The organism is Pseudomonas sp. SDT291_1_S447 (assembly GCF_054070155.1).
In genome coordinates this window covers 1-57,255 of the sequence record NZ_JBSVXS010000010.1, presented here as the reverse complement: position 1 = coordinate 57,255, position 57,255 = coordinate 1, and the positions used below count along the sequence as shown (strand labels likewise).

The window sequence follows — 57,255 nt, the reverse complement described above, 5'->3', positions numbered from 1 at the left end:
CATCCTGAACATGACCGACGACGGCGGCGGCGATGCCAAAGTCATCGCAGTCCCGCACGACAAGCTGTCCCAGCTGTACGTCGACGTGAAGGAATACACTGACCTGCCACCGCTGCTGATCCAGCAGATCGAGCACTTCTTCGCGAACTACAAAGATCTCGAAAAAGGCAAATGGGTCAAGATCGAAGGCTGGGCCGGTGCTGACGCCGCCCGCGAAGCGATCACCAAGTCGGTCGCCGCCTACAAAGGCTAAGCACCTGCGCTACGCGTGATGCTTGAAGAAAACCCCGGTTGATCCGGGGTTTTTTGTGCTCGGGGAAAAGCCGCCTTAAACATAGTGTTTATGACGGACTACAGAAAAGTTTTATCTTGTGTAATTTCCCACAAGAACGTCTTACATCCCGTCGCAAAATTCAGTCCGTTTTTGAACGCCCGGTTTATTCAAACCGCTCTGGCACGGCCGTAGACTCCGTGTTTATGAGAAAGAACACTAGCGGTCCAAGATTCAAGGCACTCCTGGAAGCAGCGAACATCTCCACGACGGGTTTCGCAAAGTTCTGGGGCACGGAAGCCCAAAATGTCCACAACTGGTACACCCGGGGCGTCCCGGCGTATCGCATGGAAGAAGTCTCACGCCTGCTGTCCGTCAACAGCGAATGGCTGAAAACCGGCGAAGGCATAAAAGAAGCGCCGAGCCTGAATCAGCCTGCCAGCAATGGCGACAGCTTTGATGCCCACGACCCCCAAGGCGCCTATCGATTCATCCATCCCAACGACATCGAACTGGCCTTCTTCAAAGAAACACCACTGAGCAACGGCTCCGACAAAACCCACGTCATTCAGGATACGGATCTCTCCATCCGGCTGCTGCGCGCGCCCCTTGATCAACTGGAAATCCGCCCCGCCGATGCTATCTGTGCGCACATGATCGGCAACAGCATGGCCGAACGCATCGAAGACGGCTCCATCGTCGCCATCGATCGCGGCCTGACTCAAGTGGTGGACGGCGAGATCTATGCCATCGAACACGACGGCATGCTGCGCATCAAATACCTGCACCGTATGCCTGGCAACGGCCTGCGCCTGCGCAGCCACAACAGCGCCGAATATCCGGACGAAGTGTTCCGCCCGGCTCAGATTGAAGAGCAGCGGATCCATATATTGGGCTGGGTATTCTGGTGGTCGACAGTGAGCAAGCGGCGGCCGGTGGTGCCGTTTCTTTGATCTTACGGCCTGCAAAGCTCCCTGTAGGAGTGAGCCTGCTCGCGATGAGGCCCTGATAATCGGTACAAATCCCCAATTTCTGGCGTAGAAGTCGCTCTAAACCGCACTTCAGGCTGGGAATCCCAAGCAAAACTCAGTATCCTGCGCCCCACATTTGCGCATCGACCCGCCCCGCGGTTCAGAGAGCGCCCGACGCGGCAGACCAACGTCTGACCAAGTCCCACAGCCGGACGCAGATCCGGATGTACGTTTTGAAGGCTGGCAAGGCTTACCAAAAATAGGCCAAGCCAGTCCCCGAGAAGCCGGCCACAAGCCGGCTTTTTAATGCCTGTTAAAAATGCCCCTTAGCGATTAGCGAGGTAGATCAACATTCCTTGCTGATCCAGCTCCTCAGCCGATGGCAAATCAGACGGCAGCAGCTTGTTCTCATGCATGAAATCAAGCTGAAGCACATTCCCCTTCAATACTTGATGAACCTGGGTTGCCTGATTGGCTAGGCCGATCAAACTGGCGCTGGCTTGCTGGTCGTAGTTTCCGGGAACGAAACGTCGCAATGGATCGCTCAAAATCGCCGTAAGGGTTTTCCCAAACTCAGCGTGTTCAGCAGTGAGATTTTTAGCCACAGTCAGAGCAGCTTTTTGCTCACCCAGTTCCGACAGCGCCTGAATTCGCCCCTGTCCTGAGGCCAACCATGAGCGATAGCTCATCGATAGCTCAAAAGCACGTAGATACTCTTTGTTATCCGAAGTGAGCTTGCGAATCACGTCATGAAAGTAATTTTGCGCCACAGAACACTGAGTTTCAGCTGTGAATAATTTATCGTGAACCAGCTTCGGCGAAACGTAATGCTGCAAATCGGCCAGCGTACTCATCGCCGCCTTCACAGGTGCAAATTTAGCCATCCAATCCTTATCTTCAAGCCATTCCTGTTTTGCCTTCACATCGTTAACGGCATCACCAATCACAGACAGCTGCCGTTCAATGCCCTGGAGCTTCCGATAGATCATTGCAAAGCCGACAGCACTCACAACCAGGTTGGCGACTTGAAGTCCCATCAACACTTGGCCTTGCATCATCAACTTCGACAGCTGTCCATCAAGCACTTCTGATGGCGGCTCAGTACTAACGGAATCACCCTCTCTCAACCAGGCAACGACCTTTTTCGTGACCTTATCCCGGATAACACCGCCGACACGCTCAAGCTCACCAGACTGAAGTCCAGCCGCAAGCCACTCCGGCACTTTGAATACAACGCTCAAATCAATCATCGAAAGCGCCCTCAAATGCCGAGCTCATCTGAGCACACATCATTTTTTGCCTGAGCATCGCAATATGCAGGACGCAAGGTACGGTTACTCGGAATGCGGGCCCCGCCAAATCAATTGCAGTCCATACACCAGTGAGAATCCAGCCGATCGGCCCCATCAATACTGCTAGACCACGCCCCAGTACAACACTAGTCGCACCGCCGGCGACGAACGTGATGCCATAACCCAAAAGCTGTTTCGCCATGGCATTGGCAATGATTGCCGACAATTGGTAAGTGACCACACCTGCTGCCCTGGCACCTAACAAAGTCAGGAGAGATGTACCGGACAACAATGCTCCCAAATCGCCTTTACCGAGACCGGCCTCTTTGAGAATAGCCTCCATGTCTGCACGCTCTTGCCCTTCAGCTTTTTTCAGCGCGTCACGCAAAATCTTCTGAATAAGTGCTTCTTCGAGATGAACGAGGCTGAATGAGTCGATGTCTTTAACACCAAATTTGCTGGCTACATCCTTCACAACCTCATGGTATTCCGGCCCCTCGCTGCGGAAGAGGTTGACGAAACTATTGCCTCCGAACAAACGGATCTCATCGAGTATCAGACCGGGATAGCGTTGATGATTGGGGTTATGCGCTTTGTAGAGTTCTTTCCCAGACAAGCTTTCAGTAGTACTGGCTTTAAGAATGTATTCGACCAGAGGTTTCAGATCCTCATTCGAAGCTTTTGACATCACGTCTTTGGTTGAAATTGAAGTCATCGTGCAGCTCCTTTTAATCCTTTTATCCATTTCTATAAATTCAGTGATGAGCCTTAAGCTACGCGGGCACCAGCCTCGATCTTTTGAAGCGCCGCAAACAACTCATCCACCTGTTTTGAGTCGAACAAGTCATCTGGACCTTTAGGTGTGATATCGGTGAACGGCGATTTATAGAGCAGATTCGCATCCATCGCCCCATGTTCCGTGAGGTGCTGTATCACCAAATTGCTGAACTCGATCTGGCTGGCATTCAGTGCTCTTCCTGCCAAAAACCCCGATAGCGCATCAGTTGCCGCGTCGCGATCCAATCCAACCAAGGAGCGAATGAACAGACCCAAGCCTTTAGCTTGTTCACGCGCTCGACTGATCTCGCCTGCACCCGCCCCGCTCTCAACCAGCATCTGCTCAAGCGCTTCAAGATCCAGCGCAGTCAGCGGCTGATTCCGTCGCAGCTTCTGCAAGGACAAATGATCCTGATGCGCCCGCAGGAACGCACGGGCCTTGTCACGAAAACGCTCGAAACTTGCCGGGTTCACCATCGAAGGCATGATCACTTCGTCGATTTGGCCCAGCTCATCTTCAAAATCGGTATAGACGCGAACACCTCGTCCCTTTTCCAGCAATTTGATCAAGCTGCGTAGTTTGCGACGCGCCTGCTCCAGCATCGAAACCGTTACGTCTTCCCACCACTCCTGACTCGCCACGGCCTCGACCATCAGCAAATGCTCAGCAATCGCCGGGATGTTGCTTTGGCCCAACAGCGCCTCCGCCAGCTCCCGAACCTTTTCGCTCAAGTTGGCGAAGCCTGGCTCAGCATTGAGAACACATAGCTGCAGTCTGAGCAGCAAAAGGTCGAAACGCTTGGCTTCCTCATCCTCTTCCGCCAACTGGGTGGGTAGCCCGGACAGATGTTCAGCAAGCTCCTGCAATTGGGTGTCACCGAGATCTTTCCAGATACCGGCAGCGGAGAACCGCTCAACCCAGTAACGCTTTGGTCGAACCACAAAGTTATCCAGCGTCATGGCACTGACTCGTTCGTGTAAACCACGGGCAATGTCATCACGTAGTTCATCGTCGCTATAGATGATGGAGTAGGTGCCGCAAGACTCTCTGGCATCAACACTCTTTCGGCGTCGATCCAGCGCCGCCAACACCTGCAAACGCGCTTTGAACAAACGCTGCCCCAGCGGCTCGCTCAACGTGCCCTCAGTTGGCTCAGGGTTCTGATTGAAATATTCCAGGTTCTGGCAGAAATCAAAGATGAAGAAGTCCTCTTTGTCCTGGTCTGGCCCGAACAGGTCGTCGCACAATCGCGTACCACGTCCGACCATTTGCCAAAACTTGGCTTTCGAGCGAACGATCTTGAAGAACACAAGGTTGACCACTTCCGGCACATCGATGCCGGTGTCGAGCATGTCCACGGAAATGGCGATGTGCGGAGCCTTGTCCTTGATCGAGAAGTCATCGATCAACGTTTGTGCGTAATCGGTTTTGTATGTCACCACCCGAGCGAAAGCACCCTTCTTGTCCGGATAGCTCGCGTCGAACCGCTCGGCGATGAACTCAGCATGTGCGTTGTTCTTGGCGAAAATAATGGTCTTGCCCAACCGATCGCCGCCCGCCACTTTGTGGCCGCGCTCCATCAGTGTCTGCAGCACCTTGTCGACCGTGTCGGTGTTGAACAACCAGCGGTTGACCGCATCAGCGCTGACCTCGTCCGGAACGTCTTGCTCTTCGCCCCATTCGAGTTCGTCCCACTGGTCTTTCTCTTCTTCAGACAGTTCGTCGTAGCTGATCCCTTCGCGCTGGAATTTCAGCGGCACAGAAACCCCACGCGGTTTGACCAGATAACCCTCAGCGATCGCATCATCCAAAGTGTAGGCATCGGTCGGGACGCCACTTTCAAGGTTGAACAGGCTGTAAGTGTTTCGATCGATTTCGTCTTTAGGCGTCGCCGTCAGGCCAACCAGCAACGCATCGAAGTAGGAAAAGATCGCGCCGTATTTTTGATAAACCGAACGGTGCGCCTCATCGATGATGATCAGATCGAAATGGCCGACACCAAAGCGCCGCTGCCCTTCCTGCTTCTCATCGATCAGCCCCATCATCGTTGGGTAGGTCGAAACGTAGACGCGGCCCTCGGTGTTCTTCTCGGTCACCAGATTGACCGGCGCCGCGTTGGGCAAAAACTTCTTGAACGCGTTCGCAGCCTGATTGACCAAGGCCACGCGATCGGCCAGAAACAGAATGCGTTTGGCCCAATTACAGCGCATCAGCAAATCGCTCAAAGCGATGACTGTCCGGGTCTTGCCGGCCCCAGTCGCCATGACCACCAACGCTTTGCGCTGGTGATCCTGCTCGAAGGTTTCACCGATACGGCGAATGGCCCGTTGCTGGTAGTGCCGCTCGACAATGAGCGGGTCAATCGTCGCCTCGCCCAACTTCTTGCGGCTGCTACGACGTTGAATCAGCAGCGCCAATTCGGCCTTCTTGTGGAAGCCCTGAATGAGGCGCGGCGGGTAAAGCAAGTCGTCCCACAGCCAGTGTTCGTAGCCATTGGTGAAATAGATCAGCGGGCGCTGGCCGAACATCGCCTCCAGGCAATCGGCGTACAACTTGGCCTGCTGCTGCCCCTTGCGAGCGTCGTGCTGCGTACGCTTGGCTTCTATCAACGCCAGCGGTTTGCCGTCGTCGCCCCACAGCACGTAATCGACAAAACCTTGTTCTTTACTGTTCGGCATGCCCGCGACTTCAAACTCACGATCACGGGCGGCATTCAGTGGCCAGCCTGCCTCGTGCAGCAACTGATCGATAAACAGGTCACGGGTTTGTGCTTCGTTGTAATCGTGGTTGTCCGGCTGACTGGCGTTGGCGGCTTTGGCAGCGGCCACATCAGCACGTAGCTGGACCAGTTCTTGATCCAGCGCGGCGTTTTTCTTCTGTGCTTGCGCCAGCGCGGCGTCTCGTTGAGCGAGTTCGCGTTCAAGCTTTTGCAGTTGCGCCTGAGTTTGCGTGGCAGCGATTTGCGGCGGCTTGGGCAACAACGCCGAGTCGAACTTCAGCGCGCCATCCGGTTTGCCCGCCGCGCTGCGTGCGTAATGCCGCCCCAGCCAATAGGCCACATGAAACAGTTCGCTGAGCACCGCTTTGGCGTCTTGCTCGCGCACTTGGCGGGCGCTGTGCACAGCATCGTTGCCGCGCTTGCGGATGACTTCCATCTTGGCGTGGAGCATCGGCCCGGTCAGGGTCTTGAACGTTGGCTCAAACAGGAACGCTGACAAATCGCTTTTGTACGGCAGCTTCAGGCTGCGATCGGCCTGGAACAGCCACGCCACCAACAACTCCAGCGTGCGCCGGGCGTAGAAGCAGGACGTGCGCGGATCCGCCAGCACATTGGCTTCAGCCTTCAGCGCCTCGGCATGCAGCCCGGGCCATTCAGCGCGCAAGAAGGCAAAGTTACTCATATCAACGTCCTTGAAATATGGCGGCAACGTCCAGCCGATCGGTCAGGTAGGGAGTGAATCCGGTGAATAGGATACAAAGTGCCAGCATATCGCGCATCTCTATATTGCCTTCCACGCTACCGGGCTTACCGCCATGGCGGATGCCGGGATAGTCGCAGGTGAAACCATAGAGGCTTTTCAGCGCTTGGCGAACCTTGGCGTGAGGCCAATGCGGGAGTTGGTCGCAGATGCTCGACAGTGCGTATTCATTGACCTGCGGATTGTTGCGACCGAGGGCTTCCAGCAGATTGATGTGTTTCTGCAGGCAGGTTTTGATTCGCCCTTCACCGCCCCTGTCGTGCAGGTCGCGAAAGGCTTCGTCGAAATCCCTTTGCAGGGTATGCAGGTGCGGATGCTCGGCGTTGCTGTTGCGCAGGCCTTGAACCAGATTGGCGAACAGGCCGGGGACTGTCGGGTACAACCGACAGGGGCGCCGTAGTTCGTAGTTCAGGTTGTAGGTGTCGATGAAGTTGGCGAGGCGATTGAAATACGCATTGGCCAGTGCGTCGCCGGCCAGTTCGTCGAGTACTTCGTAGGCTGTTTGCAGGAAGCTCAGCAGGGATGATTCGTTGATCAGGTCATCGGCGCGGATCTGCCGGAAGGTTCGAACGCTTTGGGGCGGGTCGTCGATGATCTCGGTCAGCGCGGGTATGGATGGGGGCGTTTTTAAGGCCGGCATCAACGCCCGGTACAACTCGCAGAACAGATCGGCAGGCGCCGATCCGTGCCGCGCCAAGGGGCTCCAGAGCTCGCGCCAGGTTCGGGACCAGACAGGGAGCAGGGAGCCGCGCATGGGTTAGAGTTCGCCTCGGAAGGCGCGGTGTTGGAGTGAGAAAAACAGTAACTCCAACTCCCTCAAGTGCGCAGAAGCATTGACTTTAAGATTTTTAAGAGTAGTCAGGCGTTTAGTAAACTCGATCTGAAGTTCCATTGGCGGCAAAGGGAACGGCATGGCGGCAAACCGCGCAGCGCCTAAATGTGCAACGCTCGAAGTTTTTGAACTCAATCTTGAAAACTCACCAACACGATAGTAATACAGAAATAAAGCCAACGCATACTCAGGAACTGCCTTATCCCGGTCAACCTGAAAACGAATTAAGGTGTTTTGATAGCAAGCATTAGGGATCTCACTACGCCACATAGCTGGACGACCAACAAGTTCTGTACTCTGCCCTTCATTCAGTAAAATATCCCCATACTCCAAATGATATCGACGATAGTCATTATCATCAAAATCCATCGAAAGCACATCTACTAAATCAATCCTATCCTCGAACACATTCGCTACTCGAAGATAGGGCTTTGTAAACTTTCCTGTTTGGTACTTCGGAGCTCTCTGCCGACCAAGCTGAACTATTCCCGCTTCATCGACTCGCGCGACAGGCCAACGTCCGGAGGCATCATGAGGGTTTCCAAAATACTCAACAAAAACAGCCTCAATCAATCTATTTACATGTTCAATATAGACGCGCCGATTCTCCATAATCTCTTCCGCCTTTTCCATTACGGAGCCGGCAAAATTCTGGTAATCAAGCGGCGGCAATTGAATCTCTACGCGAGAAACAATAGCCTTTGAGACTTCTTTGAATGTAGCACCATTACCTAAGCTTTCAAGGTATGGCTTTCTACTACGAAGCCAAAAATAAAGAAATTTTGGATCTACGAGCTTCAAGTCAGGTATTAAACTTTTAAATCCCTGATTAGTAGCCATAGGCACGGAGTTAATAGCCACGTATCCAATTGGCGCCCTGGAGCTAAGCAGTACCGAGCCAGCAGGTAAAATTTCCGCAGCGCAGCTTTTAAGACCAAGTTCCGTTATTTTTCTTGGAGTGGACGACAAGTATATTGAGCGCAAACCGTTAAGATCCTTAGGCGTCGCCCACAACAAATCACCGCCCCAATAATTCCTTTCTGTTGTTAACGGGGTAGCACCTCCAACGATTCTGCAACACTCATCTAGTCGATAAGTTTTCCAGTTATTCATTGGAGCATCCCCCTTAACTCCGCCATTTCTCGCGAAATTTTTGCCTCCAATTCATCCAAGGCTAAAAAAATTTCTTGGGGTGTACGATGCTCCACCTCTTCTCGCACTAATACTTTATAGCGACTAAGGCTGAGGTCATAGCCAGCGGATACTATATCTTTCAATGGCACGCAAAAACTTTGTTCACTATAGTTCTGCTTACGCTCGGCCCCGCCCCGCTTTCGCCAGCGAGCCAAAACATCAGGTAAATTATTTTTACTATGCTCCGCTTCATTCAAGGAAACGGCAGGAACCACACCTAACTTGGATTCATCTAGTAATGGATTACGCTTATCATCCAGACTCATGCCATCCGATTGCAAATCGTAGAACCAAACGTGATCAGTCCCGCCCGAATTAGTTTTGGTAAAGAGAAGAATAGAAGTAGCAACACCCGCATAAGGCTTAAACACGCCACTTGGCAGTTTTATTACACCATCGAGCTTGTGCTCTTCAATAATCATACGACGCAGTTCTCTATGCGCCTTACTGGAACCGAACACTACTCCATCTGGGACAATCACGGCGGCCCTCCCACCCGGCTTAAGCAACCGCAGAATCAGCGCCAAAAATAGTAATTCAGTCTTTTTGGTTTTAACAATCCGCTGCAAATCTTTCGCTGTACTTTCATAATCCAAACTCCCCGCAAACGGAGGATTGGCCAGGATCAGACTATAGTGCTCAGCCTCACTTGTTGTACTTTCAGCTAAAGAATCTCGATACCGAATATCCGGATTCTCCACCCCGTGCAACATCATGTTCATGCTGCCAATCCGCAACATGGTGTTGTCGAAGTCAAAGCCATGGAACATGCCGTGATGGAAGTGCTCTCGCTGCGCAGCGTCAAGCAGCAGGCTCGGATTCTTCTCGCGCAGATATTCACCCGCCGCGACCAAAAAGCCGCAAGTACCGCTGGCCGGATCGCAGATCACATCGTTCGGCTGCGGCGCGGTGAGTTCAACCATCAACTGAATGATGTGTCGTGGCGTGCGGAACTGACCGTTCTGCCCGGCGCTGGCGATTTTGCCGAGCATGTATTCGTAGACGTCGCCCTTGGTGTCGCGATCATCCATCGGGATGTCGTCGAGCAAGTCCACCACTTTCGCCAGCAGCCCCGGCGTCGGAATGGTGAAGCGCGCATCGCGCATGTGATGGCTGTAGGTGGAGTCATCGCTGCCGATGGTTTTCAGGAACGGGAACACGTGATCGGCGATGACTTCAAACATGTCCGCCGGCGCCAGGTTCTTGAAGTGCGACCAGCGGTAATCGTTGTAATTGCAGCCCCGCGCGTCGAGGCCTTCCGGGAAGATACGGCGCTCCATCGGCTGTTTCAGACGATTGGACTTGTTCTCCTCCAGGGTGTGCAACTCATCCAGACGACGCAGGAACAGCAAATAGGTCAGCTGCTCCATGACCTCCATCGGGTTGGAGATACCACCCGACCAGAAGGCATTCCAGATTGCGTCGATTTTGCTTTTGAGTTCGCCGGTAATCACCGTGTGTTGCTCCATAGCTCACGCGCCCGTTCAGCAGGCGCTAAAAAGTGGGGGATGATAGCGCCTGGGCAAAGCTTGCGTATGCCAGACGGCGGAATTTATTGCGCAGGGATGTTCTGTAGGACAAAACCCTTTTCGGTCAGCCATTCAATGTGTGAGTGTGCTGAGACACAGCGACTTACGTATTCACGGCACCAGCGCTAACGCTCGAAGGCATCCTCAGCGAGCGCTAATTTATACTCGCCCGCCGGTCAGTTCAAAAACACCCATCAGCACAGGGATGCGCCCATGTCCGTTCCAACCTACGATCAATTCATCGAGCCGATCCTGCGGTTTCTCGCCACAAAACCCGACGGTGCAATTACTCGGGACGCCCACGAAGCGGCAGCCAAAATGCTGCAATTAACAGAAGCGCAGCGTGAGGATCTTATCGCGAGTGGTCAGGCTACCTACAAAAACCGTTCAGGTTGGGCGCACGATCGACTCAAACGTGCTGGTCTTTCGAGCAGTGGCAAACGTGGCTACGGGGCGCCGCGACTGAGTCTGAAGGGAATACATGAGCTGCAGGATTATTGATCGAGCAAGTTTCGGAAACGACCTACAGCCAACTTGCTTGCTTTAGTAATACAGTGATTAGCCAATCGAAGGAGGGTTGCACATGGCTAATCACGGATACATGTCGATTACTGGAAAAAAGCAAGGTTTGATCTCGTCGGGCTGCTCTAGTCCGGACTCTATCGGAAACAAATGTCAGCTTGGCCACTTTGATGAAATCATGGTACTGGCTTACTCCCATAACATGGTTGCCGGTAGCGATGGAACGGTAACAGGCGGTCGCGGGCAGCACATGCCCATTGTTATCACAAAAAACATTGATAAATCTTCGCCACTCATTGCCAGCGCATTGCATGACGGTGAGGAAGTCGAATGCGTCGTTGATCTTTATCGAACGTCTCCGATGGGGAGCCAGGAAAAATACTTTACAGTACGACTGTTCGGGCACGGATTGCACACATGAACATTCAAGTTCCCCATGCCATCCATATGTCAGACGGTCAACCCCAAGAAATTGTCGCTATCCGTTATCGCGATATTACCTGGACGCATGTTCAGGCTGGCACCAGTGCACACAGTACGTGGAACAACGAAGTATGAGTGACCAACCGTGCGATATACACGACGTTACGAAAGCAGCCTCGGACCTGATGTCCTTAGGCTGTACGGCGAGCGGTACGTACCTGTCTGATAGCGTGGCCCAGGTGCAATTCAGCTCATTTATTGCTAACTACGTAAATAAAATAATCCGGGATGTTAACGAGGGCGTAATTACTGCGTGGGATGGGGTACAGGAGCTGAGAGCAGAATATGACGAGCTAATACAGGCGACATGGTTTTATGCAAAAAACGGGATCGGAGTGGCGGCAGGTGTTATGCAGGTTGAGGTGGGTGTGGCTATTTCGGCCTCTTCTGGCGGTCTAGCCGTGATACCTGGCGCGCTTCTAGCGGGGCATGGTGTAAACAATATATATGAAGGCATAGGGAACATACACAATGGGCCTGAGGGCGAAAGTATAACAGGGCCAACTAGGGCCGCCTACCAAGCAATTTTTAGAGGGGAGCATAGAGGCAATATGGCCTACTACACTACAGACTTTCTTTTATCCGGTTTCGGCTTGTTGCGCTCAGTGAAAAAATCCGAGGCCACACAGCTATTTGTGCACGACTCAATTAACTATGAAAAAGCATACAGACAAACGAGTAGCCTGGCGATGTTTTTTGAAGGGCTTATTGACTCACTAACAATTGACTCACTACATTCGGAATACTTAAAAAAGACTCAAGATAACAACCAGAACTAGCTCTATATTATATTCCGAAGACTTTTACCATATACGTAAAACCCAACACAAGCCACAACAATGTACGCAGCAATATACAATACATTTAGATGACTGACTGCAATTTGCATTATTTCAGTCACAAACCAAACTGCGATTCCCGCGACAGGAATTGAGCACCCAAGAACCAAAAAAATCAGAGCCAAATAGTAGCGAAGGCTTTCAAATTTCATAAGTTAACTTCCTTTTAAAATGTTCTATATAACTGGTTAGGTTCTGTGAGTGCCAGATGCCGTGTCGCTACGTACCACTTTTCCGGATTCTGACTGTGCCACAGCTTTCAGTTCACCGTAAACCCGGATCCGCTCTGACGTTTCTAAACGACACCCGATATCGCCCTCAGAGCATGCATAGAACAAGACGTCGCCTCCAGAGGCTTGACTTTACCTGCCCATGCGCGCCCCAAATGGTATTTCCAATGATTAGATTCACCCAAGGCAACCTGTTGGAAGCCAAGACCGAAGCCCTCGTCAACACGGTGAATACCGTGGGTGTGATGGGTAAAGGCATCGCATTGATGTTCAAAGAACGCTTTGCGCAGAATTACCGACTGTATGCGGCAGCGTGCAAGGCCGGTGAAGTAGAAACCGGCAAGATGCACGTGACGGCCACGAATGAACTCGATGGCCCACGCTGGATCGTGAACTTCCCTACCAAACGCCACTGGCGCTCTCCCTCGCAAATGGCCTGGATAACCGAAGGTCTGCATGACTTGCGTCGTTTCTTGATAGAAAACGACGTGAAGTCCGTCGCCGTCCCACCGCTAGGTGCTGGTAATGGTGGACTGAAGTGGCCCGAGGTTCGCGAGCAAATAGTTGAGGTACTGAGTGATCTGGATGTGGATGTATTAGTGTTCGAACCCTCCAATCAGTATCTGAACGTCGCTAAACGCAACGGAGTTGAGCAACTCACTCCGGCACGGGCGCTGATTGCAGAGCTGGTACGACGTTATTGGGTTCTGGGCATGGAATGCAGCCTGATCGAGATTCAAAAACTGGCGTGGTTTCTTGAGCGTGCAATCGAGAAACTTCCGGGGACTGAGAACCCGCTGAATCTCAAATTCGTCGCTCATAAATTCGGACCCTATGCCAATCGATTGGAGCATCTGCTCAACAATCTGGATGGGAGCTATTTGCATTGCGCCAAGCGCATCAGTGATGCGGAGAACACTGATGTGATTTGGTTTGATCAAGATCGCAGAGCCTTTTTGCAGACCTACCTCAAGACTGAAGCCAAGGAATACTCCCAGGCTTTGGAGCGCACGGCCGAATTGATCGATGGTTTTGAATCTCCTTTTGGCATGGAGCTGCTAGCGACGGTCGACTGGTTGCTGATTCATGATGGTGTTGCGCCAACCGTTCCGGCTTTACGCGAAGCACTGAGGAAATGGGATGGTGGCTCCAGCGCTGCAGCGCGGAAAAACAAGCTGTTCGACGATCAAGCTCTGACTATCGCGATCGAACGCCTGACTTCCAGCAGCTTCAGTCCAAACATGGCGGCCTGACCATGGAGCGAAACAGGGCAATTGCAGCAGGACAATTGCTCTGCTGCCTATCGCAATGGCATAGGCAATCCTCAGGTCCACACGCAAACACTTGCCAGCCTCATCCCCCACAGTGCTAAATCCCGCCTTAACCACCCCCTCTGTTTTTACCCGCATTCCCGCCACCGGCCGGATTCCGGTATTGAGCCTCACGGAAATCCATGGAATGGCCCTGCATATCCCGACCCTGTTGGTCGTTTCGGTCTTCGTCTTCTTTTTGATGGGGCTTTTGACGCTGCACGCCTGGTATCGCGAAACCCGTGAGCCGCCGCTGGCGTACCTCGGCAGCATGATGCTGCTGGGCGCCTTGGGCGTGGTATTGGTCAGTTGGCGTGATCGAGGGGTCGACTTCATTCCGATTGTGTTCGGCAATGTTGTTCTATTGCTCAGTGCAGCGATGAACTGGACGGCCATGCGCACGCTGGTCGGGCGCAGACCGTCAGTGTCCGGCATTCTGGCAGGCGCGTTCGCTTGGCTGACCTTGTGCCTGATTCCCGCCTTCTACGAGTCGATGCCAAATCGGGTTCTGATCTACTCCTTGCTGGCATTCGGTTACGGCGTGATGACAACGCTGGAGCTCTGGCGCAGCCGCCACACTCTGGACGTCGCGTTTATGCCGGCGCTGGTGCTGACCGTTCTGCACACTGTGTTCTACGCCGTTCGCAGTGCGACCGATGAAGGGCTGCCGGTGACAAAGGCGCTGCTGGGCACTGGCGAGGGTGTGCCGTTTTTCTCGTTCATGCTGTTCGAGTCGATGCTGTATGTCATCGGCATTGCCTACATCACCCTGGCGATGGTCAAGGAACGTGCAGAGCTCAAGCTCAAAGCGGCGGCGTTCAGCGATCCGCTGACGGGCATTGGCAATCGTCGCGCGTTCATGATGAACGCCGGCCAGTTGCTTACTGAAAGCCAGCAACACGCAGAACCGGCGGCGTTGCTGCTTTGCGACCTGGATAACTTCAAGCGTCTGAATGATACCTATGGCCATCCCGTTGGGGATCAGGCGTTGATCGCGTTCGGCCGGATCGTGGCCGAGAGCCTGCGTAAGGAAGATGTTTGCGGGCGGATTGGCGGTGAGGAGTTTGCCTGCCTGTTCAACGATTGCGATGAGCAGACTGCACTGGAAATTGCCGAACGGATCCGCCGTTCGTTCTCGCAATTGTCGATTCTTGAGCCGGGGCTGCTCAGCGTCAGCATCGGAGTTGTGACTACCCGTGAATCCGGCTACGACTTGTCACGCCTGCTATCGGAAGCGGATCAGGCGCTGTACGGCGCCAAAGACAAGGGGCGTAATCGTGTACAGACTTTGCGTTCGCTGTACTTGAGCCTTGCCGATAATTAATGCCCAACAAACGGCCATTTCAATAAGCCATTAGCACATCCGCCCTAATTGCCCCAGCCGGCACCCGCCACTAAATTTCCATTCTGTTTTTGTGCATTACAAAAGCGCCAAGGAATGGAGCAACACCATGTCATCATTTTTCAGATTGAGTAAATCCCTCGCTCTACTGACTGCACTCTTGACTGCCACCTCAGCGTCAGCGGAAGAGCCGAACCCCGTCGGCGACTGGTGGATCATTTACGGCAACGGCGTTCCGCACAAGAACATCATGTATGTCGCCGACAGCACATCAGTTGTGCCGTCGACGCGTACCAAGGGTGCGCAAATGCTGGCGGTGACGCTGGTGTATGAAGAGCCGGGCAAGCCAATGATCGATGCCTACAACCTGGAAGTTCAGTGCAAGACCAACAAGGTGCGGTTTGTTAATGGCCAGTCGGTGGATCGAATTGCCTACATGCTGCGGCACCTGAAAGTAAACGAGCAATGGCAACAGCCGAAAGAATTCTGGGTCCAGCGCGCTTTGGCTTTCATTTGCACTCCAGAGAAAAAAGACATGATTGCATTGGGCAAGATGGAGCACTTGCAGATGATTCAGGGCATGCAGCAGATGTTCTTCAAACTTGCACCGATTCAAGAGAAAGGCCAGATGATGGACAACCTCGACGCGATACTGGGCAACAAGTAACAGCCTGATTTCTGGGCGCTGCAGCGCGCTATTTCGTCTCGCACATGACACCGGGAGTCATGATGAATCAATGGACTAAAACGTTACTGACGTTGCTGATAACAGCCACAGTCTCAATGATTAATGGCTGCCACCTGATTGCACAGTCGCGCTGGGAAGGACGGGATGTTCAGGAAGCACTCGATCTGTTCGGTAAACCTGACTCAATGAAAAAACAGACCGGTGCCAACGGCGAAAATCTGGCCGTCCTGACCTGGTTCAAATCCTCCAGCTGGACCACCACCGAAGCGGCCGGCACTTCAATGAATCACACCGGCAACGGCATGGTGTACACCGAGTACTACGAGACGGTCGGGCATAGCTCTGACTGCAAACTGGAAGCGACCGTCAATAAAGCCAAAAAGATCGTACTGTTCAGGATCGAGGACGGAAAAATCATTCATGGCAAATGCATCAACGTTCCGTTCGTACCCGGTTACATTCCGCCCGGTTTCTAGTGCTATCCCTGAGCGAGTACCTGCTCAGGGATAACTGAATGACTTCACCAGCGTCAGCTCTCCCACCGCGCGCATCGGGATCAGAAAAGTCTCCATCTTCTCGCTCGGCGTGCCTTCTTCAGTAATCACCGTCACCTGCGCCGTGGTCAGCGCCTGCACCGCCTCATCGCCGCCCTCGTCGTCCCCGCGATAGCCACCGCCGTAATAATTCACATACACCAGATACTGGCCCTTGATCGGCGCCGGCATGGCGAAGATTTCCGGGCCGTAGCCGGTGGTGACGTCGACGTCGAGCGCGGCGCCGTTGGCGGCGCTGCGGTTGCCGTACCAGATGTGCGCGCCGTCGGGGGTGACGAGGTGCAGGTCGAGGTCGGTGCCGTCGCTGTCCCACGCCAGCAGTACGCGCAGTTTGGCCGGGGTGGCGCCGCCGCTGGTGTTGAGGAATTGCGTGCGATGGCGTTGTTGACCGTCGGGGCTGCGCACTTCGACGCTGTTGCTGCCGTTGGGGAAGGAGAACGGGCGGTCGAAGCGGCCGCTGTCGTCGATTTTCAGCGGCATGCTCACGCCATTGACGATCAAGCGACCGGGTTCGTTACCTTTCTGCGCAGCTTTGATTTCGCCGCTGATGCGTGCGGTGTTGGCCTGGCCAATCGGGGTGTTGACCGAGGAGGCCGGGTAGTTGACGGTCTGGCGGAAGCTTTCGCCCTCGCCTTCAGGTGCGCCGCTGCGCCAGCCGCCGACTGGGGTGTCGAGTTTGACGCCGTCGGCAGCGATGGCCGGCGAGAGCGCAGTCAAGGTGCAGAGCAGCAGCAAGACCTGTGGATAACGGAGTGTCATGGTCTATTCCAGCAAAAGATGACGGGCGAGCCCTTCGATGTAGGTTTCATCCTGGCCGTTGGGGTGTGCTTCGAAGGCCAGGTGCAGATATTCGTGGGTCAGGTCGAGGCGATCCTGCAGAGTCAGCACGCCACGCACGTAAATACGTTGGCGTTCGCGATCGACGAAGGGCCTGCCGAAAGCCAGTTTGCACACGGCGAATGTGCTGACTTCGTTGTAGCCGGTTTCGCTTTCCAGCTTCGGACGCCAGCCGCGTCGCTGTTTTTGCAGCCAGTCTTGGGCTGCGGGCAATGCTTCGCAGGAGGCGACTGGATTGTCCCAGCGACTGAGGCTGGCGCGCGGGTAGGCGTGCAGCAAAATCGCGTCGTAGCGTTGACCGGCATTGGCTTGCTCGACGGCTTGTTGCCAGGCGAGTTTGTCCGGGCCGGGTTGATCGGAGTGATAGGTGACGGTGCTGCCGGCCAGTACCAGGTCTGCCGTCCAGGCGGCGATCTTGCGGGATTCGGCCGTGGCTGGACGCGGGGCGACACGCTGGCGATTGCTGCTGTCATCGATGCTCAGGCAATCGCCGTTGCGCGTGGCGTTTTGCAGCAGATAGGTGCGGATTGCCACGGCGAGGGCTTTGGCGGCTTCGGCAGGTTCCGGTTTGGCTTCGCGCTCCAGTACGCGGGCGACGTATTCTTCGCGATCAAGCCTTGCGACGATTTTGTCGTTGAGCAGAAACAGTTCGCCGTCGCTGTGGATATCCAGCGCGTTGCCATTGGCGAATTCGACGCGGTAGTCGCCTTGCAGCGGACCGGAAGTCGCCGGGCGCTCGCCAGCCAAAACCCGCGTGACCGGGTAGCGCGAGAACAGCCCGACTTCGACACAACGCCCCGCCTCGGCCGGCCATGTCGCGGGCAACATCGTCGCCAATGCCTGCCCGTAATGGCGCAAGACTATCTGACTGGTGCCACGCCCACCCGCCCAGACCGGCGAGCCGTCCGCCGTCCAACCGGCGAAACCACCCTGGCGCGACTGCGGATCCTGATCGCCGAGCCAGCTCCAGGTTTTCACCCGCAGGCGGCCGCCGAGTTCGCCGACGACATTACCGTCAGCCGCGTTCAGGACCACGTCGAGTAATACGCGGCGCATCTGATCCTGCGCCGGCAGCACCGACAACACCTTCAGCAAGTCAGCCACGGAAACCCGAGTAGCCGGTTGCACCGACGGTAAGTCGAGCAACCACGAAGGTGCCTGCCGTGCCTGCCAATACGTGCGCCAATCGGCAGAAGCGATGCCCAACCGCGCCGGCTCAAAATACAACCCGCAGGATTTCACCAACGCCTGATCACGCTCGATCCTGCCGCCCGCCGAGCAGCAATAAACCTCTTCCTTCGACTGTCCGCGACATTCATACGCCGGCTCCCGAGCACCTGTATCGACCAGCCACGCGTAGACAAACAACTTCCACAGACTGCCCAGCGGCGTATCCAGCGATGACGGCAACGGTTCACGCTTGATCAGTTGCGTCTGACTCAACGACAACAACTCGCCCTTATAGGCCACGCGCAACGGCTCATCCTGCGCCGTCGCCAGCGCAGGCATCACACACATCAGTAGCCACAGCAGCGGCCGGCTCATGTCAGTTGACCGTGACCTGACCGAGGGCGGCTTTCGCTTCCTGGGCCTGATGCTGCGGCGCGTAGACCTGCTTGAAACGCACCGGCGGCAGGTTGAACTGGCCTTTTTGCGAGAAGCGCACCAGATGGCGCAGGCGCAGTTCGCCGCTCAGCGCATCGACCGGCACCGCGTAAGCCAGCTGCCCCGGTTCGAAGCGTGCCTTCTCCAGCGCGGTCGGCTCCGTGCCGTCCTTGCCCTGCAACTTGATGCCCCACGTCGTGCGCTCAACATCGGCGCCCGGTGGCAGCGGCACTTCGAGCATGCCGTAGCGCAGTGGTTTCGCAGCTTTGCTGGTGAGGATCACTTCGTCCAGGTACAGGCTGTCGCTGGACAGCGGTTTGCTGCCGACCGGCTCCAGTTTGAAGGTGAACGCCTCATCGCCCGGCACCAGTCGCGACAGGCGACGGGTGATGGTCACGGCCATTGGATCGACTGGCGGTTGCTGGGTCTGGAAGCTCAACGCCGCGCGCAGCGGACGCTCTTGCGTGCCCGACACGGTCAGCACGCTCGGCACTGGCGCCGCGCCTTGCCAGGTCCAGTACATTTCGCCGCTGGCGCCGTAGTTTTTCTTCCAGCCTTCACCCGGCGTCAATGCGATGGTCGGCGAAGCCTGGGTGATGCTGCGTTGCAACCAGGTCAGTGCCAGCGCACGCTCGAGGGTCGATTGTTGCGGCAGCAGACGTTGCAGCAGCGCTTGCGCACGCGCCTGATCGAACGGTTGCAGTGACAGGTTCAACGCTTCGGAAAATGGCTGCGAGCTGACCGAAAGACGCTGTTGCGCAGCAGCCAACTGACGATTGAACGCGTCCGGCAAGGCGACTTTCGACTGCGTGGCCAAAGAGGCGGTCAACACCCGTGCCGCTGCCAGACCGAGCGCCGAATCCGGATCACTCATCACCAGACTGTCTTCGCCATCGTCGAGCATGGTTTCAGCATGACCTTCACCCGCCTTGCCCAGATCGTCCATCAAGCCGCTAAGCAGCGTGTTCACCGGCAGATGCATCTGCTTGGCGAACGACAGAATCAGCGCCCGTTGCAGCAACGGCGTGTTCCGGGCTTGCTTGGCGTACACCTCCAACACTCGCTGCCAGTGCTCCGGCGGCAGGGTCAGCTCCAGCACTTGGCTGGCGTTCCAGTCGGCGTAATAGGCGTAGGCAGTAAGGAACGCATCCGGCTCACCGTCGTAACCCCACCAGGTGAAACTCGCCGATGGCCCGGCCATTTGCACCAGACGCAGACGGCTGTTCTGCATGATCAGGCGCAAGCGATCGCGGATCTGCGGATTCGATGCCAGCGACGGATAAGCAATACTCAACGGCAGCAAACGACTGGCCGTCTGCTCGACGCCGCCGTACGGATAACTCAGCAGATCGTCGAGTGCCGAGCGGAACAACGCTTGCGGACTGTCATCCAGACGCAGGCGAATATCCGTGGCGTCGGCCGGCAGACTCAGCGCAGTGTCGCCACTGGCGACATCAAGGCTTTGCGTCTGCGTCACTTGCCAGCCATCACCGGTCGCACTCAGGCGCACGGCGAGAGAGTCGGCGGTCTTGCCGTCCTGCACCAGCTCCGCCGTCCACTCGCCAGAAGCCAATGTGAACGCCGGCAGCGGCAGGTAGTTGATGCCGTTGTTCAGGGTCACCGGCAGGCGTTGTTCGATGCCAGCGTAGTGAGTGACCAGTTCAGCCTTGACCGGTTTCTCGGCCTGACTGAACGCGAACACACCGAGTTGCGGCTGATCGCCCTTGCGGAATTTGCTCGGGCCGCCCCACTTCAGGTACAGCGGTTTTTCCGAACGCACGAACTGCTTTTTCTGGCCGACCTGACCGTCATCGGCGATCGCTCGGGCGGTAATGCGCCAGCGGGTCAGCGAGTCCGGCATCTTGAAAGTGAAGCGGGTTTTACCGTCGGCACCGGTCAACAACTCCGGCTGCCACGCAGCGGTATCGACGTCTTCACGACGCGGACGCTCCAGCACTTTCACCCCGCGCTCGCTGCGGTTGGCTTTGCCCGGCGCGCCCGGGCTGCCCGGCAGCGCGACGTCGTAACTGATGAACGACAGGCTCGCACTGGTGCGCACGTTGTTACGGCGCGGGTGATAGAAGAACTGGTCGATGGTCGGCGCAACTTCCGGTTGCAACGCGTAGACCATTTCGTCGACGACGCTAACGGTCAGATGCGCCGGCACCGCTTTGCCGGCGAACTGCGTAGTCAGGTCAACCGTGACCGTGTCGCCCGGCAGATACACCGCTTTGTCAGTGCTGATCGCCACGTCGATTTGCGGCGCGATCACTTTGATCCCGGCGTTCTGAAAGCTGTACTGACCGCCCTTGGTGTAGAGCACGGAGAAGGTCAGGTTCGGCGCGAAGTTGTCCTTCACCGGGATGCGTGCGCGGTATTGGGTGTCGCTGAGTTTCTCCAGTTTCAGCCAGTCGCCGCCCTTGGCCAGCAGCGCGGTGGCTTCGACCTTGTCGCGCTCCAGAGAAAGCAGAGCATCGCTGACCGGTTCCGGGAACGTGATCAGCGCCAGCGCTTCATCGCCAGCCTTGTACTCAGGCTTGTCGAGGACAATTTCCACGGTGCCCGGCACTGCCTTGACGCCATCGCCGGTGACCGAATGCCCGGTGGCACCGAGGACGCGGCCGTGTTGATCATTCAAGGTCAGGTTGTAGGTGCCCGGACGTTCGAAAGCGAGACTGAAGCCCTTGTCCGTCGCCGCGAGTTTGCCTTCACCGGTGCTCTGGTCTTCCAGCCGCACCCAGCCATACGTGCTCGGCGTTACCGCTTTGCTTTGTTCGCTGCCGCCCTCGTTGGCGTAGCTGAACGCAACCTTGTCGCCGACCGCGCTGAAGCGTTGCGGTGCGCTCAGACGGAAGCTTGCCGCGCCACGGTCGATAAGGATTTCCTTGGTGGTCTTGACCCGATACGCCGCGCCATCGCTGGCAAACACGGTGAGCATGTAGCGACTCGGCTTGTCGGCGGCCGGCAGGTCGAGGGTCGCGCTGCCCTTGCTGTCGGTGGTCAGTTCGGTGCTGGTCAGCTCCACCGGGAATTGCCCGAGGTATTGCAGCTCGTTGTCGACCATCGACAGTTGCTGGGCGCGCAGGCTCAGGGTCAACTTAGCGTTGGCCACCGGTTTGCCGTCCGGGTACAGCAGCACCAGGCTGCCCTTCACCGGTTCGCCAGTGCGGTAATCCTGTTTGGCCAGGTTCAGAGAAATCTCGAAGTGCGGCTTGATGTACTCGGCGACACGGAAGGCGCTGCTGTAAGCCTGATCCTTATAGTTGAACCGAATCTCGTAACCGCCCGCGACGGCGTTGTCCGGCAACTGGAAGCGGCCCTGAGTGCCGGCCTTCGAATCAAGCTTCAGGTCGAGATGCTGCAACTCGGTACCGGCGGCATCGAGCACGCTGACCGTGACATCCGCCGCCCCCGGCAACACCGAATCCCGCGCGTTCTTGAACTCGCGACCGACGATTTTCAGCGACACCCAATCACCCGGGCGATACAGCGGCCGGTCTGTGAAGGCATAGAGTTTGGTGTCGTAGATTTCGCTGTCGTAATAGAAATTTTCCGAGACGAATACACCGCCCTCTTCGTCCTCGCCGATGACGAACGAACGCTCAGGGCTAACGTGTTTCAGGCGCAGCAAGCCATCGGCATCAGTCGCGCCACTGCTCATCACGCCGAGGCCGTCGGTCCACAGCACATTGACCTTCGGTACCGAACTGCCTTCGTGTTTGCGCGCGGCCCAGACCAGCAATTCGTCGCCGGCAATCTTGCTCACTGCGACGGTGTTGGAAACGAAAACCATGGTGGTCGCGCGGTATTTACCGATCAGCGCTTCGACCAGATACAGACCCGGTTTCAGATTGCCCAGCGGGATATAAACGTTGCCCGGCGCGACGCTGACAAAATCACTGGAAGACCCGGCCAGATTGACCCCGGCCGGCGGCTGAATCGGCTTGGCCTGCCACAACGGATAACGGAACTGGCTGACCACCGGCAGACCCGGGATCAGCGCGAATTGCGGCTGAGCGTCGTACGGAGTAGGCGCGGCGATGGCGTTGCCCATCTTCAGTTCCGGCACTTCCTCGGTGACCTGTTTGCGCGACTCATAGGAGAACGCGCGCTGCATCACCCGACGGGATTTGCGGTACCAGTTGTCCCACAGGTACGCGAGGGTGTTGGACAGGCCTTCGCCCTTGAACTGGCCGTCGCTGACCACGCGGTGCAGGTTCTTCTGGCGCTTGAGGAAATCCAGCGGTTTGTCGATGCGGTAAACGCGAATGTCGGCGCCGCCGTACGGTTCCATGCGGAAACGACGATAGTCACGGCCCGGCGCTTCGAGGCGCACCATCGCCTGCTCGTCCGCCGCAAAACTGCTGTCGGCGAGCAGGAAGAAGCTTTCACCGGACACCGGCGTGTAGCCGCTCGGCTCGACCGAATCTTCGGCGCTGACGGTAGCCACTGGCAGCAACAGCGCCAGCAGCAAAGGAATTCGGGAGCAGAGTCGCAACATGCGGGCACCGGTCATTGGGAGAGAAAGTTCAGTCGATAGACGCCGATGAAGTTGGGGTTGGCTGCGTCGGGTATCCATCGGGTGTCCTTCCATGTCATGAGTTGCTGCAGGCTTGCCGAACGCATGCCGTTGTCAGTCGGGGTGGTGGTGCCGGTGTGATAGGCGATGTAGCGGCCCATCCAGATCATCAGGTGCTGGTCGTCGCCCTGATCGAAAAACATCAAGTCACCGGGCCGCGCCTGCGACACGTCGCGGCTGACCAGATGGCTGTTGAACTGAATCAGTTTGATCGCGTTGACGTACGGCCCGACCTTGCCACCGCCCTGCTGCCATTGCTGGGCGAGCTTGCGCTGCTCGTCGCTGAGCGACAGTTCCGGCGGCAGATAACGATTGGACAGGCCATTGCTGCGCAGCCATCTGTCATCGTGGACTTTCAGCGCTTCGTTGGCAGCGAAGCGCACCAGCCCGGCACAGTCCTGCTGATACCAGCGCGGGCTCGGGCCTTGGCTGAGTTGCTCTTGGGCAATGCGCACGAACCACGCGCGAAACACCTGGGACTGCGCCGGATCCAGCGCCGGTGCTTCAACGGCTCGGGCACCCGCACTCAATAGCAGCGCAAGCAGGCCGAGGCTACGGATCAGTGTCGTCACAGCGCTTTCCATTCCAGCGGCAACCACTGCCAGTGGCCATCCGGCTCGCTGCCTTCAGGCAAAGTCAGGGCATATTTGCCGTAGCCGCCGAGGGTGCGCAGTTTCGGGATCAGATAGGTTTGCGCGGCGTTGTAGAACACCGGTTCCATGTCCTGTGGCAGGCTGTCGAGGGTTTCCTGTTGCATCAGTTGCGCCATCGAGTCCGGGCCGAAGTAGATCGGCATCAGCACGTCTTTGGGCAGCACGTCAGCCATCGGCGGGAAGCGTTTGTCGAGGGTGCCGAGGGCCTTGTCGACCAGTTTGTCGTCGAGGGAAAACAGCAGTGTCGAGCCGTGACGGGCGAGGCTGACTTTCATGAACGCCTTGCCGGAAATTGCATCCGGGTTTTCGGCAGTCTTCGCCGCATACGGGCCGAAGTTGGAGCTGACCTGACGCTGCCAGACGTGGTTCTGGCCTTCTTGTTTCTCGACCACGGGGAAGACGCTTTCTTCGACGTTGGCTTCGAATGCGCCGACCATCGAACCGAACAGTTTTCCGAGGTCGCCATCGAGTTTACTGCTGTCTTCATCTTTCAGACTGGCCACCAGCAACGGCGTGTACAACCGCGAATCGGCGTACCAGCACAGGCCCGCCGCGCCGGCCACGTGTTCGGTGAGGGTTTGCGCCACGGCTTCTTCGGCGCCGAGTTTTACCAGCAGTGGTTTTTGCGGTTCGGCGGCGACCGGCAAGGTTACGCAGGCACTGGCGCCGAGTGGCATGGCTTGCCAGACTGGTTTGAAATCGAAGTCGGGCTGGTTGTCCAGTTCGTCCATGGCCAGGTAGCTGTGCCAGCCCTTGTCGTCCATGTCGAAGCGCAGCCCGGCGAAGTTCGGGATAAAGCGCTGATAACCCATGGCCAGAACGCTGGAGTTGACCGACAGGCGCTGCTTGGTTTCCGGGGTTTTCGCCGGCAGACCGAACGCTTCGGGGAACAGTTTTTCGCCATTGAGCAGCGCCGCCAGCGCTTGTGGCGAAACGTGGCCCGACTCTTCGGAGACGCCACTTTCCGGGTCGTAATACTTGGCCGGGTTGGACAGCACCACCAGTTTGTCGCCGTGGGAGGCGAACAACAGGGCTTTGCTGGCGTTATAGGTCAGTTGGTACAGCGGCACGCTGTCGCCGCCGACCTTGAGTTCGCCCATCTGACTGAGCTGCGTGTCATCCAGCGCTACTTTCGCCAGCGGCTCAAGCAGTTTCGCCAGCCCACCACGATCCATCACCAACAGAAAATCCTTCAAGCGACCATCCGCACCACGCCACAGCGCAACATCGGCCGGTTGATCGAAAAGCTGCTCGATCAGGCTGTCCTGCAGCTTCAGATCATGCTCGTAGATGATCCGGCGCAGGCTACCGATCAGTCCGAGGCGATCCGCATGGGTCTCGTAATAGAAGACGAAATCTTCGGTCAGCGTGGCCTTGAGGAACGGCACCGTCAGCAAGTCCTTGGGCAACTGGCTCAGCGAGCGGGTTTCCAGCAACGCATCCGGGCGGCTGAGGCCAAGCTTGTCACTGGCCAATTCCGCCGGCGGCGCCTTGGGTTTGAGCAGCAGCCAGCCAAAACCACCCGCCACACCGGCCACCAGGCACAGCCCGGCCAGCAGCAAAGGCCAGCGCCGCGAAGGTTTGGCCGCTGGCGTGTCGGCAGCCGGAGTAACAGTGTTATCGCTCATCTTCACAAACCCAGTTTCATCCGTGACGGGATGCTTAATAGTTGAAAGTCTTGACCAGCAGCAGATCACCGATCGCCCGCAGGGGCACGATGAACGTTTCGCGTTTTTCGTCGACAGTGTTTTCGTTGAGCACCAGCGTGATTTGCGAGGTGATCACCTCGTTCTGGTTGCTGGTCTCCTCGAAGTTATAGCCGCCGTTGCCGAAGTTGCCCCAATAGTTGACGTAAACCAGATAGGTGCCGTGCAGCGGCGCGGTCATGGTGAACATTTCCGGGCCGGGGCCATCGACGCCATCCGGGTCGAGACCGCCGCCATTGTTCAGCGCTGGCCGAGCCCAGAACGCATGCTGACCGTCGGGCGTGACAATGTGCAGATCGAGCTCGGCTTTCGGATCGTCCCATCCCAAGACAAGACGAATCCGCGCCGGCGTGCGCAAATTGTTTGCTTCATAAAATTGCACGCGCTTGAGCGACTGGCCTTCGGCGCTGATCACTTCGACGCTGTTGGAGCCAGCGCCGAACGCGTACGGCCGGGCGAAACGGCCTTGGTCGTCGGTGTACAGATTCAGTGGATTGCCATTCACGGCGAGACTGTGCGGTGGGCGCATATGCCCGATGGCCTTGAGCTGGCCCTGGATCATCGTGCGATTGCGCTGGATGCCGCGATCGATCGGCGGCGTCGGGTAGGCGACTTGCGGGTTTTCCGTGCGATCGAGTAAGCCGTGATAGCGCCAGCCTCCGACCGGCTCCGACAACTCGGCCGTAGGCGCCGCCAGCAGCGCGGGCGCGCAGGCCAGGCCGATCAGCAGCCAAAGAAATGAACGCATGTAATGCCTCCTGCCATGCCTGAACGAAACCTTGCACCCGATCCTCGGTACTTCACAGCGGTGAAAACTGCGTTTCGTCTGAAAGACCCGTGACTATGGGGTCGTAGAAGGCGCGAAGATTAGCCATTTGGCGGTTTTTTAACAATCGGATACATGTGCTTTTGCTGTAGGAAACTTGCACAGTCGACAGGCGTGAGCCGAATAGGGAAATTATTCGGCTCACAAAATGAGCCGAATAAGTCTCACCCCTCCTTAATCACTACAAATCCTGTCGCGACGGAGCTTGCTACCTCGCCAGGATTAAGGGTCAGCCGCGGCCTGCTCATTTGCCCATAACCCCCCTATCTGCTAGTGTCGCGCCGGTTTAACGTCAACCGGAAATCGCCGCCATGGCCCGCAAAAAAGCTGCACTGGATTTCGAACAGTCCCTCGCCGACCTGCAAACATTGGTCGAGCGTCTGGAGAACGGTGAATTGTCGCTGGAAGACTCGCTGACCGCTTTCGAGCAGGGCATCGGTCTGACCCGTGACTGCCAGGCAGCGCTGGCGCAAGCCGAGCAGAAGGTGCAAGTGCTGCTGGAGCGCGATGGCGAACTCGCCGAGGAACCCTTCGACGCGGAACAGCCAGAATGATTGCGGCGTACACGGCGAGCAGCCAGACCCGGGTTAACGCAGCGCTGGAAACCCTGTTCAATGCGCCTTTGCCGGAGTTGGCGCGGCTTTACGAAGCCATGCGCTACAGCGTGATGAACGGCGGCAAACGCGTGCGCCCGCTGCTGGCCTACGCCGCGTGCGAAGCGCTCGGCGGCAAGGCTGAACAGGCCAACGGCGCGGCCTGCGCGGTTGAGCTGATCCACGCTTATTCGCTGGTTCACGATGATTTGCCGGCGATGGACGACGACGATCTGCGTCGCGGCCAACCGACCACTCACAAAAAATTCGATGAAGCCTGCGCGATTCTCGCCGGTGATGGCTTGCAAAGTCTGGCCTTCAGCGCCCTGCTCGACCCGCGCCTGAGCGACTGCAGCAGCGACATCCGCCTGCAAATGGTCACCGCGCTGGCTGACGCCGCCGGTCCGGCGGGCATGGTCGGCGGTCAAGCCATCGACCTCGGTTCGGTCGGCCTCAAGCTCGATCAGAAAGCCCTCGAACAGATGCACCGGCACAAGACCGGCGCACTGATCGAGGTCAGCGTCAAACTCGGCGCTCTGGCCAGCGGCCGTGCCGAGCCGGATGAACTCCGCGCCCTGCAGACTTATGCACAGGCCATCGGCCTGGCCTTTCAGGTGCAGGACGACATTCTCGACGTCGAAAGCGATACCGAAACCCTCGGTAAACGCCAGGGCGCCGACATCGCCCGCGACAAACCGACCTACCCGGCGCTGCTCGGTCTCGATGCGGCCAAGGCTTATGCGCTGGAGCTACGCGATCAGGCCCTGCACGCCCTGCGACCGTTTGACGCGGCAGCCGAGCCTTTGCGCGAGCTGGCCCGTTATATCGTCGAGCGGCGCAACTGACGGCGTATCAGCCAAAAAAGACCAACGCGTGGGCAGGGGGCGATGCATCAGGTAAACTGCCGCATCTTCTATACCTATAACGATTCGCCTGATGCCCACGACGTTTCATGAGATTCCCCGCAAGCGCCCGACCACGCCCCTGCTCGACCGCGCGAACACGCCGGACGGCCTGCGCCGGTTAGGCGAAGCCGAGCTGGAAACCCTGGCCGATGAGTTGCGCCTGGAACTGCTCTACACGGTCGGCCAGACCGGTGGGCATTTCGGTGCCGGCCTGGGCGTGATCGAGCTGACCATCGCGTTGCATTACGTCTTCGACACACCGGACGACCGTCTGCTGTGGGACGTCGGGCATCAGGCGTATCCGCACAAGATCCTCACCGGTCGCCGCGAGCGCATGGGCACCCTGCGCCAGAAGGACGGCATCGCCGCTTTCCCGCGTCGCTCCGAGAGCGAGTACGACACTTTTGGCGTCGGCCACTCCAGCACCTCGATCAGCGCAGCGCTGGGCATGGCCATTGCCGCCCGCCTGCAAGACAGTGATCGCAAGGCGATTGCGGTGATCGGCGACGGCGCATTGACCGCCGGCATGGCTTTCGAGGCGCTGAACCATGCGCCGGAAGTGAACGCCAACATGCTGGTGATCCTCAACGACAACGACATGTCGATCTCGCGCAATGTCGGCGGTCTGTCGAATTATCTGGCGAAGATCCTCTCCAGCCGCACTTACGCGAGCATGCGTGAGGGCAGCAAGAAAGTCCTGTCGCGCCTGCCCGGCGCTTGGGAAATCGCTCGTCGCACCGAAGAATACGCCAAGGGCATGCTGGTCCCCGGCACGCTGTTCGAAGAGCTGGGCTGGAACTACATCGGCCCGATCGACGGCCACGACTTGCCAACGCTGATCGCCACGCTGCGCAACATGCGCGATCTCAAAGGCCCGCAGTTCCTGCACATCGTCACCAAGAAAGGCAAAGGCTTCGCCCCGGCGGAAGTCGACCCGATCGGTTACCACGCCATCACCAAACTCGAACCACTGGACGCTCCGGCCGCCGCGCCGAAAAAGGCCAGCGGGCCGAAATACTCAGCGGTGTTCGGCGAGTGGCTGTGCGACATGGCGGCGGCTGATCCACGTCTGGTCGGAATCACCCCGGCGATGAAGGAAGGCTCGGACCTGGTGGCGTTCAGCGAACGCTTCCCGCTGCGCTACTTCGACGTGGCGATTGCCGAGCAACATGCGGTGACGTTCGCCGCCGGTATGGCCTGCGAAGGCGCGAAACCGGTGGTGGCGATCTATTCGACATTCCTCCAGCGCGGTTACGACCAGTTGGTACATGACGTGGCGGTGCAGAACCTCGACGTGCTGTTCGCCATCGACCGCGCCGGTCTGGTCGGCGAAGACGGCCCGACTCACGCTGGCAGCTTCGATCTGTCCTACCTGCGCTGCATCCCGGGCATGGTCATCATGACCCCAAGCGACGAAAACGAGCTGCGCAAAATGCTTACCACCGGCCACCTCTACAACGGCCCGGCGGCGGTGCGTTACCCGCGTGGCAATGGTCCGAATGCGACCATCGAGAAAGACCTCGAGCCGATCGAAATCGGCAAGGGCATCGTCCGTCGTCAGGGCCGCACAGTCGCCATGCTGGTGTTCGGCGTGCAACTGGCCGAAGCGCTGAAGGTGGCAGAAAAACTCGATGCCACCGTGGTCGACATGCGTTTCGTCAAACCGCTCGACGAAGAGCTGGTGCGCGAGATTGCCGGCAGCCACGAGTTGCTGGTGACGATCGAAGAAAACGCGATCATGGGCGGCGCCGGTGGTGCAGTCAGTGAGTTCCTGGCACGGGAGAACATCCTCAAATCGATGCTGCATCTGGGCTTGCCGGATGTCTACGTCGAGCACGCCAAGCCTGCGCAGATGCTGGCCGAGTGCGGACTGGATGAGGCCGGGATCGAAGCGTCGATTCGTCAGCGTCTGGCCTTACTCGACAAATAAACGCAATACCCTTGTGGGAGCGAGCCTGCTCGCGAATGCGGACTGTCAGTCAAATCAGGGCTGACTGATACACCGCATTCGCGAGCAGCCTCGCTCCCACATTTGATTTGTGCACATCTGAAATTCCCGATGGATTTCCATGAAGCTCTCGCGCCTCGCCCTGCCCTTTCTTCTGCTGCCATCCGCCAACGCTTTCGCCGACACCTTCGAGCGTGATCAGGCACTGAAACTGCCGGACATGCTCATCTCAGCCAACCGTCAGGTCGAAGCACGCAACGACAGCAGCGCCGCCAACACCGTATTCACCCGCGAAGACATCGACCGTCTGCAACCAAGCGACGTGCCGGACCTGCTGCGGCGCGTACCCGGCGTGCAAGTGGCGCAGGCCGGCGGGCGCGGCAGTCTGCCGGGCATTTACATTCGCGGCACGCAGTCGGCGCAGAGTCTGGTTTTGGTTGATGGCCAGCGCATCGGCAGTTCAACGTCCGGCGACAGCAATTTGCAGCATCTGAACATCGAGCAGATCGAGCGAGTGGAAGTGCTGCGCGGTTCGCGTTCGGTGATTTACGGCAGCGATGCGATTGGCGGGGTGATTCAGATCTTCACCCGGCGCGGCACTGAGCAGGGCTTGCAGCCACGCATGCACGTTGGTTTTGGCAGCAACCAGACCTGGGAACGCAGCCTCGGCTTGTCCGGTGGCGACGCGAAAACCCGTTTCAACCTCGGCGCCAGCCTTGATGAAACCGCCGGAATCGACCGTACCCATGAGTCGTATCCAAGTGATGGCGATCATGACGCCTATCGCAATAAATCCGTCAGCCTGAGCCTCAGCCATGCACTGAGTGATGACATCGAAATCGGCGCCAATCTGCTGGATAACCGGGGCAAGGGCGAGTTCGACAACCCGTTCGGCCGCTTCGACATGACCACGTTCGAGTCTGTGCAACAGCAGCCCTACAGCGATTTCAACGTCAGCAGCGTCAGCAATTACGTCGATGCACGGGTCAACGATATCTGGAAAACCCGCGTCGAGTTCGGCCATACCGAGAACCGCGAGAAGACCCTCGACAAGCTCAGCGACGAACGCACGGTGTTCAACACCTACCGCGATTCGGTGAACTGGCAAAACGACCTGACACTGGACGCCCGCAACAGTCTGATCCTCGGCGGCGACTGGTACGAAGACCGGGTCAACAGCAGCACCGCGTTCGATGAAGACAGTCGCTGGAACCGCGCCGCATTCATCCAGCATCGTTATCAGGCTGACAGCTTCTCCACGGAGCTGGGCCTACGCCATGACGATAACCAGCAATTCGGCAGCCAGAACACCTGGAGCGGCACGTTCACTTTGCCGCTGAACCCGGACAACGATCTGTTGCTGAGCTACAGCGAAGGCTTCCGTGCGCCGACCTTCAACGACCTGTACTACCCGGACTTCAGCAACCCGAATCTGAAACCGGAAACCTCGAAAAGCTATGAGCTGCAATGGCGCAGCCAGTTGAGCGACAGCAGCCGCCTGGAAGCGTCGATTTATCGCACCGACCTGGAAGACGCGATCATCTTCGGCAGCAATTCACGCCCGGAGAACGTCGCTTCGGCACGGATCAACGGCTTTGAAGCGGCGTTGAAGCAGGAACTGTTCGACTGGCAGAGCAACCTTGGCGTGGCGATCATTGATCCGCGCGACCGTGATAGCGGGCACACTTTGGCGCGACGTGCTCGGCGCACGTTGAGCTGGGATCTGGATCGCCAGTTTGACCAGGTTAGCCTCGGCGCCAGTTGGCAGGCGGTCAGCAGCAGTTATGACGACAAGGACAATACGCAGGCGCTGGGTGGCTATGCGCTGTTCGGGTTACGCAGCAGTTGGGCGCTGAATCGCGAGATCAAGCTGGATCTGAAGGTCGACAACCTGTTGGACAAGGGTTACAGCCGGGCGAATTACAGCTATGACGGCAGCCAGTACGGTTATCGCGAGGAAGGTCGGGTGTGGATGTTTGGGGTGACCTGGACTCCCGAAATCAACTGAGCCCCCTGTAGGAGCTGCCGAAGGCTGCGATCTTTTGATCTTGATCTTCGGCGTTTCCGACTCAGTCAAACAACAAAGTCAAAAGATCGCAGCCTTCGGCAGCTCCTACAGAATCACCTGTTCGGCGCGATCAATTGGCAGAGTTTGGCGGTGGCGTCGATCATCTGGCCGCTGGGGCGCTCAAGGCCTTTGTCGGTGACCAACAGTAATTTTTCCTGCTTCACCGCCGCCACCCGTGGCCAGGTTTTCCACGCATTCAGCTGCGCTTTATCACTCGCCAGAATCACTTCCGGATCTCTCTGCAATACCGCTTCGATGCTGACTTGTGGCGCAGGTAAGGCCAGATCACTGAACACATTCCGTGCCCCGCACACCTCCAGCGCATCACTGATGATTTGCCCGCCACCGACGGTGTACAGCGGCTTGTCCCAGACCTGATAAAACACCCGCAACAGCACGTCCCGGCGATAACGCTGGCGCAGCTCCGCGAGTTGTTGGCGCAACGCCGCCGCCCGTTTCACCCCACGCTCAGGTCGCCCCAATTGCGCGGCAATGGCTTCAATCTGGGTGGTGAGTTGTTCTAAAGAATGTGGTTCGGCGACGAAGGTCGGGATGCCCAAGCGCTTGAGCTGATCACGCTGTGCAGGGCCGACACTGCCGGGCCACAGCAACAATAAATCAGGCTGGAGGCTCAGCAATTGTTCCGTGTCGAGTTGGCCATAGCGGCCGACAGAGGGGACGTTGGCAATTTCAGCAGGACGCTCCCCGGCATCCAGCACGCCGACCAACAGATCAGCCGAATCCAGTTCAACGACAATTTCAGAAAGCGACGGCGCGAGGCTGACAACCCGCAGTTGCGCCAGCGCAGGACCACTGACGGCCAGCAACAGCAGCGCCAGCCACAGACGACGCATCAGCCGAGTTGACGCGGGATACGGTAGAGATAAAACAGCACCGCCGTGGATAATGCCAGCAGCATCAACGGTACGGCTTCAAGACCGACAAATACCGCCAGTGCGCCGATCCACGCCGGCAAGGCTGCCGCGAGAAAAGCCGCACGACGACGGGCAGCGAGGGCAATCCACGCGGCCGGTTCATCGGGGGTATCGAGAGCTTTTTGCGTGGCGATCAGCGCATGTTTATAACGGCCAAAAAACTTCAGGCTGACAAACATCGACGCCACGCCGGCAATAAAGAACGGCATCGCCAGTACCGGCAGAACCCCTTTGCCCTGACCAAACAACGCGTTGAGCACGAACAGCGGCACCAGCGCCAGCGCGAGGTATTTCCACCAATCGACCGACAATCGGCGCCGCACTTGACCCCGTGTCACGCGCGGTCGACCTCGCCCTGATGCTCGTTGCCCATCATGTGGTCGAGCTTGCTGGCCTTGGTCGCCAGGTAGAGTTTGTTGTGCGGGTTGTGGCCGGTGTGCAACGGCACGCGCTCGGCGACGGTGATGCCCATGTCGGTCAACGCTTTGACCTTGCGCGGGTTGTTGGTCATCAGGCGCAGGGACTTCACGCCCAGATGCTCGAGCATCGGCAGGCACATGGCGTAATCGCGCTGGTCGGCGGCAAAGCCCAGACGCTCGTTGGCTTCAACGGTGTCGGCGCCGCCGTCCTGCAGTTCGTAAGCACGGATCTTGTTCAGCAGACCGATGCCGCGACCTTCCTGACGCAGGTAGAGCAACACGCCACGGCCTTCACGGGCGATGGCTTTCAGCGCGCCTTCCAGTTGCGAGCCGCAGTCGCAGCGCTGGCTGAACAAGGCGTCGCCGGTCAGGCATTCGGAGTGCAAACGGCCGAGAACCGGGGCACCGTCGGCAATTTCACCCAGGCTCAGCACGACGTGCTCGCGGCCGGTGGCTTCATCGAGAAAACCGTGCATGGTGAATTGCGCAAAAGGCGTTGGCAGCTTGGAAGCGGCGACAAAGACGACAGGCACCGGTGTGCTCCTGATCTAAAGAGTCTGAAAATTCGCAGGCCGGCATTGTAACAGCAGGTTCCTACAGACGCTTAGGCTGAATTATCGGGCATAACGATCAAAAAGTTTGATAACAACCCGGTCGACATGGATCCTTGTAGGAGCTGTCGAGTGAAACGAGGCTGCGATCTTTTGATCTGGCTTTTAGGATCAAGATCAAAAGATCGCAGCGTGCCGCAGCTCCTACAGGGGAGTCGTCGCGCCGGTAGTGAACGGATACGGCTGTTTCCACTTCTCGAAGATCGGTTTCAACTCGCCGCTCTTTACCAACTGCTCCATGCGCTGGTCATACAGCGCCATCAGCGCTCGCGCCTGTGGCGTGTCGGCAAACCCGAGAAACAACGGCAGCTCGATCAGATGTGAATAGCGATACAGCGCCGGATCAACTGCGGTTTTCACCACCGCTTCAATCTCGGTCAGCGCATCGATGTAGTAATCCGCCCGCCCCTGCTTGAGCATCGACAAAATGCCGGTACGCCGTTGGATCTGGTTGTAACGCTTGATATTCGGCAGGTAGTTTTCGTAACGGTAACCGCGCACCCAAGCCAGTCGATACTTGCCCAGCGTCGCCTCGGTGGGCGATGGATTGCTCGCCAGCCCCAATGCATAGATGTGGTCGGAATCGAAGTTCCAGTGCGGATACAAGACCTGCTCGGCCTCGTCGCGGTAGGAGCCAACCAGCGCGTCGACTTCCTTTAACTGCACCAGCCCGACCGAACGGGTGTAAGGCACGCTGCGGATATCCAGCTTGACCCCGGCCGGTTCGAACACCTTGCGCAACACGTCCCAACCGAGGCCATGGCCGTCGGCGGCGGTGTAGTCTTCCCAGTCTTCGCTGGCCAGATGGATGACCGCCGGCGCCGGCGCAGCTTCCTGCGCACCGGCCACGGTACTCAGCAAAGCCAAAAACATTAACGCCAACCAGCGTCGAGCCATCCCTAGTCCCTCACTTGACCCTGATATCCCTTGGAATCAGGCGAAAACCCACACCAGACCCTGCATCGCCAGCCAGGCGAACACACCGGCCAGTACGTCGTCGAGCATGATCCCTACACCACCGTGGACATGCCGGTCGATCCAGCGAATCGGCCATGGCTTGAGAATGTCGAAGAAGCGGAACACCAGAAAACCCGCGAGCAGCCAGTACCAGCCTTCCGGCACCAGCCACAGGGTGATCCACATGCCGACCATCTCGTCCCAGACGATGCCTTCGTGGTCGTGTACCCGCAGATCGTCGGCGACTTTGCCGCACAGCCAGAAGCCGAACAGCATGGTGATCCCGAGCATCAGCCAGTAACCCCAGTCGGGCAACATCTGCCACAACGGGATAAAAGGTAGTGCAACTAACGAACCCCAAGTGCCCGGGGCTTTCGGCAGGGTGCCGGAACCGAAGCCGAACGCGAGGAAATGCCAAGGATTGCGCCAGACCGACGGCGGAACGAATTCGGCCGGAACCTGTTTCGGGTGATCTGTCACGGTGTCTCCTGAAAATGTTGATAGCCCCGGATTTGCGGGGTGATGTCGTGCCCTTCGCGATCCAGCAGGATCACGCCCTGCCCTTCTGTCACACGACCGATCACATGGATCGACCAGCCGTTGGCCAGCAGCGCCGGCAGCTCGACGGACGGCAGGGTGAACGCCAGCACGTAATCATCGCCACCGCTCAGCGCTGCACGCTCGGCGCCACGCTGACCGAGAAACGCCACTAGTGCATCCGACAGCGGTACGCGCTCGCGTTCAATCTCAAGCTGCACCTTCGATGCCAGTGCGATGTGGCCACAGTCGGCGAGCAGGCCATCGGAGATATCCAGCGCCGACGTGGCTTTGCCACGCAGGGCCTGGCCGAGGGCAAGTTGCGGTTGTGGCGACCAGTAATGATCGAGCAGCGGTTGGGCGACCTCTGGCTCGGCGTCACGTTGCCCCAGCACCAGCGGCAAGGCACCGGCAGCATTGCCCAGTTCACCACCGACACAGAGCAAGTCGCCCGGTTGCGCGCCACTGCGAGTCAATGCCTGACCCGTAGGCACGCGACCAAACACAGTCACCGTCAGACTCAACGGCCCACGCGTGGTATCGCCGCCGACCAGCGCAACGCCGCAGCTCTGCGCCATGCGGTTCAAACCGCCGGCATAGGCTTGCATCCAATCGGCGGTCACCGTCGGTACAGTCAGGGCAAGGGTAAAGGCAACGGGCGTGGCGCCCATGGCGGCCAGATCGCTGACCGCGACGGCCAGCGAGCGCTGACCGAGCAGAAACGGATCGCAGGGATCGGCGAAATGCACACCGGCCACCAGCGTATCGGTAGAGATCGCCAACTGTTCCCCGGAAGGAACAGCGAGCAAGGCGCAGTCGTCGCCGATCCCCAGAGCAACGCCTTCGCCGCCCTGCGCACAGGGCGCGGCGGCAAAGAAATTGCGGATCAGCTCAAACTCGCCCATTGAAGTATCAAGCGCGTTTCAGCGCTTGAACGCCTTCACTTCAGCTTCACGCAGGCGCGGGGCCAGCTTGTCGAGCACGCCGTTGACGAACTTGTGGCCGTCGGTCGAACCGAAGACTTTCGCCAGCTCGATACCTTCGTTGATCACCACGCGGTACGGCACGTCGACGCGCTTGAGAAGCTCCCAGGTCGACAGGCGCAGAACGGCCAGTTCAACCGGGTCCAGCTCTTCGATCGCCAGATCCAGGCAAGGCGTCAGGGCGGTGTCGATTTCGGTCTTGAACTGCGGAACCCCGTGGAGGATTTCGCGGAAGTATGCACCGTCGACATCGGTGAAATCGTTATCAACGCGAAACTGCGCTTCGATCTCGTTCAGCGATTGCTTGGCCATGTGCCACTGGTACAGCGCTTGAGTCGCGAGCTGACGGGCTTCGCGACGCTTGACGCTTTTCGAAGGCTTGCCGGCATCCGCAGGTTTTGGATCGCGCGGGTTGAAACGATCGCTTTCGTCGCTAATCACTTGGCCTCCAACTGTGCCAGCAGGCTGACCATTTCCAGAGCGGACAGGGCAGCTTCGGCACCTTTGTTACCGGCCTTGGTGCCGGAACGTTCGATGGCTTGCTCGATGGAATCAACGGTCAGGACGCCGAAAGCAACCGGAACGCCGAACTCCATGGAGACCTGGGCCAGACCCTTGGTGCACTCGCCTGCCACGTATTCGAAGTGCGGAGTACCGCCACGAATGACCGCGCCGAGGGCGATGATGGCTGCGAATTCACCTTTCTGGGCGACTTTCTGCGCAACCAGCGGGATTTCGAAGGCGCCAGGTGCGCGGATGATGGTGATGTCGCTTTCGCTCACGCCGTGGCGAACCAGGGCATCAACTGCACCGCTGACCAGGCTTTCAACCACGAAGCTGTTGAAGCGGCCCACTACCAAAGCGTAGCGGCCTTTAGGGGCGATGAAGGTACCTTCGATGGTCTTCAGGGTCATTCGTCAGTTCTCTTAAAGAGCCGGGACGCGTCTGCTACGCGTCCCTCAGTGATTTATTTGCCGCGAATTCGGGTCCGGAAACAACCGGTCATTATTCGGAGGGCACGTATTCTACAACTTCCAGATCGAAACCGGATATCGCATTAAATTTCATTGGCGCAGACATCAAGCGCATTTTGCGTACGCCAAGGTCACGCAGGATCTGCGAACCGGCACCGACGATGCTGTAGGTGGTCGGTTTTTTCGGCGCGGCCTGATCACCGGTTTCGCGGATATGTGCCAGCAGCACGTCGCCGTCAAGCGGGTGACCGAGCAACAGAACCACACCGCTGCCCGCCTCGGCAACCGCAGCCATGGCGGCGCGCAGGCTCCAGCGGCCCGGTTGCTTGACCATCAACAGGTCACGCAGCGGGTCCATGTTGTGCACGCGAACCAGGGTTGGTTCTTCGGCGCAAACAGTGCCCAACGTGAGGGCCATGTGCACGTCGCCTTCCACCGAATCACGATAGGTCACCAGGTTGAATTGGCCCAGTTCGCTGTCCAGTGGCTGCTCGGCAATCCGCTGAACGGTACGTTCGTGGATCATCCGGTAGTGAATCAGGTCGGCGATGGTGCCGATCTTGATGTTGTGTTCGGCAGCAAACGCTTCCAGTTCGGCGCGACGAGACATGGTGCCGTCGTCGTTCATCACTTCGCAGATCACCCCGCTCGGCTCGAAACCGGCCATGCGCGCGAGGTCGCAAGCGGCTTCGGTGTGGCCAGCGCGAGCGAGGGTGCCGCCGGCCTGCGCCATCAACGGGAAGATGTGGCCCGGGCTGACGATGTCTTCAGCCTTGGCATCCTTGGCGGCAGCCGCTTGCACGGTGCGCGCACGGTCGGCAGCGGAGATGCCGGTGGTCACGCCTTCGGCGGCTTCGATCGAGACGGTGAACTTGGTGCCGAAACCGGAACCGTTGCGCGGCGCCATAAGCGGCAGCTTCAACAGTTCGCAGCGCTCGCGGCTCATCGGCATGCAGATCAGGCCACGGGCGTGCTTGGCCATGAAGTTGATGTGTTCGGCCTGGCAGCATTCGGCGGCCATGATCAGGTCGCCTTCGTTCTCGCGGTCTTCGTCATCCATGAGGATGACCATCTTGCCTTGGCGGATGTCTTCAACCAGTTCTTCGATGCTATTGAGCGCCACAAGGCACCCCCTTCAGTCAGGATTTGAGGTAGCCGTTGGCGGCCAGAAAGCTTTCAGTGATCGTGCCACCAGCGCTCGACTCTGCGGCCTTGTCGCCCAAGAGCAGACGCTCCAGATAACGCGCCAGCAAGTCGACTTCCAGATTCACCCGGCGACCTGGCTTGTAAGAAGCCATGATGGTTTCGCTCAGGGTGTGCGGGATGATCGTCAACATGAACTCGGCACCATCGACCGCGTTGACGGTCAGGCTGGTGCCGTCGACAGTGATCGAGCCTTTATGAGCGATGTATTTGGCCAGCTCTTTCGGCGCGCGAATGCGAAATTCCACGGCGCGGGCATTGTCGCTGCGCGAGACGATTTCGCCGACGCCGTCGACGTGACCGCTGACCAGATGCCCGCCGAGACGGGTGGTCGGGGTCAGGGCTTTTTCCAGATTGACCGGGCTGCCGCTTTTCAGGTCGTTCATTGCGGTGCAATCGAGTGTTTCACGGCTGACGTCGGCGGCAAAGCCGTCGCCCGGCAGCTCAACGGCGGTCAGGCAGACGCCGTTGACCGCGATGCTGTCGCCGAGTTTGACGTCGCTCAGATCGAGCTTGCCGGTGGCGACGTGGACCCGCACATCACCGCCCTTTGGGGTCAGTGCGCGGATACTGCCGATGGATTCGATAATGCCGGTAAACATGGGGTTCTCCTTGAGAACTAAGCCAGCGTAATAACGATGGCCGGGAATTATACGCTCGGCGAAAGGACAGGGATGGCAGTGACTCGCCAGTCATCGCCCACCGCACGAATTTCAGTGATTTTCAACTCGGGAGCGTCCTTCATATAGGCCAGCGGCCAGTCCAGAAGAGGACGCGCCGAAGAGCCGAGAAACTTGCCGGCGATGAAGATCACGAACTCGTCGACCAGACCGAGCTGAGCAAAGGCACCGGCCAAACGTGGGCCAGCCTCGACCAACACTTCATTAACGCCGCGATTAGCCAGTTCGATCAGCAACTGATGCAGATCGACCTGACCGTCATCACCCGGCACGATCAGGCACTCCGGACCGTGAGCGTATTGTTCTTCGATCGCGACACAGGTAGCGACCAACGCCGGGCCAGCCTTGAAGAACGGCGCATCCAGCGGCACCCGCAGGCGACCGTCGATCAACACGCGCAGCGGCGGTCGGCTCATGGCCAATGCGGTTTGTTCGGCATCCAGACCCAACTCGTCGGCCCGCACAGTCAACCGCGCGCCATCGGCCAACACGGTGTCGGCGCCGGTCAGCACCACGGCGGCCTGAGCGCGCAAACGCTGGACGGCCGAACGTGCGGCCGGGCCGGTGATCCATTGGCTCTCGCCGCTCTCCATCGCTGTGCGACCATCGAGGCTCATGGCCAACTTGACCCGCACGAACGGCAAGCCGTGTTCCATGCGCTTCAGAAAACCTTGATTGAGCTTGCGCGCCTCGGCTTCCAGCACACCACTTTCAGTGGCGATGCCGGCATCGGCCAGACGCTGCAAACCACGTCCGGCGACTTGCGGATTCGGGTCGCGCATTGCCGCAACGACTCGACCGACACCGGCATTCACCAGCGCATCGGCACACGGCGGCGTACGGCCATGGTGACTGCACGGCTCGAGGGTCACATAAGCAGTGGCGCCCCGAGCCAGTTCACCGGCGGCGCGCAACGCGTGGACTTCGGCGTGCGGTTCGCCGGCGCGTTCATGCCAGCCTTCGCCGACAATCTGCCCGTCGCGCACCACCACACAACCCACCCGAGGATTGGGATGGGTGGTGTAGTGACCTTTGCGCGCCAGTTCCAGCGCACGCGCCATGAAGTGGGCGTCGAGGATGGCCTGCTCGGCGGCGGTCATTGTTTCACCGGTTCGCGGGCGAGGCGGTCGATCTCTTCGCGGAATTCGTTGAGGTCCTGGAAGCGCTTGTACACCGAGGCGAAACGGATGTAGGCGACTTCATCAAGCTTTTGCAGTTCAGCCATGACCAGTTCGCCGACCACGAGGGATTTGACCTCGCGCTCGCCGGTGGCGCGCAGCTTGTGCTTGATGTGAACCAGAGAGGATTCGAGGCGCTCGACGCTCACCGGACGTTTCTCCAGGGCGCGCTGCATGCCGGCGCGGAGTTTTTCTTCGTCGAACGGTTGGCGGCTGCCGTCGGTTTTGATCAGGCGCGGCAACACCAGTTCGGCCGTCTCGAACGTCGTGAAACGCTCGCCGCAGGCCAGGCATTCACGCCGGCGGCGCACCTGTTCGCCCTCGGCGACCAGACGCGAGTCGATGACCTTGGTGTCGTTGGCACCGCAGAAGGGACAGTGCATGGTGGCTGGCAACAAAAAAAGGGAGGGCCATGGTAGCGCATCCCGGTGGCAAGACAAGCCATAGGCTTTGCGGTATACAGAACGGCATGATCGTTTGATCCATGGATTTCATTTTGCCGGAGCATCCAATGCCGTTACGTCCGCTCGTTTTGCTCAGTCTTTTCAGCCTGCTGGTGGCCTGTGGCAGCGATGCACCCAAGCCCCAGCCGCCAACGCCAGGCCCGGCGCCACAGCAAGCGCAGAAAAAAGCCAAAGAGGCCGCCGACCTTGGGCCGCTGCCAGCCTATCAACGGGAATTGAGCGGTACCCTGCAAGGCGTGCCGGCCGGTGCCGAAGTCGAACTGGCGCTGCTGGTGATCGATGGAAAGGATCGCCCGCAACAATTGCTCGCCAGTTCCAGCCTGATCGGCAACAACCAGATTCTGCCGTTCCGCCTGCGCTTCAACCCGGACGCCTTCCCCGCCGGTGCGCGGGTTGAACTGCGCGGGCGCGCCAGCCAGTCCGGTCAGTTGATCCTGCATCTACCGTCGCAAACCATCACCCAGCCGACTACTCAGGCGCTGGGCCAACTGCAATTTGTCAAAGCACCATGAATGCACCGCTCGACCTGCAACAGGCGTTAGGTGAATTGCTCGGCGACGCCAGACTTAAAGTCTGTGCCTTGCCGGACACTGATTTGCAGCTATGGCTGATCGATGGCGACAACATGGATCGCCAATTCAGTCAGGAAGAAATTCAGCGAATTCTGCATGAGCCACCGTACTGGGGTTTCTGCTGGGCCAGCGGTCTGGCAGTGGCGCGGTATCTGGCGGAGTTTCCCGAATGGGTGCGTGGCAAGCGCGTGCTGGATTTCGGCGCGGGTTCCGGGATTGCCGGGATTGCGGCGGTGAAAGCCGGGGCGCTTGAAGTCGTGGCGTGCGATCTCGATCCGCTGGCGATTTCCGCGTGTCGGGCGAATGCCACGCTGAATGGCGTAGAGATGAATTACTCGACGGATTTCTTTGCCGAGGCGGATCGGTTTGATCTGATTCTGGTGGCGGATGTGTTGTATGACCGGGCCAATCTGCCGTTGCTCGATGCGTTTTTGAGCCGTGGCCGTGAGGCGCTGGTGGCGGATTCGCGGGTTCGGGATTTTCGTCATCCGTTGTATGAGCGGATTGAAATGCTTGAGGCGATGACGTTGCCGGATCTGGCGGAGCCTGAGGAATTTCGGCATGTCAGCCTGTACCACGCGCGGCGCTAGCCAAAAGCATCGCTGGCAAGCCAGCTCCCACAGTGACCGAGTCGAACCAACATTTCGTATACGACACAGAACCCTGTGGGAGCTGGCTTGCCAGCGATGGCGTCCTGCCTAGCGATACACCTCTCAAATCTGCCCCGCTTCCGGCCACACCCCGCCAAGCCGTATAGTTGCCCCATCCACGCTTCTACGAGATCCCCCATGAGTCAGCAAACGCCGTACATCTTCGACGCCACGACGGCCGATTTCGACCAGTCGGTGATCGAGGCTTCCTTCAACAAACCGGTGCTGGTGGATTTCTGGGCCGAATGGTGTGCGCCATGCAAGGCGTTGATGCCGATGCTGCAGGGCATTGCCGAGAGCTATCAGGGCGAGTTGCTGCTGGCCAAGGTCAACTGCGACATCGAGCAGGACATCGTCGCCCGCTTCGGCATTCGCAGCCTGCCGACCGTGGTGCTGTTCAAGGACGGTCAACCGGTCGACGGCTTTGCCGGTGCACAACCGGAATCCGCCGTGCGCGCCCTGCTTGAACCGCATGTGCAGATGCCGCCACCGGCCGCCGCTGATCCGTTCGAACAGGCTCAGGCATTGTTCGATGACGGTCGTTACGCCGACGCCGAAGCGGCGCTGGTGGTCATGCTCACTGAGGACAACAGCAACGCCAAGGCGCTGATCCTATACGCGCGCTGCCTGACTGAACGCGGCGAGCTGGACGAAGCGCAGACCGTGCTGGATGCAGTCAAGAGCGACGAACACAAGGCCGCGCTGGCCGGGGCCAAGGCACAGATCAAGTTCCTCGGCCTGGCGCGTGACCTGCCGGATGCCGCCGACCTGAAAGCGCGTTTGGCGAAAGATCCGCAGGATGATGAAGCGGTGTATCAACTGGCGATTCAGCAACTGGCGCGCCAGCAATACGAGGCGGCGCTGGAGGCGCTGCTCAAGCTGTTCATCCGCAACCGCAGTTATGGCGAAGGTCTGCCGCACAAGACCTTGCTGCAGGTGTTCGAGCTGCTGGGCAACGATCATCCGCTGGTGACGGTGTACCGCCGCAAGATGTTTGCTGCGCTTTATTAAGATCAAAAGATCGCAGCCTTCGGCAGCTCCTACACGGGATTGTGTTCACCGCGCATTTTGCGGATGAACGCTGCATCTATAGGAGCTGCCGCAGGCTGCGATCTTTTGCGGTTCACTCGATCCAGCTGTAGAGCGGCGTATCCCCGCCGCTCACCACTTTCACGTCCGAACTGTGGCGCAGTCGTACCAGCAGGCGCTTGCCTGACACCGCGCTGCCGGTCAGGCCTTCCAGTTGCTCAAGCAGATCCGGCCCGCTGAGCTGGCCAGCCTTGCGCAGTAAATCCCTGGCGACCTGCCACAACGCATCGTCCTGATTTTGCGGTTTCGCCGCTGGCACCGCCACGGCCGCCGCTTGGGCTATCTGCGGCTGTGCGCCAAGGGCTGAGCCCAGCTTCGCCCAGTCGTTGTCATCCAGTTCCACCGTCAAATCCACCGGCACGTCGCCGACGGTTCCGCGTATCCGCAACATTGAGTTCGCCTCCGTACATTTCTGACCTGCATGCTCCCACGGGACATGTGTAACACCAAGTGTAGGCAGCTGGCAGTTCGAGAGTTATCAACTACATTTTTGTTTTTTCCATGGGAAGGATGCCCATGTCTTCAGGACGAAAGCTGGCGTCAAAAGGAGGCCCGACTTCGACGGGCGGCGTGATACTTGAGGGAAACGAAAACCTCAAGATTGAAGGAAAAATCATCGCTTCCATCGGGCAAATCGCCAGTTGTCCGGTTTGCGGTCCCGGCAAGGGACCGATCGTGGCAGTGGGTGAAAGAACACTGATATTGCCTGCAGGCCCTGCAGCGTTGGTAGATGACTATGTCGCCTGCGGCTGCCCGCCCATGTCCAACAAGCTGCTTCCCCAACAACACAGTGGTTTTGCCGGAACAGGCCGTCCTGTCCCCATCGACATGGGCTCACCAGTTGTCGCGATGACTTCGTACCGTTATCTGCAAGTGATCATTGAACGTTTGGACGACAGCGAAAAACCCGGACTGGCGTACAAACTCAAGGACAGAAAAAAGGTTGCCGTCTTGCAGGACAGCACCTGCAACGCCACGGGTGAAGGCTGCGAACACCCGGTTGAAAACCATGCGGATTACGACACTCTGTTGGTCGGTGAAGACTCGGAATGGACGTTTTACGCCTACGAAGAAACCCTTGATCAGGATATTTCATGAAATCGGAAATCAAACTGATCTTTAAAGACTTTCTGATGCAGCCACCCAAAGGAGTCAAGTTTCAGTTGCTGGTGGATGCGCTGGTCATTGATGACAACATTATTCAGAACGATGACAAACCCCGAATCTACTCACTCATCTCTGATAAGGAGCAAACCGCAATAACCTTGGGCACAAAGAAATTGCCGTCGATAAAAAACCGCCACAGCCACGAAGTTATTGTCCAGATCGTCGGTGCATCGGGAGCGACAAAGGCAATGCACACAGCCACATTGACCGAAGGAAAATCCTTGTCGATCGTCGCCGTCTCGCCATGGGTCAAAGTGCCCTTGTCCACCAGCGGTGCCGTTTCAAATGACACTTTTTACGAAGTGGAGTACGGGGTCAAACGCAGGAACGAGACCCGTACCGTCAAGGTAGTCATCCAGGACATGCCGCGCCGAATATTGATGGCGGCGCTGTCGTATCGTGGCTCCACCACATGGGCATATGGCAAGAGCAAAGAATCGTTGCCACACCCGACTATCAATAAAACGGTGACATTTGCAGCCGAAACCAACAAATGCAACCTCTTCGTCTATGACGTACTGACCTCGATCGGCATCAATGTCGCGTGGATTGAACACGGCAAGTCAAAATTTCTGCCAGGAATGATGAAGGTCAGTCCACCTGTGGCAGGTGAATGGGCTGACGATGAACGCCTTCTCGCCACCTGGAAAGTGGAGCGTTCACCTTTACCCGGCGATATCGGTGCGTATGCTGTCAATTATTCTAACGCCAGCGGTCATGTCGGTTTCGTGCTAACCCATGGGGTCTGTATTTCCGCTGGCCGAGAGAAAGTCGAAGTCAACGATGTAGGCTTTCGAAACGCCGCAGGCAATGCAATACGCGGTGACCATGACTTCACTATTTTTCGACGGTACAAACACAGCACGCCAAGATGAAACGACTTTTCTGGATACTTCCTGCAATCCCCCTTCTGCTGATCATGGGGTGGCGCTTCTGGTCGCCTGTCGATCTTTCTTCCTGTACAAACGATACCGCGGCACCGGGACCACTTAGCGTATTCATTCGCAACTACTTCGAGAGCAACCTTCGTACAGACTGGCGGGATATGGATGATCGTTTCGATGTTCTCTCCACTCCCGAAGGCCAGAGTATTGCCAGCCAGCCACAGCCGTACGCCTGCGAAGCATTACATATCCTGCAAAGCCCGACTTTCAGTCAGAGCGAAAAGATCTACACCACCGTATTGATGTTCCAGTTGCCGATCAGTCAGTACATGGGCTTCATGGATCGTACCCATCAACTCTATGCAGAGGACAAAATAGATCAGGAGGTCATGAAAGTGGTGATACGTCCACGCGGAACAGCCATCAATTACTGGTGGCTGCCAGCATGGCGCCAGCGCTTCACTCGCGATGCCCCGAGCGTACTTGAGGCAAATCTGATCAATTATGTGCTATCGGGCCATTACTGGTTCGACTATCCCGGCGCAGGCTTCTGACTCTAAAAGTGTGACCTCCAATCTAAGCACCGCCCCGGAATCTGCCTCGGGCGGTGCTCAGTCATGTCTTGCGCAAAGCGGAGCGCACGGGCAAACTCTGCGCACTTTCGTTATAAGATTACATAACAAACTTTTCACTTTACTTCCCGGAGACCGCCATGCGTTGTCTGCTGCTCGCTTTGCCGTTTGCCCTGTTGCCGCTGGCCATCGCCCATGCTGCCGATGAGCATGACCACGATCACGACCATGAACACGGCAGCCTCGGCGCGCATGAGCATGGCGTCGGTCGCCTGAACGCTGCGCTCGACGGCCAGACCCTGGAGCTGGAGCTGGAAAGCCCGGCGATGAACCTTGTGGGTTTCGAACACATCGCCACCAGCGATGCCGACAAGGCCAAAGTTGCCGCCGCGCGTGCGCAACTGGAAAAACCCTTGGCCCTGTTCAGCCTGCCCGCCGCTGCCGGGTGCAAAGTGGTCAGCCAGGAACTGGAAAGCCCGTTGTTCGGCGACAAGCCAGATGCCGACGACCATGATGAAGATGAAGCGGACAAGGACGGTCACGAGCATCACCACGACCATAGCGAAATCCACGCGCACTATCAGTTCAACTGCGCCACACCGGGCGCGCTGAAGACGCTGGATCTGGCGAACGTCTTCAAGACCTTCCCGGCGACGCAGAAAATTCAGGTACAACTGATCAGCGCCAGCGGCCAGCAAGGTACCGAAGTGACGGCCAAGGCTGCCTCCCTGAAATTCTAAGCCTCACCGGAATCCCCTTGTGGGAGCGAGCTTGCTCGCGAATGCGATTCGTCAGGCGCCTTTGAATTGACTGATCTGCCGCTTTCGCGAGCAAGCTCGCTCCCACAGGGGTTATGTGTTCACCTCATGAAACTGGTGCCATGACCCAAGCACTCATCGAACTGTCCGACCTGGGCTTCAACTGGCCCGGTCACCCGCCGTTGCTGGACATCCCGGCGTTCCGTCTGGAAGCCGGCGAAACCCTGTTCCTCAAAGGCCCCAGCGGCAGCGGCAAGACCACCCTGCTCGGCCTGCTCGGTGGCGTGCAGAAGCCCGGTCGCGGCAGCATTCGCCTGCTCGGCCAGGAACTCACCGAACTCTCCGCCGGCGCTCGCGATACCTTCCGTGTCGACCACACCGGCTACATCTTCCAGCAATTCAACCTGCTGCCGTTTCTCTCGGTACGCGAAAACGTCGAGCTGCCGTGTCACTTTTCCAAGCTGCGCGCGCAACGGGCGAAACAGCGCCACGGCAGCGTCGATCAAGCCGCCGCCACCCTGCTCGCCCACCTCGGTTTAAAGGATGAAAGCATCCTCAGCCGTCGCGCCGATTCGCTGTCGATCGGCCAACAGCAGCGGGTCGCTGCCGCGCGTGCCTTGATCGGTCAGCCTGAGCTGGTGATCGCCGACGAACCGACCTCGGCGCTGGATTACGACGCCCGGGAAAACTTCATCCGCCTGCTGTTCGCCGAATGCCGCGAGGCCGGATCGAGTCTGCTGTTCGTCAGCCACGACCACAGCCTGGCGCCGCTGTTCGACCGTCACCTGTCCCTGGCCGAGCTCAATCGCGCCGCCACGTCTGCCGAGGTCTGAGATGTATCTGTTTCGTCTGGCCATGGCCAGCCTGGCCAACCGCCGCTTTACCGCCCTGCTCACCGCATTTGCGATTGCTCTGTCGGTGTGCCTGCTGCTCGCCGTCGAGCGGGTACGCACCGAGGCCAAAGCCAGTTTCGCCAGCACCATCAGTGGCACCGACCTGATCGTCGGCGCCCGCTCCGGCTCGGTAAACCTGTTGCTGTACTCGGTATTCCGCATCGGCAACGCCACCAACAACATCCGCTGGGACAGCTTCGAACACTTCGCCAGCAACCCGAAAGTGAAGTGGGCAATCCCGATGTCCCTCGGCGACTCCCATCGCGGCTACCGGGTGATGGGTACCACCGAAGCCTATTTCGAGCATTACCAGTACGGTCGCCAGCAACACTTGGCACTGGCCGACGGCCGCGCGTTTGCAACGGATCCGTTCGAAGTGGTGCTGGGTGCCGAGGTCGCGGATGCGCTGCATTACAAGCTCGGTGACAAACTGGTGCTGGCCCACGGCGTGGCCGCGATCAGTCTGGTCAAGCACGACGACAAACCGTTCACCGTGGTCGGCATTCTCAAGCGCACCGGCACGCCGGTCGATCGCACGCTGCACATCAGCCTCGGCGGCATGGAGGCGATTCATATCGACTGGCACAACGGCGTGCCGGCGCGCGGCAATGGGCGGATCACGGCGGATCAGGCGCGCAACATGGATCTGACGCCGCAAGCAATCACCGCATTCATGCTCGGCCTCAACAGCAAGATTTCCACCTTTGCGCTGCAACGCGAGATCAACGAATTCCGTGGCGAGCCGATGCTGGCGATTCTGCCGGGCGTGGCATTGCAAGAGTTGTGGAGCCTGATGAGCACCGCTGAAAAAGCGCTGTTCGTGGTCTCGCTGTTCGTGGTGCTGACCGGGTTGATCGGCATGCTCACGGCGATTCTCACCAGCCTCAACGAACGTCGGCGCGAGATGGCAATTCTGCGTTCGGTCGGTGCGCGGCCGTGGCACATTGCAAGTCTGCTGGTGCTGGAAGCTTTTGCTTTGGCACTGACCGGGGTGATCGCCGGCGTTGCGTTGTTGTACATCGGCATCGCCGCTGCGCAGGGTTACGTGCAGGCCAATTACGGTTTGTATCTGCCGCTGGCGTGGCCGAGCGAGTATGAATGGACGCTGCTCGGTGGCATTCTGGCCGCCGCGCTGCTGATGGGCAGCGTGCCGGCCTGGCGCGCTTATCGCCAATCCTTGGCCGATGGCCTGTCGATCCGTTTATGAGGATGTTCACCATGCCCCGCGCTGCACTCGCGCTGCTGTTGCTGATCGCCCTGCCCGTGTGGGCAGCGGCGCCGAAAGACCTGACGTGGTCGGAAATGATCCCGCCGGACGCTGCGCCGGAAGTGCCGAACATGACCCCACTGCATGACCTGTCGAAGATGGGCGATGCGCTGTCTGCCGAATCCGCGCCAGCGGCCAAGCAGGACATGCCGAATGCGCCGGTGGTGAAGTCGCTCGACGGCCAGAACATTCGTTTGCCGGGCTACATCGTGCCGCTGGAAGTCAATGAAGAGGGGCGCACCACAGACTTTTTGCTGGTGCCGTATTTCGGCGCCTGCATCCACGTGCCGCCACCGCCGTCGAACCAGATTGTGCATGTGAAAAGCGAGTTGGGCGTGAAGCTGGATGAGCTGTATCAGCCGTACTGGGTCGAGGGGCCGTTGCAGGTCAAGGCGTCGAGCAGCGAACTGGCGGATGCCGGGTATCAGATGGATGCCGACAAGATTTATGTGTATGAGCTGCCGGAGTGAATCCCGGTAGTTTTGTATTGGCTGATCTATCGTCTTCGCGAGCAGGCTCGCTCCCAAAGGTGATCACATTCCAGGGTGGGAGCGAGCCTGCTCGCGAAGAGGCCCTCAAGGTTCCACAGAAATCTGCTCCTTCACTGTTTCATTGAGCTGAGTCAAAAGACCGTATCAGTTGGTTTCGTAGCATAGGACATCAGAAACTTTTAACGTCCTTTCGGAGCCCCCATGAACAAGTCCTTGCTCAGCGCCTCGCTGTTTGCCCTCGCGCTCGCAGCCCCGCTCGCCCACGCCCACGAAGCCGGTGACATTCTCATCCGTGCCGGTGCGATCACCGTCAACCCGAAGGCCGACAGCTCCAGCGTCAAAGTCGATCAGGGTCCGTTGAGCGGCGCTAATCTGGGCGGCAAGGCGACCATGAGCAGCGACACCCAACTGGGTCTCAACTTCGCCTACATGCTCACCGACCACGTCGGCCTCGAACTGCTCGCGGCCACGCCGTTCGAGCATGACGTCAAGCTCAAGGGCACTGCCCTGCCAGCGGCCAATGGCAAGCTCGGCACCCTGAAACACTTGCCGCCGACCCTCAGCGTCGTCTACTACCCGCTGGACTCGAAGTCGCCGTTCCAGCCTTACGTCGGTGGCGGTATCAACTACACCTGGATCTATGACGAACACGTCGGCAGCGAAGCCAGCGCCAACGGTTTCAGCAACTTCAAGGCGAAAAACTCTTGGGGGCTGGCCTGGCAGGTCGGTGCTGACTACATGCTGACCGACAACATCATGCTCAACGCCCAAGTGCGTTACATCGACATCGACACCCGCGCCACCGTCGAGAACAACGCGGTTGCGCCGGGCACACGTGCACGGGTCAACGTCGATGTAGATCCGTTCATCTACATGGTCGGTTTGGGCTATAAGTTCTAAGTCGAGTTATCGAACGTTCACGTGGTGGTGAATGAGGCTTGGTGGCGAGCAGGCATAGAACTGACGGCGACCGTACGCAGTTGATCGGGGGATAACATCCCCTTGCCACAGGAGTAGCGACATATTCCGGCCGTGAAAAAGGCGCCTGTCAAAGGGCGCCTTTTTCATGTCCGCTGGAAACCTGTGGCGTGAGCTGGATTCCCCCCTCACCCCAGCCCTCTCCCTCAGGGAGAGGGGGAAAGGGAGCCGATTTGTGTGCTTTTCAAATCCGAGTTCGACTCGATATTTCAGGTCGGTGTAACTCGAAAGAACACCTCGATCAGTCACCTATTCCCCGGGAGAGGGAGCCGATTTGTGTGCTCTTCAAAATCTGAGCTCAACTCGGTATCTCACGTCGGTGTGACTCGAAAGAACCCCTCGGTCAGTTGCCTATACCCCCGGGAGAGGGAGCCGATTTGGGTGCCTGTCAAAACCTGAGTTCGACTAGATATTTCAGGTCGGTGTATCTCGTCCAAACGCCACGGTCAGTCCCCTCTCCCTCTGGGAGAGGGTTAGGGTGAGGGGCTCTTTTCAGGAACGCCCCAACAACCGCGCCAAACCCACGCTCATCGCCGTCTGCTGCGGCAGCTTGAAGCGCTCCAGCAAGCGAGCGTTGTTGGCCCGCGAATGCCGGATGTCGCCGGAACGCGCCGGCCCATAACTGATCGGCGGCAATTCACCGACCACCGCTTGCAGTGCTTCAAGCATCTGCTTGAGGCTCATTGCCTGATTCCAGCCGACGTTCACCGGACCGACTTCGACCTCAGGCTTTTCGATCCCCTGAACCAGCAGATCCACCAGATCTTCGACATAGAGGAAATCACGCGTCTGCTCACCATCACCGAACACCGTAATCGGCAGACCTTTCTGCGCGCGTTCGCTGAAGATGCTGATCACCCCGGAGTACGGCGAGGACGGATCCTGGCGCGGGCCGAAAATATTGAAGAAGCGGAAAATCACCGGTTCCAGGCCATGCTGGCGGCGATAGAAATCGAAATAGTGCTCGCCCGCCAGTTTGTCCGAGGCGTAAGGCGTCAGCGGCGCTTTGGGCGTGTCTTCATCTATCGACTCGCCCTCGCCGTTGTTGCCGTACACCGCCGCACTGGAGGCATACAGCACCCGTTTGACCCCGGCCAGACGCATGGCTTCGCAGACATTCAGCGTGCCGATGAAATTGCTCTGGTGAGTCTTGACCGGATCATCCACCGAAGCCTGCACCGAAGCGACGGCCGCCAGGTGGGCGACGGCGCTGCAGCCTTGCATGGCCTTGGCCACCAGCGTCGCATCGGCGACATCACCGACAATCAGCTCAACCTTCGGGTTATCCAGCGGCAGGTTGCTGCGCTTGCCGGTCGACAAGTCGTCGAGGATGCGCACCGAATGTCCCTTGGCGAGCAACGCATCGGTCAGGTGCGAGCCAATGAAGCCGGCTCCGCCGGTGATTAAAACAGTCCCTTCAGCCATGACGGTAGAACCTATCCAGTAAGCCCGGGAGTGCGGCACGCCAGGCGCGCGGTTTGATCCCGAAAGTGTGCAGAATTTTCTTGCAGGCCAGCACCGCGTGTTGCGGCTCTTCGGCAGCGTCCGGCCGCGCGGCGTGAGCCTGGGCGGTCGGCGCTTCGATGGCCAGGGCGTGCAGGCTGCGCGCTTCGGTCAGAATCGCCTGACCCAGCGCCAGCGGCGTGGTCGCCTCGTGGCCGGCGTAGTGGTAAGTGCCCCACAGTGGCGCTGCGCAGTCGAGTTGCTTGAGTACCGAAATGATCACTCGCGCGGCATCGTCGACCGGCGTCGGGTTGCCACGGCGGTCATCCGCCAACAGCAATTCGTCCGGTTGCTCGGCCCGTGCGAGGAAACGCCCGAGGGTGCCATCCGGGCTGTCATCGAGCAGCCAGCCGAAGCGCAGCAACACGTGCTGCGGGCAGGTTGCGCGAACGCTTTGTTCGATGCGCCACAACGCCTGACCGCGCAGCCCCAGCGGCACCGGTTCGTCTTTTTCGCTGTACGCCGTGGCACGCGAACCATCGAACACCCGATAACTGGAGGGCTGGACGAGGACGATGTTGTGGTGCTGGCACAGTTCGGCCAGACGTTCGATTGCACGTTCCTGCCCGGCCATGCGGCTTTCGCTGACGGTTTCGGCCTGGAACCAGTCGAAATAGTAGGCGAGGTTGATCAACGCATCGGGACGGGTGTCGTCGAGCAATTGGGTCAGGCTCGCGGCATCCCAGCCGTTTTCGGGCGGGCGGGGGGCGAGGAAACCGATGTCTTCCTCTGCACCGAGGCGAATCAGCGCCTGCCCAAGGGCATTTCCGCCGCCCAGTAACATAAGGCGCATTCGCATAGAGTCAGCAGGCCCAGTCTGATTGGAACGATGGCTTTAGCGACGGATCTCGTGGAACCGTCGTCGATAATTGCCGGAATCGTTGCATTTTGCGGGTTTAGTGCGCAACCGTCATCCGTAAAGTGTAGATCGCCGGGATTTGTGTCGTGGCAACAGGCCCCTTCGCGAGCAAGCTCGCTCCCACAAGGGATTCACGGCGCACACAAATCCACTGTGGGAGCGAGCTTGCTCGCGAAGAGGCCCGCCTAGACGCTGAAGATCCTGAGCGGTACTTGCATCTTCCCCCCCTCGCCCGCATAACTTAAGCCATGAATCTGCCCATCCCCACGGACGCGGCCCTGGCAGGCTTTCACCCCGCCGTCAGCGCCTGGTTCAGCAAGACTTTCCCGACGGTCACCGCCGCCCAGGCCCGTGCATGGCCGTTGATCCACCAGCGCCGCTCGACCCTGATCGCCGCGCCCACCGGCTCCGGCAAAACCCTCACCGCATTTCTCGCCGTGCTCGACGACCTCGTCCACCGTGGCCTGGAAAACCCCGACGGCCTGCCCGACGAAACGCTTGTAGTTTACGTCTCGCCGCTCAAAGCGCTGTCCAACGACATCCGCATCAATCTGCAAAATCCACTGGCCGGGATTACCGAGCAACTACGGCAGATGAACCTGCCCGAGCTGCAAATCACCACCGCCGTGCGCACCGGTGACACCCCACAGAAAGAGCGCGCGGCCATGCGCAAATCGGCGCCGCACATTCTGGTGACCACACCGGAATCGCTCTACGTGCTGCTCGGATCCGAATCCGGACGCAAAATGCTCGGCACCACGCGCACGGTGATCATCGATGAAATCCACGCGATGGCCGCCGGCAAACGCGGCAGTCATCTGGCCCTGAGCCTTGAGCGACTACAGGCGTTATGCAGCGAACCACTGACCCGCATCGGCCTGTCCGCCACGCAGAAACCGGTGGAAGCCGTGGCGCAATTTCTCGTCGGCCACGAACGTCCCTGCGAAATCATCGATATCGGCCACGCCCGACCACGGGATCTGGGTATCGAAGTGCCGCCAGTGCCGTTATCGGCAGTCATGGCCAATGATGTCTGGGAGCTGGTCTACGACCGCCTCGCCGAACTCGCCCGCCAGCACCGCACCACGCTGATTTTCGTCAACACCCGGCGCCTCGCCGAACGCCTGAGCCGGCACCTCAGCGAACGCCTCGGCAAACACGCGGTGGCGGCGCATCACGGCAGTCTGGCCAAGGAGTTTCGCCTCGACGCCGAACAACGCCTCAAGCGCGGCGAACTGCAAGTGTTGATCGCCACCGCCTCGCTGGAACTGGGCATTGATATTGGCGAAGTCGACCTGGTCTGCCAGATTGCTTCGCCGCGCTCCATCGCCGGCTTCTTGCAACGCGTTGGCCGTTCCGGTCATCAGGTCGGCGGTACGCCCAAAGGTCGTCTGTTCGCCACCACCCGCGACGACCTGATCGAATGCGCCGCCTTGCTCGACTGTGTGCGCCGAGGCGAACTCGATACCCTGCACATTCCCGAAGCACCGCTGGATGTGCTGGCGCAGCAGATCATCGCCGAGGTCAGTTGCCAGGAATGGCCGGAGGACGCCTTGCTCGCGATGTTCCGTCAAGCCTCGCCCTACTGCGATCTCGACGAAAAACACTATCAGGCCCTGCTGAGCATGCTCGCCGAAGGCTACAACGGCCGACAGGGCATCCGCAGCGCTTATCTGCATCGCGACGCCGTCAGCCGCACCTTGCGTGGCCGGCGTGGCGCGCAACTGACTGCCGTGACCAGCGGCGGCACCATTCCCGACAACGCCGATTACAGCGTGATGCTTGAGCCGCAAGGCCTGAACATCGGCAGCGTCAACGAAGATTTCGCCGTGGAAAGCATCGCCGGCGACGTGTTCCAGCTCGGCAATACGTCTTATCGGATCCTGCGCGTGGAAACCGGCAAGGTACGGGTCGAAGATGCCCACGGCCAGCCGCCGACCATTCCATTCTGGCTCGGCGAAGCACCGGGGCGCAGCGATGAATTGTCGGCTGCCGTGGCGCGCCTGCAAGCGCAGCTCGACGAACTGCTTGGCGCCAGCCCCGGCGACCTGCAACCGGCGCTCGACTGGCTGATCGACACCCTCGGCCTCAACCGCGCCAGCGCCGAACAACTGGTCGAATACCTCGCCCGCGCCCGGCAGACCCTCGGCGCCCTGCCCTCGCAAGACACGCTGCTGATGGAGCGCTTTTTCGACGAATCCGGCGGCACCCAACTGATCATTCACTCGCCGTTCGGCAGCCGCATCAACCGCGCCTGGGGCCTGGCCCTGCGCAAGCGATTCTGCCGCACCTTCAACTTCGAATTGCAGGCCGCCGCCAGCGAAGACGCGATCGTGTTGTCGCTGTCCACCAGCCACAGTTTTGAACTGGATGACATCTGGCGCTACCTGCACAGCAACAGCGCCGAGCACATCCTCATTCAAGCGGTACTCGATGCGCCGCTGTTCGGCGTGCGCTGGCGCTGGAATGCCGGGGTGGCGTTGGCGCTGCCGCGTTTTACCGGTGGGCGCAAAGTTGCGCCGCAATTGCAGCGGATGAAAAGCGAAGACCTGATTGCCAGCGTGTTTCCCGATCAGATCGCCTGCCTGGAAAACCTCGCCGGTGAGCGGGAAATCCCCGAGCACCCGTTGATCGAGCAGACGCTGGACGATTGTCTGCATGAAGCGATGGACAGCGAAGGCTGGATCAATCTGCTGCGGCGCATGGAGCGTGGCGAAGTGCGTCTGATCAGCCGCGATCTGCCGGCGCCCTCGCCGCTCGCGGCGGAGATTCTCAGCGCGCGGCCCTACACTTTTCTCGACGATGCACCGCTGGAAGAACGTCGCACTCAAGCAGTGATCAACCGGCGCTGGAGCGATCCACAATCGACCGATGATCTCGGCGCCCTGGATGCCGATGCGATTGCCGCTGTGCGCGAAGAAGCCTGGCCGACGCCGAACGCTGTGGATGAAATGCATGAAGCGCTGATGAGCCTTGCATGCGTCAGCGAGGGGGAAGTGCAAGCGAATGAAGGCTGGCGCGCATGGCTGGAAACCCTGGCCCGCAGCGGGCGCGCCTGCCGTTTGCAGATCGACTCCGAGCATGGCTTGTGGCTGGCCCGCGAACGCCTGACCTGTCTGCAAGCGCTTTATCCACAGGCCAAATTGCAAGACGAACTGGAGGCGTTACCGGGGTTCGATGAAGCCTGGACGTTCGATGAAGCGCTGATCGAAGTGATCCGCGCGCGACTCGGTGCGTTCGGACCGCTGCCGTTATCGGCGATTGCCGAACCGCTCGCGCTGCCGACCACTCAAGTCAATCAAGCCCTCGCCCAACTGGAGCGCGAAGGTTATGTGCTGCGTGGTCAATTCACGCCGAAACTCAATGTCGAAGAATGGTGCGAACGCCACCTGCTCTCGCGCATTCATCGCTACACGGTCAAGCGTCTGCGCCGGGAAATCGAACCGGTAGCGCTGCAGGATTTCATGCGGTTTCTGTTCGACTGGCAGCATCTGTCACCCTCGACGCGCGGCCAGGGCAGCACCGTGTTGCCGGCGATTGTCGGCCAGTTTGAAGGCTACGCGGCGGCGGCTTCAGCGTGGGACAGCGACCTTCTCCCGGCGCGGCTCAAGGATTATTCGCCGAGCTGGCTGGATGAGCTGTGCCGCAACGGCAAACTGGTGTGGACGCGCCTCAGTGCCCGGCAAAAAGTCAGTGGCACGGCATTGCGCAGCACGCCGATTGTGTTGCTACCGCGTAGTCAGGTCGGCCTATGGAGTGCGCTGGCCGAACAGACCCCAGTGAGCGAACTCTCGCCAAAAACCCAGAAGGTTTTTGAAGCCTTGAGCCAGCACGGCGCGCTGTTTTTCGATGAGCTGATTCATGAAGCGCACCTGCTACGCACCGAGCTGGAAATCGCCTTGCAGGAACTGGTCGGCGCCGGCCTGGTGAACGCCGACAGCTTCGCAGGCCTGCGCGCATTGATCACCCCGGCAAGCAAGCGCCAGCAGCGCAGCAGTCGCCGTGGGCGCGGCGCTTTTATCGGTGGAATGGATGACGCCGGGCGCTGGGCCTTGCTGCGGCGTGGGGCGGCTGTGGATAACAGCGAGACGCTGGAACATATCGCGATGACGTTGTTGCGGCGCTATGGCGTGGTGTTCTGGCGCTTGCTGGAGCGTGAGGCGGACTGGTTGCCGAGTTGGCGCGAATTGCTGCGCACGTTTCATCGGCTGGAAGCGCGCGGCGAGATTCGTGGCGGGCGGTTTGTCAGTGGTTTGGCGGGGGAACAGTTTGCCTTGCCCGAGGCGATTCCATTGTTGCGCGAAGTACGGCGGCGGCCGCATGACGGCAGTCTGGTCGCGGTGTGCGGGGTGGATCCGCTGAATCTGGCCGGGACGTTGTTACCGGGGGTAAAAGTGCCGGCGTTGGTGAGTAATCGGTTGGTGTATCGCGATGGATTGCCGGCGGCGGCGGAGATTGCCGGCAAGCAGCAGTTTTGGCTGGAGCTGGATCAGATTGATATGGAGCATGTGCGCGGCAAATTGATCCGGCATTGAGGGTGTTTGGGCTGACGTCTTCGCGAGCAGGCTCGCTCCCACAGTTTGATCGCGTTCCCCCT

At 58.7% G+C, this 57,255-nt stretch carries 51 protein-coding genes and 2 pseudogenes (1 of these 53 only partly in view); 26 read left to right on the top strand and 27 right to left on the bottom strand.

The window, feature by feature from the left end:
- Together ppa and ACW9IR_RS05930 are read left to right on the top strand one after the other, a co-directional pair.
- Positions 1 to 253 carry the final stretch of an inorganic diphosphatase gene (ppa, locus tag ACW9IR_RS05935; protein ID WP_003205933.1) on the top strand. The gene continues 275 nt to the left of window position 1, outside the view, so only the last 253 of its 528 coding nucleotides appear in the window; its start codon lies off the left edge, out of view; it ends in the stop codon at positions 251 to 253.
- 224 nt (positions 254 to 477) lie between these two features.
- Entirely contained in the window at positions 478 to 1,224 is a 747-nt protein-coding gene (locus ACW9IR_RS05930) for a S24 family peptidase (protein ID WP_095122121.1), read from the top strand.
- Between the two features lie 344 nt (positions 1,225 to 1,568).
- Here the strand turns inward: ACW9IR_RS05930 and ACW9IR_RS05925 are convergent, their stop codons facing one another.
- The 6 genes from ACW9IR_RS05925 to ACW9IR_RS05900 form a co-directional block, all read right to left on the bottom strand.
- Positions 1,569 to 2,492, bottom strand: coding sequence for a hypothetical protein (locus ACW9IR_RS05925; protein ID WP_457462161.1), 924 nt, complete (start codon positions 2,490 to 2,492; stop codon positions 1,569 to 1,571).
- Positions 2,485 to 3,249, bottom strand: coding sequence for a YaaW family protein (locus tag ACW9IR_RS05920; RefSeq protein ID WP_457462159.1), 765 nt, complete (start codon positions 3,247 to 3,249; stop codon positions 2,485 to 2,487). The genes ACW9IR_RS05925 and ACW9IR_RS05920 overlap by 8 nt, the downstream gene beginning before the upstream one ends.
- 53 nt (positions 3,250 to 3,302) lie before the next feature.
- Entirely contained in the window at positions 3,303 to 6,713 is a 3,411-nt protein-coding gene (locus ACW9IR_RS05915) for a DEAD/DEAH box helicase family protein (RefSeq protein ID WP_457462157.1), read from the bottom strand.
- Position 6,714: 1 nt separating this feature from the next.
- Entirely contained in the window at positions 6,715 to 7,431 is a 717-nt protein-coding gene (locus tag ACW9IR_RS05910) for a hypothetical protein (protein WP_457462155.1), read from the bottom strand.
- A 117-nt stretch (positions 7,432 to 7,548) separates the two neighbouring features.
- A complete protein-coding gene (locus ACW9IR_RS05905; protein WP_457462153.1) occupies positions 7,549 to 8,736 on the bottom strand; it encodes a restriction endonuclease subunit S in 1,188 nt (395 codons plus the stop codon).
- Complete coding sequence (locus ACW9IR_RS05900) at positions 8,733 to 10,286, bottom strand: type I restriction-modification system subunit M (RefSeq protein WP_457462151.1); 1,554 nt, start codon at positions 10,284 to 10,286, stop codon at positions 8,733 to 8,735. The genes ACW9IR_RS05905 and ACW9IR_RS05900 overlap by 4 nt, the downstream gene beginning before the upstream one ends.
- Positions 10,287 to 10,559: 273 nt before the next feature.
- Between ACW9IR_RS05900 and ACW9IR_RS05895 the strand changes: the two genes are divergently transcribed.
- The 8 genes and pseudogenes from ACW9IR_RS05895 to ACW9IR_RS05860 all read left to right on the top strand — a co-directional run bounded on the left by ACW9IR_RS05895 (position 10,560) and on the right by ACW9IR_RS05860 (position 16,236).
- The gene (locus tag ACW9IR_RS05895; protein ID WP_318264912.1) at positions 10,560 to 10,847 is read left to right on the top strand and encodes a winged helix-turn-helix domain-containing protein; all 288 of its coding nucleotides are present in this window, start codon (positions 10,560 to 10,562) and stop codon (positions 10,845 to 10,847) included.
- Between the two features lie 82 nt (positions 10,848 to 10,929).
- A pseudogene (locus ACW9IR_RS05890) lies at positions 10,930 to 11,426 on the top strand (Hcp family type VI secretion system effector).
- Positions 11,423 to 12,130, top strand: coding sequence for a DUF4225 domain-containing protein (locus ACW9IR_RS05885; RefSeq protein WP_102899870.1), 708 nt, complete (start codon positions 11,423 to 11,425; stop codon positions 12,128 to 12,130). Before ACW9IR_RS05890 ends, ACW9IR_RS05885 begins: the two are co-directional and overlap by 4 nt.
- Positions 12,131 to 12,513: 383 nt before the next feature.
- Positions 12,514 to 12,591, top strand: a pseudogene (locus ACW9IR_RS05880) (type II toxin-antitoxin system toxin DNA ADP-ribosyl transferase DarT); the annotation flags it as partial.
- Entirely contained in the window at positions 12,588 to 13,673 is a 1,086-nt protein-coding gene (gene darG / locus ACW9IR_RS05875; protein ID WP_102899868.1) for a type II toxin-antitoxin system antitoxin DNA ADP-ribosyl glycohydrolase DarG, read from the top strand. The pseudogene ACW9IR_RS05880 and the gene darG, both read left to right, overlap by 4 nt.
- 205 nt (positions 13,674 to 13,878) lie before the next feature.
- Positions 13,879 to 15,054 carry a GGDEF domain-containing protein gene (locus ACW9IR_RS05870; RefSeq protein ID WP_457462150.1) on the top strand — a complete coding sequence of 392 codons (1,176 nt, stop codon included), beginning with the start codon at positions 13,879 to 13,881 and terminating at the stop codon, positions 15,052 to 15,054.
- 127 nt (positions 15,055 to 15,181) lie between these two features.
- Positions 15,182 to 15,739 carry a hypothetical protein gene (locus ACW9IR_RS05865; RefSeq protein ID WP_457462148.1) on the top strand — a complete coding sequence of 186 codons (558 nt, stop codon included), beginning with the start codon at positions 15,182 to 15,184 and terminating at the stop codon, positions 15,737 to 15,739.
- 62 nt (positions 15,740 to 15,801) lie between these two features.
- Positions 15,802 to 16,236 carry a hypothetical protein gene (locus tag ACW9IR_RS05860; RefSeq protein ID WP_007910907.1) on the top strand — a complete coding sequence of 145 codons (435 nt, stop codon included), beginning with the start codon at positions 15,802 to 15,804 and terminating at the stop codon, positions 16,234 to 16,236.
- 24 nt (positions 16,237 to 16,260) lie between these two features.
- On the opposite strand, the gene ACW9IR_RS05855 is transcribed toward ACW9IR_RS05860, so the two are convergent.
- The 6 genes from ACW9IR_RS05855 to ACW9IR_RS05830 are packed head-to-tail and all read right to left on the bottom strand — an operon-like array spanning position 16,261 to position 26,442.
- On the bottom strand, positions 16,261 to 17,073 hold the full coding sequence (locus tag ACW9IR_RS05855) for a YfaP family protein (RefSeq protein ID WP_457462145.1): 813 nt from the start codon (positions 17,071 to 17,073) through the stop codon (positions 16,261 to 16,263).
- Between the two features lie 3 nt (positions 17,074 to 17,076).
- On the bottom strand, positions 17,077 to 18,696 hold the full coding sequence (locus tag ACW9IR_RS05850) for a DUF2300 domain-containing protein (RefSeq protein ID WP_457462143.1): 1,620 nt from the start codon (positions 18,694 to 18,696) through the stop codon (positions 17,077 to 17,079).
- Position 18,697: 1 nt separating this feature from the next.
- The gene (locus ACW9IR_RS05845) at positions 18,698 to 23,272 is read right to left on the bottom strand and encodes an alpha-2-macroglobulin family protein (protein ID WP_457462141.1); all 4,575 of its coding nucleotides are present in this window, start codon (positions 23,270 to 23,272) and stop codon (positions 18,698 to 18,700) included.
- Positions 23,269 to 23,919 (bottom strand): DUF1175 domain-containing protein, encoded by a 651-nt coding sequence (locus ACW9IR_RS05840; RefSeq protein ID WP_457462139.1) that lies wholly within the window; start codon positions 23,917 to 23,919, stop codon positions 23,269 to 23,271. The genes ACW9IR_RS05845 and ACW9IR_RS05840 overlap by 4 nt, the downstream gene beginning before the upstream one ends.
- On the bottom strand, positions 23,904 to 25,616 hold the full coding sequence (locus ACW9IR_RS05835; RefSeq protein ID WP_457462137.1) for a DUF2138 domain-containing protein: 1,713 nt from the start codon (positions 25,614 to 25,616) through the stop codon (positions 23,904 to 23,906). Before ACW9IR_RS05835 ends, ACW9IR_RS05840 begins: the two co-directional genes overlap by 16 nt.
- Before the next feature lie 34 nt (positions 25,617 to 25,650).
- Entirely contained in the window at positions 25,651 to 26,442 is a 792-nt protein-coding gene (locus ACW9IR_RS05830; RefSeq protein ID WP_457462135.1) for a YfaP family protein, read from the bottom strand.
- A gap of 389 nt (positions 26,443 to 26,831) precedes the next feature.
- Here ACW9IR_RS05830 and ACW9IR_RS05825 point away from each other — a divergent pair, with 389 nt between their 5' ends.
- From ACW9IR_RS05825 to ACW9IR_RS05810, 4 genes are all read left to right on the top strand, one after another.
- Positions 26,832 to 27,074, top strand: a complete 243-nt coding sequence (locus ACW9IR_RS05825) for an exodeoxyribonuclease VII small subunit (protein WP_003228627.1) — start codon at positions 26,832 to 26,834, stop codon at positions 27,072 to 27,074.
- Positions 27,071 to 27,958 carry a (2E,6E)-farnesyl diphosphate synthase gene (gene ispA, locus ACW9IR_RS05820; protein WP_457462133.1) on the top strand — a complete coding sequence of 296 codons (888 nt, stop codon included), beginning with the start codon at positions 27,071 to 27,073 and terminating at the stop codon, positions 27,956 to 27,958. Before ACW9IR_RS05825 ends, ispA begins: the two co-directional genes overlap by 4 nt.
- A 91-nt stretch (positions 27,959 to 28,049) precedes the next feature.
- The gene (gene dxs / locus ACW9IR_RS05815; protein ID WP_110720883.1) at positions 28,050 to 29,948 is read left to right on the top strand and encodes a 1-deoxy-D-xylulose-5-phosphate synthase; all 1,899 of its coding nucleotides are present in this window, start codon (positions 28,050 to 28,052) and stop codon (positions 29,946 to 29,948) included.
- A 139-nt stretch (positions 29,949 to 30,087) separates the two neighbouring features.
- Positions 30,088 to 31,974 carry a TonB-dependent receptor domain-containing protein gene (locus ACW9IR_RS05810; RefSeq protein ID WP_457462131.1) on the top strand — a complete coding sequence of 629 codons (1,887 nt, stop codon included), beginning with the start codon at positions 30,088 to 30,090 and terminating at the stop codon, positions 31,972 to 31,974.
- 113 nt (positions 31,975 to 32,087) lie between these two features.
- Here the strand turns inward: ACW9IR_RS05810 and ACW9IR_RS05805 are convergent, their stop codons facing one another.
- From ACW9IR_RS05805 to nrdR, 12 genes are all read right to left on the bottom strand, one after another.
- Positions 32,088 to 32,888 carry a cobalamin-binding protein gene (locus tag ACW9IR_RS05805; protein ID WP_457462129.1) on the bottom strand — a complete coding sequence of 267 codons (801 nt, stop codon included), beginning with the start codon at positions 32,886 to 32,888 and terminating at the stop codon, positions 32,088 to 32,090.
- Positions 32,888 to 33,307, bottom strand: a complete 420-nt coding sequence (locus ACW9IR_RS05800; RefSeq protein ID WP_250608101.1) for an MFS transporter — start codon at positions 33,305 to 33,307, stop codon at positions 32,888 to 32,890. The genes ACW9IR_RS05805 and ACW9IR_RS05800 overlap by 1 nt, the downstream gene beginning before the upstream one ends.
- A complete protein-coding gene (gene ribA, locus ACW9IR_RS05795; RefSeq protein WP_016984117.1) occupies positions 33,304 to 33,921 on the bottom strand; it encodes a GTP cyclohydrolase II in 618 nt (205 codons plus the stop codon). Before ribA ends, ACW9IR_RS05800 begins: the two co-directional genes overlap by 4 nt.
- Before the next feature lie 222 nt (positions 33,922 to 34,143).
- A complete protein-coding gene (locus ACW9IR_RS05790) occupies positions 34,144 to 34,896 on the bottom strand; it encodes a substrate-binding periplasmic protein (RefSeq protein ID WP_457462126.1) in 753 nt (250 codons plus the stop codon).
- 36 nt (positions 34,897 to 34,932) lie between these two features.
- Positions 34,933 to 35,436, bottom strand: a complete 504-nt coding sequence (locus ACW9IR_RS05785) for a phosphatidylglycerophosphatase A family protein (protein WP_011336134.1) — start codon at positions 35,434 to 35,436, stop codon at positions 34,933 to 34,935.
- On the bottom strand, positions 35,433 to 36,398 hold the full coding sequence (gene thiL, locus ACW9IR_RS05780) for a thiamine-phosphate kinase (RefSeq protein ID WP_457462124.1): 966 nt from the start codon (positions 36,396 to 36,398) through the stop codon (positions 35,433 to 35,435). Before thiL ends, ACW9IR_RS05785 begins: the two co-directional genes overlap by 4 nt.
- Before the next feature lie 18 nt (positions 36,399 to 36,416).
- Entirely contained in the window at positions 36,417 to 36,917 is a 501-nt protein-coding gene (gene nusB, locus ACW9IR_RS05775) for a transcription antitermination factor NusB (protein ID WP_039761889.1), read from the bottom strand.
- On the bottom strand, positions 36,914 to 37,390 hold the full coding sequence (ribH, locus tag ACW9IR_RS05770) for a 6,7-dimethyl-8-ribityllumazine synthase (RefSeq protein WP_003228649.1): 477 nt from the start codon (positions 37,388 to 37,390) through the stop codon (positions 36,914 to 36,916). The genes nusB and ribH overlap by 4 nt, the downstream gene beginning before the upstream one ends.
- A gap of 91 nt (positions 37,391 to 37,481) precedes the next feature.
- Complete coding sequence (ribBA, locus tag ACW9IR_RS05765; RefSeq protein WP_034153727.1) at positions 37,482 to 38,573, bottom strand: bifunctional 3,4-dihydroxy-2-butanone-4-phosphate synthase/GTP cyclohydrolase II; 1,092 nt, start codon at positions 38,571 to 38,573, stop codon at positions 37,482 to 37,484.
- A 16-nt stretch (positions 38,574 to 38,589) separates the two neighbouring features.
- A complete protein-coding gene (locus ACW9IR_RS05760) occupies positions 38,590 to 39,255 on the bottom strand; it encodes a riboflavin synthase (protein WP_122599845.1) in 666 nt (221 codons plus the stop codon).
- Positions 39,256 to 39,302: 47 nt separating this feature from the next.
- The gene (gene ribD, locus ACW9IR_RS05755; RefSeq protein WP_457462121.1) at positions 39,303 to 40,433 is read right to left on the bottom strand and encodes a bifunctional diaminohydroxyphosphoribosylaminopyrimidine deaminase/5-amino-6-(5-phosphoribosylamino)uracil reductase RibD; all 1,131 of its coding nucleotides are present in this window, start codon (positions 40,431 to 40,433) and stop codon (positions 39,303 to 39,305) included.
- Positions 40,430 to 40,894: a transcriptional regulator NrdR gene (nrdR, locus tag ACW9IR_RS05750; protein ID WP_176470114.1), complete on the bottom strand. Its 465-nt coding sequence runs from the start codon at positions 40,892 to 40,894 to the stop codon at positions 40,430 to 40,432. The genes ribD and nrdR overlap by 4 nt, the downstream gene beginning before the upstream one ends.
- A 128-nt stretch (positions 40,895 to 41,022) precedes the next feature.
- Here nrdR and ACW9IR_RS05745 point away from each other — a divergent pair, with 128 nt between their 5' ends.
- The 3 genes from ACW9IR_RS05745 to trxA all read left to right on the top strand — a co-directional run bounded on the left by ACW9IR_RS05745 (position 41,023) and on the right by trxA (position 43,208).
- Positions 41,023 to 41,487, top strand: a complete 465-nt coding sequence (locus ACW9IR_RS05745; protein ID WP_150706793.1) for a YbaY family lipoprotein — start codon at positions 41,023 to 41,025, stop codon at positions 41,485 to 41,487.
- The gene (locus ACW9IR_RS05740; protein ID WP_457462118.1) at positions 41,484 to 42,137 is read left to right on the top strand and encodes a class I SAM-dependent methyltransferase; all 654 of its coding nucleotides are present in this window, start codon (positions 41,484 to 41,486) and stop codon (positions 42,135 to 42,137) included. The genes ACW9IR_RS05745 and ACW9IR_RS05740 overlap by 4 nt, the downstream gene beginning before the upstream one ends.
- 198 nt (positions 42,138 to 42,335) lie before the next feature.
- Positions 42,336 to 43,208 (top strand): thioredoxin, encoded by an 873-nt coding sequence (trxA, locus tag ACW9IR_RS05735; RefSeq protein WP_457462116.1) that lies wholly within the window; start codon positions 42,336 to 42,338, stop codon positions 43,206 to 43,208.
- Positions 43,209 to 43,320: 112 nt separating this feature from the next.
- On the opposite strand, the gene ACW9IR_RS05730 is transcribed toward trxA, so the two are convergent.
- The gene (locus ACW9IR_RS05730; protein ID WP_102899850.1) at positions 43,321 to 43,677 is read right to left on the bottom strand and encodes a hypothetical protein; all 357 of its coding nucleotides are present in this window, start codon (positions 43,675 to 43,677) and stop codon (positions 43,321 to 43,323) included.
- Between the two features lie 125 nt (positions 43,678 to 43,802).
- Between ACW9IR_RS05730 and ACW9IR_RS05725 the strand changes: the two genes are divergently transcribed.
- From ACW9IR_RS05725 to ACW9IR_RS05690, 8 genes are all read left to right on the top strand, one after another.
- The gene (locus ACW9IR_RS05725; RefSeq protein ID WP_238704362.1) at positions 43,803 to 44,384 is read left to right on the top strand and encodes a PAAR domain-containing protein; all 582 of its coding nucleotides are present in this window, start codon (positions 43,803 to 43,805) and stop codon (positions 44,382 to 44,384) included.
- Complete coding sequence (locus ACW9IR_RS05720; protein ID WP_102899849.1) at positions 44,381 to 45,328, top strand: CHAP domain-containing protein; 948 nt, start codon at positions 44,381 to 44,383, stop codon at positions 45,326 to 45,328. The genes ACW9IR_RS05725 and ACW9IR_RS05720 overlap by 4 nt, the downstream gene beginning before the upstream one ends.
- Positions 45,325 to 45,891 (top strand): hypothetical protein, encoded by a 567-nt coding sequence (locus ACW9IR_RS05715; protein WP_457462112.1) that lies wholly within the window; start codon positions 45,325 to 45,327, stop codon positions 45,889 to 45,891. Before ACW9IR_RS05720 ends, ACW9IR_RS05715 begins: the two co-directional genes overlap by 4 nt.
- Positions 45,892 to 46,049: 158 nt before the next feature.
- The gene (locus ACW9IR_RS05710; RefSeq protein WP_457462110.1) at positions 46,050 to 46,649 is read left to right on the top strand and encodes a DUF2796 domain-containing protein; all 600 of its coding nucleotides are present in this window, start codon (positions 46,050 to 46,052) and stop codon (positions 46,647 to 46,649) included.
- 140 nt (positions 46,650 to 46,789) lie between these two features.
- Entirely contained in the window at positions 46,790 to 47,500 is a 711-nt protein-coding gene (locus ACW9IR_RS05705; RefSeq protein WP_110720893.1) for an ABC transporter ATP-binding protein, read from the top strand.
- 1 nt (position 47,501) lies between these two features.
- Positions 47,502 to 48,767: an ABC transporter permease gene (locus ACW9IR_RS05700; RefSeq protein WP_102899846.1), complete on the top strand. Its 1,266-nt coding sequence runs from the start codon at positions 47,502 to 47,504 to the stop codon at positions 48,765 to 48,767.
- Between the two features lie 11 nt (positions 48,768 to 48,778).
- The gene (locus ACW9IR_RS05695) at positions 48,779 to 49,297 is read left to right on the top strand and encodes a DUF3299 domain-containing protein (RefSeq protein WP_150774594.1); all 519 of its coding nucleotides are present in this window, start codon (positions 48,779 to 48,781) and stop codon (positions 49,295 to 49,297) included.
- A 222-nt stretch (positions 49,298 to 49,519) separates the two neighbouring features.
- Positions 49,520 to 50,218 (top strand): OmpW/AlkL family protein, encoded by a 699-nt coding sequence (locus tag ACW9IR_RS05690; protein ID WP_123448294.1) that lies wholly within the window; start codon positions 49,520 to 49,522, stop codon positions 50,216 to 50,218.
- 570 nt (positions 50,219 to 50,788) lie between these two features.
- Here ACW9IR_RS05690 and ACW9IR_RS05685 read toward each other — a convergent pair.
- Positions 50,789 to 51,721 (bottom strand): NAD-dependent epimerase/dehydratase family protein, encoded by a 933-nt coding sequence (locus tag ACW9IR_RS05685; RefSeq protein ID WP_457462106.1) that lies wholly within the window; start codon positions 51,719 to 51,721, stop codon positions 50,789 to 50,791.
- Positions 51,714 to 52,598: a sugar nucleotide-binding protein gene (locus ACW9IR_RS05680; RefSeq protein WP_034155952.1), complete on the bottom strand. Its 885-nt coding sequence runs from the start codon at positions 52,596 to 52,598 to the stop codon at positions 51,714 to 51,716. The genes ACW9IR_RS05685 and ACW9IR_RS05680 overlap by 8 nt, the downstream gene beginning before the upstream one ends.
- Positions 52,599 to 52,906: 308 nt before the next feature.
- On the opposite strand from ACW9IR_RS05680, the gene ACW9IR_RS05675 reads away from it, so the two are divergent.
- Positions 52,907 to 57,193, top strand: a complete 4,287-nt coding sequence (locus ACW9IR_RS05675) for a DEAD/DEAH box helicase (RefSeq protein WP_457462104.1) — start codon at positions 52,907 to 52,909, stop codon at positions 57,191 to 57,193.
- Positions 57,194 to 57,255: the final 62 nt, after the last annotated feature.

Coding starts and splice junctions, on each gene's coding strand:
- ACW9IR_RS05930 (WP_095122121.1), top strand. CDS start 478: ATGAGAAAGAACACTAGCGGTCCAAGATTCAAGGCACTCCTGGAAGCA.
- ACW9IR_RS05925 (WP_457462161.1), bottom strand. CDS start 2,492: ATGATTGATTTGAGCGTTGTATTCAAAGTGCCGGAGTGGCTTGCGGCT.
- ACW9IR_RS05920 (WP_457462159.1), bottom strand. CDS start 3,249: ATGACTTCAATTTCAACCAAAGACGTGATGTCAAAAGCTTCGAATGAG.
- ACW9IR_RS05915 (WP_457462157.1), bottom strand. CDS start 6,713: ATGAGTAACTTTGCCTTCTTGCGCGCTGAATGGCCCGGGCTGCATGCC.
- ACW9IR_RS05910 (WP_457462155.1), bottom strand. CDS start 7,431: ATGCCGGCCTTAAAAACGCCCCCATCCATACCCGCGCTGACCGAGATC.
- ACW9IR_RS05905 (WP_457462153.1), bottom strand. CDS start 8,736: ATGAATAACTGGAAAACTTATCGACTAGATGAGTGTTGCAGAATCGTT.
- ACW9IR_RS05900 (WP_457462151.1), bottom strand. CDS start 10,286: ATGGAGCAACACACGGTGATTACCGGCGAACTCAAAAGCAAAATCGAC.
- ACW9IR_RS05895 (WP_318264912.1), top strand. CDS start 10,560: ATGTCCGTTCCAACCTACGATCAATTCATCGAGCCGATCCTGCGGTTT.
- ACW9IR_RS05885 (WP_102899870.1), top strand. CDS start 11,423: ATGAGTGACCAACCGTGCGATATACACGACGTTACGAAAGCAGCCTCG.
- darG (WP_102899868.1), top strand. CDS start 12,588: ATGATTAGATTCACCCAAGGCAACCTGTTGGAAGCCAAGACCGAAGCC.
- ACW9IR_RS05870 (WP_457462150.1), top strand. CDS start 13,879: ATGGCCCTGCATATCCCGACCCTGTTGGTCGTTTCGGTCTTCGTCTTC.
- ACW9IR_RS05865 (WP_457462148.1), top strand. CDS start 15,182: ATGTCATCATTTTTCAGATTGAGTAAATCCCTCGCTCTACTGACTGCA.
- ACW9IR_RS05860 (WP_007910907.1), top strand. CDS start 15,802: ATGAATCAATGGACTAAAACGTTACTGACGTTGCTGATAACAGCCACA.
- ACW9IR_RS05855 (WP_457462145.1), bottom strand. CDS start 17,073: ATGACACTCCGTTATCCACAGGTCTTGCTGCTGCTCTGCACCTTGACT.
- ACW9IR_RS05850 (WP_457462143.1), bottom strand. CDS start 18,696: ATGAGCCGGCCGCTGCTGTGGCTACTGATGTGTGTGATGCCTGCGCTG.
- ACW9IR_RS05845 (WP_457462141.1), bottom strand. CDS start 23,272: ATGACCGGTGCCCGCATGTTGCGACTCTGCTCCCGAATTCCTTTGCTG.
- ACW9IR_RS05840 (WP_457462139.1), bottom strand. CDS start 23,919: ATGGAAAGCGCTGTGACGACACTGATCCGTAGCCTCGGCCTGCTTGCG.
- ACW9IR_RS05835 (WP_457462137.1), bottom strand. CDS start 25,616: ATGAGCGATAACACTGTTACTCCGGCTGCCGACACGCCAGCGGCCAAA.
- ACW9IR_RS05830 (WP_457462135.1), bottom strand. CDS start 26,442: ATGCGTTCATTTCTTTGGCTGCTGATCGGCCTGGCCTGCGCGCCCGCG.
- ACW9IR_RS05825 (WP_003228627.1), top strand. CDS start 26,832: ATGGCCCGCAAAAAAGCTGCACTGGATTTCGAACAGTCCCTCGCCGAC.
- ispA (WP_457462133.1), top strand. CDS start 27,071: ATGATTGCGGCGTACACGGCGAGCAGCCAGACCCGGGTTAACGCAGCG.
- dxs (WP_110720883.1), top strand. CDS start 28,050: ATGCCCACGACGTTTCATGAGATTCCCCGCAAGCGCCCGACCACGCCC.
- ACW9IR_RS05810 (WP_457462131.1), top strand. CDS start 30,088: ATGAAGCTCTCGCGCCTCGCCCTGCCCTTTCTTCTGCTGCCATCCGCC.
- ACW9IR_RS05805 (WP_457462129.1), bottom strand. CDS start 32,888: ATGCGTCGTCTGTGGCTGGCGCTGCTGTTGCTGGCCGTCAGTGGTCCT.
- ACW9IR_RS05790 (WP_457462126.1), bottom strand. CDS start 34,896: ATGGCTCGACGCTGGTTGGCGTTAATGTTTTTGGCTTTGCTGAGTACC.
- thiL (WP_457462124.1), bottom strand. CDS start 36,398: ATGGGCGAGTTTGAGCTGATCCGCAATTTCTTTGCCGCCGCGCCCTGT.
- ribH (WP_003228649.1), bottom strand. CDS start 37,390: ATGACCCTGAAGACCATCGAAGGTACCTTCATCGCCCCTAAAGGCCGC.
- ACW9IR_RS05760 (WP_122599845.1), bottom strand. CDS start 39,255: ATGTTTACCGGCATTATCGAATCCATCGGCAGTATCCGCGCACTGACC.
- ribD (WP_457462121.1), bottom strand. CDS start 40,433: ATGACCGCCGCCGAGCAGGCCATCCTCGACGCCCACTTCATGGCGCGT.
- nrdR (WP_176470114.1), bottom strand. CDS start 40,894: ATGCACTGTCCCTTCTGCGGTGCCAACGACACCAAGGTCATCGACTCG.
- ACW9IR_RS05745 (WP_150706793.1), top strand. CDS start 41,023: ATGCCGTTACGTCCGCTCGTTTTGCTCAGTCTTTTCAGCCTGCTGGTG.
- ACW9IR_RS05740 (WP_457462118.1), top strand. CDS start 41,484: ATGAATGCACCGCTCGACCTGCAACAGGCGTTAGGTGAATTGCTCGGC.
- trxA (WP_457462116.1), top strand. CDS start 42,336: ATGAGTCAGCAAACGCCGTACATCTTCGACGCCACGACGGCCGATTTC.
- ACW9IR_RS05730 (WP_102899850.1), bottom strand. CDS start 43,677: ATGTTGCGGATACGCGGAACCGTCGGCGACGTGCCGGTGGATTTGACG.
- ACW9IR_RS05725 (WP_238704362.1), top strand. CDS start 43,803: ATGTCTTCAGGACGAAAGCTGGCGTCAAAAGGAGGCCCGACTTCGACG.
- ACW9IR_RS05720 (WP_102899849.1), top strand. CDS start 44,381: ATGAAATCGGAAATCAAACTGATCTTTAAAGACTTTCTGATGCAGCCA.
- ACW9IR_RS05715 (WP_457462112.1), top strand. CDS start 45,325: ATGAAACGACTTTTCTGGATACTTCCTGCAATCCCCCTTCTGCTGATC.
- ACW9IR_RS05710 (WP_457462110.1), top strand. CDS start 46,050: ATGCGTTGTCTGCTGCTCGCTTTGCCGTTTGCCCTGTTGCCGCTGGCC.
- ACW9IR_RS05705 (WP_110720893.1), top strand. CDS start 46,790: ATGACCCAAGCACTCATCGAACTGTCCGACCTGGGCTTCAACTGGCCC.
- ACW9IR_RS05700 (WP_102899846.1), top strand. CDS start 47,502: ATGTATCTGTTTCGTCTGGCCATGGCCAGCCTGGCCAACCGCCGCTTT.
- ACW9IR_RS05695 (WP_150774594.1), top strand. CDS start 48,779: ATGCCCCGCGCTGCACTCGCGCTGCTGTTGCTGATCGCCCTGCCCGTG.
- ACW9IR_RS05690 (WP_123448294.1), top strand. CDS start 49,520: ATGAACAAGTCCTTGCTCAGCGCCTCGCTGTTTGCCCTCGCGCTCGCA.
- ACW9IR_RS05685 (WP_457462106.1), bottom strand. CDS start 51,721: ATGGCTGAAGGGACTGTTTTAATCACCGGCGGAGCCGGCTTCATTGGC.
- ACW9IR_RS05680 (WP_034155952.1), bottom strand. CDS start 52,598: ATGCGAATGCGCCTTATGTTACTGGGCGGCGGAAATGCCCTTGGGCAG.
- ACW9IR_RS05675 (WP_457462104.1), top strand. CDS start 52,907: ATGAATCTGCCCATCCCCACGGACGCGGCCCTGGCAGGCTTTCACCCC.